The organism is Paenibacillus sp. sgz302164, from assembly GCF_056120505.1.
This window is the reverse complement of sequence record NZ_JBVYOL010000002.1, coordinates 230,685-288,355: the sequence shown is the minus strand read 5'-3', so window position 1 is coordinate 288,355 and position 57,671 is coordinate 230,685. Positions and strand designations below refer to the sequence as shown.

Here is a 57,671-nt window from a genome sequence, read left to right as displayed (position 1 = left end):
AGGGAATTTTATGAATCAGGATGTAACCCCCACCGGAGGTCGGACACGGTCAGCTTTATGATTGTTCACGCGGCCGGTCTCGAATTCCATTTCTCTGTTCAAGTTTCGCCGCAACAGCCCGCTGCAGATGACAGATAAATATAAAGCTCATCCTGGTCCCCTTCACAACGTGCATATGAACAACATATTAACTGTTCTTGCCGAACCGAACCGCTTGCATATCGTGGAACTGCTGCGCGACGGCCCCTTAACGGTAGGCGAAATCGCCGAGCGGCTCCAACTTAAACAACCTCAAGTCTCCAAGCATTTGAAAGTGCTCACCGAAGGCGGAATCGTCGAAGTGAATCCGGTTGCCAATCGGCGAATATACAAGCTCCGGCCCCAGCCTCTGCAAGAGATGAACGCCTGGCTGCAAACTTTTCGCGGCATCTGGGAAGAAAGATTTGATCGTTTGGACGATTATTTGCGCGAACTGCAACGAGACGACAAGAAACAAAACCTGTAAGCCGCCTCGCCCCTGACGAAAAGCCAAGCATAACGAGGCGCTCAATCAAAAACCACCGCGAACTTCGAAATTCGCGATGGTTTTTGTATTGTGGTACCATTTATTCAGCCGATATAAATACAAGCCCAGAGGATTCCCCCTGAGCTAATATCGTTACGATAGCTTCCGATTAACGGAATTGTCCTGCGAGCGATTGCTCGGCGATTTGCACCAAGCGACGAGTGATGTGACCACCGATTGCGCCGGTGTCACGAGTAGCCATATAACCATAGTAACCATCTTGAGGAATTTGGATGCCCAGTTCTTGAGCAACCTCATACTTCAATTGCTCCAAAGCTTGATTGGCTTGCGGAACTACCAGCACATTACTGCTACGAGATTGTCCTGTACCCATTAGGATCAGACTCCTTTCAGTCAGCTATAATCTTTGATGTATTTGCAAGCTTGCAATCATAGTATGCGGAGGAAATTAAATTATATGCACAGCGCCCGAAAAAAGTTTAAAATAAGGGTACGCTATTCGAAGAAAGCAGGTGACATCATGAGCAAACCGCTCGCACTTCTTTTTGCAGTCGTAGGCACGCTGCTGCTGGCCTCCATCAGCCTGTTCATCACACTCAGGCAGCCTTGGCTCGTTCTCCTTTGCACAGTCGTCGCACTCGGCTTTATCGGTTACGGATTCGCGGTCAAAGCCAAGCTCCGCAAAAGAGACGACCAGAACCGTTGACACGGACTTGACTTGAACGCTATACTTTTCTCACAAGAGTCTGCAAAACAACCTAAAGAAAGTAGTTGTCCATACTACTTTTTTTCATCACCTTTATTACCAAAATGAAAATATTTTATTATCGAAATAAAATTAACAATTTGTAAAGAAATGTGGTGAATTCATGTTAAAAATCGGCATTTCTTGTTATCCGACGCTGGGCGGCTCCGGAGTCGTCGCTACCGAGCTCGGCAAAATGCTGGCGGAAAAAGGACACGAAGTTCATTTTATTACCGACCGGATGCCGTTCAGGCTCGGCCAGTTTCATACTAATATTTTTTACCACGAAGTCGAGGTCAGCGACTACTACGTATTTCGCTACCCGCCCTACGACCTGGCGCTGGCCAATAAGCTCGCGCAGGTCGCCAAGCAGGAGAAGCTCGACATTTTGCACGTGCATTATGCCGTCCCTCACGCCATCTGCGCTTATCTCGCCAAGCAAATGGTCGGCGACCATCTGAAAGTTGTGACTACGCTGCACGGCACGGACATTACGATACTCGGCCACGATCCGTCGCTGCGGGACTTGATCCGGCTGGCCATCCATCAGAGCGATGCCGTCACTGCGGTGTCCCAGGACTTGATCAACGAAACGTACGAAGTGCTTTCCATCGAAAAGCCGATCGAGCTCGTCTACAACTTCGTAGACCCGCAGGACTACATTGCTCCGGCAAATCCGCAGCTTCGCGCCCAATTTGCCAAGCCGCACGAAAAAATATTGCTGCATATGTCCAATTTTCGGCCAGTCAAGCGCATTAGCGACGTCATTGATATTTTCGCCGGCATACATAAAAAGGTGCCGTCCCACCTTGTTTTTGTCGGAGAAGGCCCCGAGCTGGCGAAAGCTGTTAGCCGGGTCAAAGAGCTGAAGCTTACGAGCCGGGTTCACTACCTCGGCAAGCAAAACAATGTCGCCGAAGTGATCGGTTTGGCCGATCTGCTGCTGCTGCCGTCGGAAAAGGAGAGCTTCGGCCTGGTCGCCCTGGAAGCGATGGCCGGCGGCGTGCCTACGATCGGCTCGAATACGGGTGGGATTCCGGAAGTCGTCACGCACGGCGTCAACGGTTATCTCGCCCCAGTCGGACACACGGCTGAAATGTCGGAGCACGCCATCAAATTGCTGACCGACTCCGCCTTGTACAGCGATTTTTCTTTGGCAGGCATACAGCGTGCACGCGCTTTCTTTTCCGCCGATGCCATCGTCAAGCAATACGAGCAAATTTATTACAAAGTAACCGCGGCCGGCGATCTCAGCATGTTGGCCTGAGCCGCTGCACACACCGCAGCCTTACGGCGGCATACAAGATACCTCCCGTACATGTCCCGCCGTTTTCCGCCATTGGCCAGGGGCCCGAAAAACCTGCGAAAGTGCAGGTTTTTCCTCCTAAATTGGCTTATTTTGACGAAAAGCCTGCAAAAGTGCAGGAATTTTCGCTGAAAGTGAACCTGAGCCCATGTCCCCGCTGAAAAGCCTGCACAATTGCAGGAATTGTTCGTGGCTAGCGGATCGCGGGCAAAAATTCATGTATTTTTGCAGGTTTTCAACAGTCTGAACAATACAGGCATGACCGGTTCAACGGGGTAGACTTTGTTTCCCCCAGACCCATGTTAAAAAAAAGGAGCTCCGACAGCCGATGCGGCGGTCAAAGCTCCTTTTTTCGATTCTTTTACAACACCAGGAAGCCCATTCGTTTCTTCACTTCCGACAAAGTTGCGTCGGCGACTTCCGCTGCGTGCTGCGCGCCTTTTTTCAGCACGTCGTACACTTCGCCCGAACTGCGGATCTCGCGGTAACGCTGTTGAAGCGGCTCCAGGACGGCGACCAGGTGCTCGGCCAAATCCTTTTTGAACGGGCCGTACCCCTGGCCCTCGTATTTCGCTTCGATTTCCGCAACGGTCATGTCGGCAAAATGCGAGTAAATGCCGAGCAGATTGCTGACCTCCGGCTTGTTTTGCGGATCGTACTTCACCTCGCGGCCGGAATCCGTTACCGCGCGGCTCAGCTTTTTGCGGATAACGTCCGGCTCATCCAGCAGCGCGATATAGCTGCCTGCGTTCGGATTGCTCTTGCTCATTTTTTTCGACGCATCGTCCAGGGACATGACCCTTGCGCCGATCTCCGGCATATAAGGCTCCGGCATTGTGAAAAAATCGCCGAAACGATTGTTGAAGCGGTGCGCCAAATCGCGGGTAAGCTCCAAATGCTGCTTCTGGTCGTCGCCTACCGGGATCAGGTCGGCATTGTACAGCAGGATGTCAGCCGCCATCAGCGAAGGATACGTGAACAAGCCGGCGCCGACGGATTCCTTGCCCGCCGATTTGTCTTTGAACTGCGTCATCCGCTCCAGTTCGCCCATGTATGTCAGCGTCGTCAGCATCCATCCCAGCTCGGCATGTGCGTGAACGTGCGATTGCAGGAAAATCACCGCTTTGGCCGGATCGATCCCCGCCGCCAAATAAAGCGCCGCGACGGATTCCGTCTGCTCCTTCAGCGCCGCCGGCTCCTGGGGAACCGTAATCGCGTGCAAATCAACAATCATAAAAAAGCATTGATGCTGATGCTGTAATTTCGTAAAATTGCGGAGCGCCCCAATGTAATTGCCAATGGTCAGCTGTCCGCTCGGCTGAATGCCGGACAATACTCTTTTCATAAACGTAACGCCTCCTTGTATCGATCAACAACAAAAAGGCCTCCCGCCGCAAGGGACGAGGAGACCGTGGTACCACCCTAATTTGCCTTCGTGCGCGCCAGACGTGCGCCAAAAGACCTTCAGGCTCCGTTAACGGGGAGCGGCCGCTCAGCATACTAGCCGGATGCACATTCAGCATTCCGGCCCGGGTTCCGGAAAAGCGCGCATCTGCGTTCAGCGTCAAGCTCAAGGATCCATTCGGCTTGCCGGTTTCACCGGTTCGCACCAACCACCGGCTCTCTGGGAAACTTGAAGTCAAGCTTACTTGTTCCTGTCATCGCATTGATTTTCTATTATTATACACGCTCCCCGGGTAATGTCAACCGCGCATGTTGTCCTATCCGCTTTTCCTCCCACATACAATAGAAGCATATCCAATCGTCTCATAAAGGGGAAATGCGCCTTGTCTACGGCCTTTTACCGGTGGAGCCTTCCGGCTTCCGCCGCGATCTGCATGCTGCTTGCATTTTTAATCGTGACGACCAAAAAACTCCCAGGCATCATCGCTTTTGACGGAAAATTGCAGCTGGTGGCGCACGCGTTCATGGGCATTTTTCTCGATGCGCTCCCGTTTATGCTGCTCGGCATCGTCATGTCAACGATCGTGGAAACTTACGTTCCCGAATCGTTCATCCGCCGCATGACGCCGCGACACCCGCTCGGCGGCATCCTTTTCGCCTGCTTGCTGGGCGTATTGTTTCCGCTGTGCGAATGCGGCATGATTCCGTTCGTCCGCCGCTTAATGAAAAAAGGCATGCCCGTTTACATAGCGGTCGTATTCATTCTCGTCGGCCCTATTCTCAATCCGGTCGCGTTCGCATCCACGTACATCGCTTTTCGCGGCGAACCGGCGATGGCCTACTCCCGCATGGGGCTGACGTTTGTCGTCGCCCTGGCCGTCGGCCTGCTGCTGACCCGCTTCCTCGTTTATAACCCGCTCCGCCATTCCTTACAGGCAAGCGGCGCGAAAGCGGCAGACCACGACGATTGTCCCGGCGGACCGGCTCACAACCACGACCATCGCGATCACGGCCACTCCCATCAAGGAGGCGGAGCTGCGGTCATGTTCAGCCACGCTTATTCCGAACTGCTCGAAATGAGCAAATACTTAATGCTCGGAGCGTTGATTACCGCCCTCATTCAAGTACTCGTTCCCAAAGAAAGCTTGGCCGCCCTGGGCCAAGATTCCTTGACCTCGCACATGTTCATGATCGGCTTCGCCTACCTGCTCTCGCTCTGCTCGACGACGGACGCCTTCGTGGCTTCCTCCTTCAACGATACGTTTTCATCGGGCGCGCTGCTCGGATTTCTCGTCTTCGGCCCCATGATCGATATAAAAAGCACATTCATGCTGCTCTCCGTCTTTAAAGCGCGGTTCGTGCTGCAGCTCGCCCTTATCGTAACAGTGGTCGTATTGGCCGGTTCGCACCTGTTCGAGCAGTTATTTTGGCCATGACCGGGACCCGGACCGGGACGAACATTCAGTTCACCGATTTCTTTTGAAAATGAAGCAGACCCGACGCGAAAAACAAAACAAAGCTACCCGCCACTCCTTCAGATGAAACGGCTTCGTCAAATAATCGTCGCCAAACTGCAGGCCATCCAGCTTGTCATCGACGGGGGCCCGGGCGGACAGCATCAGATTCGGAGTATCCGGCGATATCTTCTTCAGCCGCTGTCCCACGGTAGACCATCCACCCCCGGCAGCATCATATCCAAAATGACGAGCTCCGCTTCCTTCACCCTGCTGTTTGCGCCATCAGTAGGTTCCGTCAAATACAGCTATGCAAAAAAAGAAAAAGCTCCGCCCGCAAGCAGCGCAAACCGCTGCTCACATGCAAAGCTTTTTATCGGTAGATGATTAAATTTTCAGCACGCCGCCTGCGCTTGCGTTAGTGACAAGCTTGGAGTAACGCGCCAAGTAACCGGACTGGATTTTCGGCTCGAAGCCTTTCCAGTTCGCACGGCGTTTCGCCATTTCCTCGTCGCTGATTTGCAGCTCGATTTTGCGGTTGTTCATGTCCAGCTCGATGATATCGCCGTCTTCTACGAAAGCAAGCGGTCCGCCTTCAGCCGCTTCCGGCGAAATATGGCCGATGCTGATGCCGCGGGAAGCGCCGGAGAAGCGTCCGTCGGTGATCAGACCGACTTTGGCACCGAGGCCCATGCCCACGATCTGGGAAGTCGGAGCGAGCATTTCCGGCATGCCCGGTCCGCCCTTCGGCCCTTCGTAACGGATTACGACGACATGGCCTTCTTTGACTTTGCCGTTTGCGATGCCGTGCAGCGCCTCCTCCTGGGAATCGAAGCAGATCGCCGGTCCGACGTGGCGGCCGCCTACGGATTTGTCCACTGCGCCGACTTTGATGATACTGCCTTCAGGCGCCAGGTTGCCGAACAGCACGGCCAGGCCGCCTTTTTCGCTGTGAGGATTATCCAAAGGACGAATGACGTCTTTGTTCAAAATCTCGCAGCCCGCTACGTTTTCGCGCAGCGTTTTGGCCGTAACGGTGATGCGTTCGCCGTCCAGAGCGCCCGGCTTTTTGAGCAACTCGTTGATGATCGCGCTCACGCCGCCTGCCAAATGCACGTCCTCGATATGATAATCGGAAGCAGGAGCGATTTTCGCCAAATGCGGAACGCGTTCCGCGATTTCGTTAATGCGGGCGATCGGGTATTCGATACCCGCTTCGTGTGCGATAGCGAGCGTGTGCAGAACCGTATTGGTCGAACCGCCCATCGCCATATCCAGAGCAAAAGCGTTGTCGATCGATTCGATCGTTACGATATCGCGCGGCTTGATGTCTTTCTCGATCAATTCCATCAATTGGCGAGCCGATTGCTTCACGAATTCCTTGCGCTCTTCGGCCACGGCAAGAATCGTGCCGTTGCCCGGCATCGCAAGACCGAGCCCTTCGGCCAGGCAGTTCATCGAGTTTGCGGTGAACATGCCGGAGCAGGAACCGCAAGTCGGACAGCCATATTGCTCAAGCTCTTCCAAACCTTTTTCGTCGATTTTGCCCGCTTGGTAAGCGCCTACGCCTTCGAATACGGAAGACAGGGAAATCGATTTGCCGTTCTTGTCTTTACCCGCTTTCATCGGCCCGCCGCTGACCATAATCGTCGGGATGTTGACGCGCAGCGCCCCCATGATCATGCCGGGCGTAATTTTGTCGCAGTTCGGGATGCATACCAGACCGTCGAACCAGTGCGCATTGACGACCGTCTCCAGGGAGTCCGCAATAATTTCGCGGCTCGGCAAGGAATAGCGCATGCCGATATGTCCCATCGCGATGCCGTCGTCAACGCCGATCGTGTTGAACTCGAAAGGCACGCCGCCCGCTTCGCGGATCGCTTCCTTGACCAGCTTGCCGAACTCTTGCAAGTGGACGTGGCCCGGAATAATATCTATATAAGAGTTGCACACCGCAATAAACGGTTTGCCGAAATCTTCCTCTTTAACCCCGGCTGCGCGCAGCAAGCTGCGGTGAGGAGCGCGGTCGAATCCTTTTTTAATCATATCGCTTCGCATTTTTTGATTAGCCATCGTTGACCCTCCTGGATTTCATTTCGCAAATCTCGCAAACATTGAATCTATCATATCACACTTTTCTTCTTTTTTCTCGCTTTAGTCATTTCACGCGTCAAAGTCATTTTTTAAATCCTTACAAATTTCATCGGATTTATGTGTTTTTAGCCGGATTTATGTTATAATAATCCTAATCAAATTCAACATTAAAGAGGTGATCTCTTTGAAAGAAGTTCCTCTTCCATACGTCCGCGCCAATCAAGCCTCCATGGTTCTGCTCATCGTGCTTGCCCTGATTTGGCAGCAGTCTTGGCTCATTGCCGCCCTGCTGATTATCGAAGCCGTCGGCCTGTTCTTCGGGCTGCGCGCCAATTTGTTCGTGCTGTTGACCAAACCCTTGCTTCGGACAGCCGCGGCCAAATCGGAAACCGAAGCCCCAGAGCTGCTCCGGTTCAATAATTCGATCGCCGTCATTTTGCTGGTGCTTTCCCTGCTGTTTTTCGCGGCCGGCCTGAATGTGTGGGGCAGCATTTTTGCCGGGCTTGTCGCACTAGCGGCTACCGCAGCTTTGCTCGGCTACTGCATCGGATGTACGCTTTACTACCAATTCAAAAAACTGCGCGCCCGTCGTGCGTAAATTAAAAAGCGCTGGATTTTCCGACAAATTAGCCTCCGGGCCACCTCAGGCCCATCATTGGCCGGCACCGCGCGCAGCTCTAGCGCGCGGTGTTGCGCTGCATGGCGGCGGTCAGTCGATCGACCACACGTGAATTCCTGCACAATCGCAACAGGCCAGGCCCGTTGATAAGGAGGCCACATGCCGGGGCTGATTACCCTCCTGCCCGGGCCGATACCTCACGCCTGGGCTGATTACCCTCTTGCCCGGGCCGATACCTCACGCTAGGGCCGATTTACCCTCTTGCCCGGGCCGACACCTCTCGCTAGGGACGATTACCCTCTTGTCCGGGCCGACACCTCTCGCTAGGGCTGATTACCCTCTTGCCCGGGCCGATACCTCACGCCTGGGCTGTTTACCCTCTTGCCCGGGCCGATACCTCACGCTAGGGCTGATTACCCTCTTGCCCGGGCCGACACCTCTCGCTAGGGCCGATTAGCCACAATCTGCCTGACCGCACGAAGAATTCCTGCAAAAATACATGAATTTGCTTCCTTGATCGCTGTACACGAACAATTCCTGCAAAAGTGCAGGCTTTTCACCTAACACTTAGACTCATACTCACTTTCAGCGAAAATTCCTGCACTTTTGCAGGTTTTTCACCAAAACAAGCCAATTCGAGAGGAAAAACCTGCACTTTCGCAGGTTTTCTCCCTAACAAGCGGCTTCCTGCCCAGTTGTGCAGTTCCACGGCCTGCACCGGGAGAGGATCGCGCCCAGAAAAACCGGCTGAGCCACACTTGTTCCCCTAGCCCTCACAGAGTATTGCAACTTGCTCGGGCAGCCTGAAAAGTGTAGTTTTTTGCTTGTTAATACCCTGATAACGAAACATTCCTGCAATTGTGCAGGCTTTTCCTTCAAGCCGACCGCTTCCGTCGAAAATGCCTGGCCCCAGCCGAGCCCTATCAGCGCTTTTTCCACAGAGGCCAAAATCAAAGTTACCTGCGAGTAGGCAGCAAGCACAAAGAACCCACACCGGTCTGCGAAGATCCGGCAAGTGGGTTCTTTTGGGGCGTGTTGCTATGCCTTGCGGCGGTTCAAATGCACATAAGTGATCGCCAGTGCAAACACGAGCACCCCGCCCTTGACGATGTCAAAGCCAAAGTAAGGCACATTTAGCATCGTGAGCCCGTTGAGCAGCACGCCGATCAGGACGGCGCCGAAAAACGTGCCGATGACGTTCGGCTTCCCCGCCCCGAGCACCGAATAGCCGACAAATACCGATGCGACCGCCTCCATCAGCACGGGAACGCCGGCATCGATCTGCCCGGAACCTACCCGCGAAGCGTACAAAAGCCCGCCGCATGCGGCGAAAATGCCGGAGAGCACGTAGGCGAACAGCCTGATTTTGTTCACGGAAATGCCCGACAGCCTGGCCGCTTCGCGGTTGCCTCCTGTAATGTACAACTGTCTGCCCCAACGGGTGTATGTCAAAAATATATGCACGGCAAGCACGGCGATAATCATCAAAATGACGGAAACCGGAATGCCGAGCAGCTTGCCTTGTCCGATCCACAAGAAGTCGGGCAAAAATTTCCCTTTTGCCTGGGTGCCGTCCTGAAATCTCATATTGTTGTAAATTGAGAATCCCGAAGTGAACGTTTTTTGCACGCCGCCGATGATGTACATGACCGCAAGGGTCGCCAGCAAATCCGGGATGCGCACCTTGACGATCAAAAATGCGTTGAGCAGGCCGATGACGGCCCCGATCACGATGGGCACGACGATGACGACGAGGAGCGGCTGCTCGTACCAAACCATCAGTGCGGCCGAGACGACCGTCGCAAGCGAAACCGTAGAGCCTACGGATAAGTCAAAGCCGTCGACGATTTGAGATAAAGTGACTCCGATCGCCACGAACGTAACGATGGAAATCGAGCGCAAAATATCCGCGATATTGTCATAGGTCATAAAGTTTTCATTAATGAACGAAAATACGACAAATACAAGTGCAATGACCAGCAACGCCCCGTATTTAAAAGAAAACTCCAAGCTTTTTTCCTTCATCTTACTTTGCCTCCCCAGCGCTCGCATAAGTTAGTATCAAATCTTGCGAAGCCTCCGCCCGGGAAAGCTCCTTCACCACGGACCCATAGCTCATAACCAGTATGCGATCGGCGATTCCAACGATTTCATTTAACTCGCAGGATAAGTAAATAATGCCTTTCCCCTGTTCAGCCAGCGAACCGATCAGGCGGAAAATGTCGCTTTTCGCTCCGACGTCGACCCCTTTGGTCGGCTCGTCGAACATGTACACATCGGAAGGCGTCGGCAGCCACTTGCCGACTGCCACCTTTTGCTGGTTGCCGCCGCTCAAGTGCTTCACAGTCCGGTTCGGATCGCGGGGGTTCACGCCAAGCTGCTCCACCATCGACTGCGCATGCGCATTCTCCTCGCGGCGCTTGACAAAACCGAGCGCGCTCAGCTTGCGCAGAATCGGAAGCGACAGATTGCGCTTCACCGTCTCCTCCACGAGGACGCCCTGCTTGCGGCGCTCCTCTGGCACGAGCACGATGCCGGCACGCACGGCATCCTCCGGCTGGCGCAGCTTGAGCTTGCGCCCGCCAAGCCAGATCTCGCCGCCGTCCGCAGGATCGGCGCCGAAGAGCAGGCGGCTCAGCTCGGTTTTCCCTGCGCCGACAAGGCCGACGACGCCGAGGATTTCCCCCCGGCGGAGCGTAAAGCTGACGCCGCGCACTTTGGCACCGCGGCTGAGGTTCTTCACCTCGAGGAGCGTTTCGCCGATGGGCACATCGGCTTTGGGAAACTCCTCGGTGAAGGTTTTGCCCAGCATCGCCTCGATGACTCCGGCGGTGTCCATTTCAGCGGCCGCCTGCGTCAGCACATGGCGGCCGTCGCGCATGACGGTGATCCGGTCGCAGACATGGAACACCTCATTCAAGCGGTGGGAGATAAAAATAAGACCGACTCCCTCCTCTTTCAAGCCGCGCATAATCGCGAACAGGCGCTCCGATTCCTCCAGACTCAGCGGCGCGGTAGGCTCGTCGAAGATGATGATCTTCGCTTTATGGGCGATCGCTCTGGCGATCAGCACAAGCTGCTTCTGCGAAATGCTCAGCTCCTCGATCTTGCGGCGAACCGGGAACGCAGCGCCGATTTTCGCCAAAATCGCCTCCGCCTCCCGGTTCAGCTTTCCCCAGTCGACCCAGGCTCCGCCTGAAACCAATCTGTCCATCATGACGTTCTCCGTCACGCTGAGCTCCGGCACGAGAGCCGTGTCAACCTCCTGGTAGACACAGTAAATCCCTTGCGACATCGCGTCTTTGGGCGTTCGAATCTGAATAGGATTCCCGTCAACGATGACGCTGCCCTCATCGGCGAAATAAGCGCCTGACAAAATTTTCATCAAAGTGCTTTTCCCCGCTCCGTTGGCACCGAGCAAAGCATGAATTTCCCCGCTGTGCAGCTCGAAATGAACGTCCTGTAAAGCCTTTACGCCCGGGAACGTCTTGGAAATTCCCTGCATGCGCAGCAAAGGCGCAGTTACACCACTCTTTGACATGCTCTCCCTCCCCGTAACCAATCTGAAAGTCCCATCGCAAGTAGCCGATGGGACTTAAGCATAACATCGTTATTTATTTTTTCGCCTGTTTTTCGGCTTCTTTCAACCAATCCGTGTAACCTTGTTGACTGCCGCCCCAGCCTTTGACAAACTCGCCAAGCTGTGCAGTGGATACCTGCTTGTCTTTAGGCAGTTGATCTCTGGATACGTACACCGGATCCAGTACGACTTTGTCCGGCGTTTGGTCGCCATGCAGCTTTTGGTACAGGTAGCGCACTTGAACCCGTCCGATATCTTTCGGATCGACGGCCGCCGATGCGATCCAAGGGCTTTGCGGATCCTGCAGCAACTGCAGGTCTTCGTCGCTCAAGTCGATGCCGTATACTTTAATTTCCGTGCGTCCCGCCTGTTGAATAGCGCGTGCTGCGCCTTTGGCGAACTCGTCCCATGCCGCCCATACGGCCGTAATGTCGCCTTTGTTCGGATACTTTTTCAGGATGGCTTCCATTTGTGCTTGCGTATCCAACGCCGGGTCTTTGGCGGTTCCGAATGAAGCAATTTCTTTAATGTCTTTATACTTGTCCTGGAAAGCTTTGTAAGCAACATCACGGCGCTCCATAGGAGCAAAACCTGCAACCCACACCTTCACGATGTTTCCTTTGCCGCCCGTATCTTTTGCAAGCTGCTCAAGCGTAGCCTCGGCCATTTTTTGGTCGTTTTGCTCCAGCGAAGTCACGCCCGGTACGGACAAAATCGCATCGAACGCGATAACAGGAATTTTTTTCTCCAGCGCTTTCCTCACTCCGGCTTCCAGCGCATCGGCGCTGCCGTGGTCGATCAGAATGCCGTCAAACTTTTGGTTAACAGCCGCATCCAGATTCGAAGCCATTTTGGCGAGATCGTTGTCGGAAGCGAATACCGTCACTTTGCCGCCGAGCTTTTCAACCTGCTCTTTAACGCCTTCTACATATTGTGCGGAAAATGTTCCGGTATTGAACTGCATAATAAGCGCCACTTTTTTACCGGACAGATTAACGGCTTGTCCAGCCGCCGCAGTCGCTTGGGCCGTATCCGCAGTGCTTCCTGCTGCCGGCGACGATGCTGCGCCATTGCTTTGCGGTTTTGCGCAAGCGGCAAGCAAACTTCCTATTAATACGATCATAACGATAAAGCTGAAAAGTCTTGTCTTTCTCATGTTTACCCTCCCCAATCAAATACGCACATCGAATTCCCATTTATTCCCTCGGATTAATATACCAAGTTCTCTACTAGGAATTTAATTCGTATAATAGCATCTAAGCGCTTGCCGCGTCAATCCTTTTTTCGATTCGTTTCTCCAATTTTCAGCAAATCTACTTTCTGCCGAAATCCGCTTTAATCTCTCCCCACTTTCGCGTGTCCCATTTCACGATTTTGTTCGTGTACGTATTCGTTTTCAGCCACTTCAAAGCCCGGTCCACCAGGCTCCAAATTTCTTCCGTCGAGGCGTCTCTGACCAAATTCGTAGACACTTCCTTCTTGCGTATCCAGCTGAGCGCAGTGACGGAGTCCGTGTAGATCGTCTTGTTGCTCCCCTGCTTTTTCAAATAGGCAAGCCCATGCACGATCGCCAAAAACTCCCCCAGATTGTTCGTCCCTTTGGCAATCGGCCCCTGATAAAAAATGATCTCCCCCGTGCGCGTGTCCACGCCCTTGTACTCCACAACCCCGGGATTGCCGGAGCAGCCGACATCGACGGAAATGCTGTCATACTCCACTTCGGGAGGCGTCCCGCCGGCGGACGATGAGCCCGAGCCGCTCGCAGCGCCCGTTTTCCCCGAAAAATCCAGCGACTTTTGCCAGCCCCGCTCATAAGCCTTTTGTGCTTCCGCTTCCGATTCGTAGGACTTGAATTTCGCCTGAGGGTACCCTTTCGTCTGCGCCTGGCAATCCGCCCATGTTCGGTATATGCCCGGCTTGTGGCCGACCCAGACTACATAAAATTTACTTTGCGCCATCTTCCACACTCCGCACTTTCTCTTGTAATTGGCCGACCAATTCGGACACCACTTTAACCGTATCGGCAAAATAGGGTCTGTAATCCAGCCCTTCGATAAACCGCAGGAACGATTCCCCGATCCGCAGCACTTCTTTCCTGTATGCCGCCGTGTCGAGAACGCAGCTTTCCAGCTCGCGGTACGGGCCGTCCTGCCGTTCTTCCACATATGTAAACTCCATATGCTCATGGTCTTGGTGATGCACCTTGAACGAAAATCCCCGGCACTCCGGATCGCCGCAGCCGCATACGAAGAACGGCATCCGCTGCCATTGATCCGCCGGAGCAAACCGGTTCGGCTGCGTGTCGTGCAGCGCGCTATGGAGCATGGCGGGAAGCCCTACATCGACGCACAGAGGCTCTTCGACCAAAATATCATCCTGCACGGTCAGCTTGACGTCGGCATGAATGATTTGCAAATCCTTATCGAACGACCAGCGTTCCGTTACAATTTCAAACATGACTTACCTCCGCACATAAATTAGGAATGCGTTGCCTGAACCTCTATTATAGCAAAGTCGGACGCGCGATGCCGGGACGATTCGATTGGTCGAAATTACCAATTTTCAGCGCGAGTATATTTTTCAAAAGCGAATATAATACCTATTACTGGAGGTGATAACAAATGGGTACAGGACAATCTCGCAGCAGCAACCAGCTAGTTGTTCCTCAAGCCAATCAGGCTCTGGAACAATTGAAGTTTGAGGTAGCCCAGGAACTGGGCATCCAAATTCCTCAAGACGGCTACTACGGCTACATGGCTTCCCGCGATACAGGAGCAATCGGGGGTAACATCACCCGCCGTCTCGTGCAAATCGCCGAGCAGCAGCTTGCAGGCAAATTCGGCGGCAGATAAAGCAACTCCCTATACTTACGTACAAGGGCTTTCCTTTAAGCAGAATTTGCTTAAGGGGACGCCCTTTTTCGAGTTCGGCGGCGCAAATGCAAAAAAGCCCTCCGTTCACGAATGAACCGAGGGGCTGCCTTGCATGTTCTTACGGCTTCACATCGTAAATCTTATACAGATCGTCAAGCATAATATTCGCAGCCTTGACGCCTCCGGCCGTGTTCCATGTCGCATCGTTGACCTTGATCAGCTTGTTTTCCTTGACAGGCTTCAAATTTTGCCAAAGCGGATCGTTCATCCATTCCTGCTCCTGCTTGGTGCCTTTGCCGTCACCGGTATCATAGGTGAAATAGAACACTTTGTCGGCTGTGTCCAGCTCCGTCAGACGTTCTTTCGTAATGTCCTCGAACGATTTTTCGTCGCTTTTCGGATCGTTGCGCTGAATGCCGATTTGCTTGAAAATGACGCCCGTGAACATGTTGCCGTAATAAAACCTCGTTTTGCCCGCCATGAAGCGGACGACTGCGACTTTCTCTTTCAGCTTGTCGCCGGCTTTGCTTTTGAAATCTTCAATTCGTTTATCGAAATCGGCGATCACCTTGTCGCCTTCCGCCTTTTTGTTCAAAGCATCCGCATAAAGCTGAAAATTATTTTTCCACTCGCCGCGGAGCGTTTCGGAAAAGACCGTTGGGGCGATCAGCTTTAATTGATCGTAAACTTTTTCTTGGCGCATTTTGTTGCCGATAATGAGATCCGGCTTCAGCGACGCAATGACTTCCAGATTCGGCTGGGATTCACCGCCGACAGTCGTAACCCCCTGCATATCCGCTTTAATATGATCAAACCACGGATTGCCGTAAAAAGACTCGACGGCTCCTACGGGTTTGACGCCGAGCGCAAGCAGCGCTTCCGTGCCTTCGTTCGTCAAAATGACGACCCGCTGCGGATGCGCGGGCACAGACGATTCGCCCATAGCGTGCTTGATCGTCCGCAAGCCTTCCGCCTTCGCCGATTCCGCCGGCGCCTGTGTCGCCGCCGATGGCGCAGCCGGCTTCTCGCCACAAGCCGTCAGCCATACGGAAAGCATCAATATAACAAAAAGAAGGGCGGCCCCTTTTGTACGAATCCGTATTTCTTTCCTTACCATTAAACGTACCTCCGTATTATGTAATTTCCTTGGATGCCAATCAGTGATAACGATTATCATTATCCATCATATATTACTGGAAGAACCCAAGGTTTGTCAACGGCAGGGCCGTATTGGAAGGGATGCAGTTGATTGGGGAATGAGGCACCGCCTGCAAAAATATTTTTACAGACCCGCTTCTTTTTGTTTACAAAAAATGAGAGGCTATCACTCAGTCATTTTCATGACTTATGGGACAGCCTCCCTTGAAAAAACTCCTTTGATGTTTATTGCCAATTAAAGACGTTCATTAACATAACCACAACTTCTGCTCTTGTTGCGCTGGAATCCGGCTTAAAAGTTCCGTCGGGATAGCCATTAATCACTTTATTTGATGCTAAAGCCGCAATACTTTCCGATGCCCATGCCGGGAGCGTATCATCGAAGGATTTAAAGTTTTTACCATCAACTTTAAACTTATACGCATTTTGAATTAAAACTGCTAGCTCAGCCCTTGTTATATCGGAATCAGCATTTACATGATACGCTCCGTTAACTAACGAACCGTCAATCAGCCCATGCACATATGCCGCGGCAAGATAAGGCTTGCTCCATTCCGGTACGCTATCCCAATCCGCAAAATGCGATGAGGCTTTATCCAATGCGGATTTATCGCCGATATCCAGCTTCTTGGCTCGGACTAACATGGCTATAGCTTCATTCCTGCGTGTATGACCGTTTGGTTCAAAAGTAGTAGCTGTTCTTCCGTTTACAATACCCAGCTTATAAGCTTTTTCAATGGCTGCTTCTGCCCAAGGAGTTTCCGTATGTACATCATGAAAGACTACATTCATAGATCCGCTACTTTGCGTCGTGTCATCAGTTGGAGTCGGATTCTGAGATGTACCGGATGCGCCGCCGCCTGAATGTCCAGACATAGAAGAACCGGAACTGTTATTGCTTGCGGTTCTTGATATGACAACATCATCTTGCGTAAAATTCCCCGCGGAATCCAATGCAGTTATCGTACTGTAAGCCTGACTTCCACTGCTTAATGTTCCCTTAATTGTGAAAATGCCGTTCTTGTCGGACGTTACCCGATTTGCGAAATTATCCATAACTGTAATATTCGGCAGGGTACTTCCCTGAATCAGATAATTGCCGGTTTCGTCGGTATATACCGTCCCTTTTGCATCCGTATTAATGAACAGTACAGGCGGCAAATCATTAACATTCACCACAAGTTCGCAGTTCGACTTATCGCCGTTTTGATTTTCGGCAACAATGTGAATGACGCTTGAAGGGTTTGTATCGCTTACCGAGACAGGTACTGAAATATGATTCTCGAAATCGCTGCTGCTGTAAAGGGTCCTAAAGTTTGGCATACCCGTTGCATCATCATAGGTTCCATCGCTTTGAGATACGGTAAACTTGCCGCTCATGCTTTGAGCTGTCCCGTCTGCTTGATTGACATGAGTGGAAGAAATACCGAGCTTAAAGTTCCCGTTGACAACCAATACCTGATTATTTTGAGCATTTGTTGTCATCTTTCCTATATCAGATGAAACATGGATGATCGGATAATCAGGAACAGGCACAAACGTAATGTTTGAAACCGTCGGATTCCCATAAATGACAGGTGAATACGTGCCGGTTTTTTCAACACTTGCATAAGAAGTTACAGCAAGCTTGTAACTGCTGCCGGCTTGCATGCCTCCAAAATCAAGGGTAAACACACCTTTTACCGCTTGATCTGATGTAATATTATATTCGATAGCTTTGCCTGGATGAGAGATTCGATTGCCCGTTAAGTGTCCTTGATCGTCAATCTCATCCGTATAGGTTAGAGGCGACATGACGGCTTTACCTTGATCATCATACAAGCTAACAACATAACCGTCAGCATTCGGAACCGCATTCCATTTCGCTTCAATGGCTCCGCCGCCGCCCGCCTTCACGGATACGGAACTTACCGAACCCGGCGCAAGAGGATTCGTTACCGTTAACGGCTGCTTCGCGTTCATGCTGGAATATGGAATGGCACTCTCCGTACTGCTCTTAGGTATGGCGATCAAAGTCAGCCTTGGATAATACTCGCCGCTCTGCAAATAAGCCAAATCCTCCGGTTTGAATGTATAGCTGCCGCTTGCTCCACCGCTCACAACAGAAGCCGGGTCAATAGGAACCGTGTTGATTAAAACGCCAGGGCTTGCGTTTAATCTGTCTTCGCCGCTATCCTTTGACAAACGTACTTCAACTTGATAGCTTTCTTTGGCTATATCCAAACCTGTAAGGGCAAAGCTTACCGTATTGGAACCCGCGGCATAGGTCGTACTGTCTATTTCAGGAATCGGATTCACTGCAATAACAGCACTTGCAAAAGGCCGGCTGGACGAAATGCTCCAGTTCCCTGGCTCTCGTCCCAAGTTAATCATGAGGGTACCCGGTTTATCAGCAGCTTGATCCGATACAACCTCAGCATTGGCGTTCGGATCATTATAGAACATGGATCCGTCGGCCAAGGTTCTCGGATAAGTTAATCCGTAAGGATTGCCATTCGGGTCTTGCACAGAGATATCATTCGGGTCTGCTTTTACCAGGATCGCATAATCCTGCGATATACCGTCAGGCATGGTTATGGTATGAACCGTACCGGCATCGTTGGCGCTTATCGTTGGTTGAGCAGAAACCGATAAAGCCGCGACTTCATTCGCTATCGTTCCCGAAGCATTCGGCACACTTGTTGCTACAAGCGAGACATTAGATAAAACCTGATACTTCCCTACATTTTTACCATCTTCATCAACTACTTTTATCGTATTGCGAATTTCATTACGCTTTGCGGATAAAATGGAAACCCCTGCATTACCGCTTTGGTAGTTGTAGTGAGCCCCCAAACCGTGACCTAAAATACGAAATGAACCGTAAGCATCCGTTTTGCTCATTCCTACATCTATATTGGCGAGCGTTTTAGGTCCGATCGTAAGGTCGCCTAACGGGGAACTTACAACGTTAATTTCAGGAATCTGAATGGCAGCATCTAAATGACCGTTGACATTGTAGGAAGAATCCGAATTTAACGTAACATTTGCACGCCCACTTCCCTTTATGACTTGAAAGTTTTTAAGAAATGCGGCATCTGCAGCTACGTCAAAGGAAACGGACGACGGTTTCAGATAAATACCCGCTTGAAATTTTTGAAACACATCTACGCCCAGAAGCACAGGGTTGCCTGACAGCTGAATTTGTGAAGGACCAACCGAAAGCTCCATATCTTCAAAGCTCAGCAGTGTCTTTTTTCCGACATTGCCGACAACCATTTCGCCATTCAGTAGAAGCCTAATAGGAGGTATAGCGTCATAATTTCCTGATATCGTGTCCGCCAAGCCTGAAAAACCACCGCCGATTTTTGTAATATGACCAACTGGCGTAGCAGGCGTAACCGGAATCCCGGGTTCTTTCAATCCCATAATAATCTTGACCGTATCCGGAATGAAAGTGCCGCCACTGTTCTGCTTTAAAAGCATACTTGAGGAAAAGGATCCTATTTTTGCATCCAGATCAAATCCCAATCCGTATTCTTTCTCGTAAGTATTCACGGATGCATCAATTTTTGCGTTGACAGCTTCACTTTGTTTAAATCCCGGAATGATATTGGCGAACCCTTCTGGAGGGCTGATAGTGGCCTCGGCCTCTGCGCCTTTAAACACGATATTGCCTTTTAGGTCCTTACCGAATTCAAGCCTTTTGGCTTCCACAAAAAAACCAATTTGGCCTCCGCCCGGCTTCGTCACCCCCATATTCACTTTGCCTTCAAACATGATGGAATCCTTAAGCAAAAATGCGCCGTCTATTCTAGCGCCTAAACCGGAGCCAAGCGCTATCACACCAACGGTATACTTAATTTTCAATTCAATATTTTGTTGACTAGAATCCAACAAATCACCGGTTTCCGGGTCTTTTGCATAGGTGTCGATGTATTCTATGCCGTTCTCAAGGGAGATCGCTACATCCGCATTCGTCACAAAGGTCGTTCCGCCCGCAAGCATCTTGACATTATGAGCATCGACTGTAACATCGCCAACTCTTGAAACCGTGACAGTCATTGAACTGGTGCTGTCAGTCAAATAGCTGGTTACCATCGAGTTGATCATGGACGTCCCGGTAATCGTATACTTGTTGGTATTAGAATCATAGGCAACATGACCTGTAATGGTAAGGATCTTCGTTTTATTGCCCAGCATCTGATTCAACTCTGTATCATTAGCCGCGAGAATAACGGATTTGTTGTTAGATCCATCCGATACAACAACGAGTTCTCCAAAAGTTTTGTGCGATAATGTCTCTTTGGAATAAATGGTTATGGCTCTCTGCGCGCCGTTTATAGATATATAATAGGTCACGTCGTTGTTGCCCCGCGGCAGCATGTTTTGCGGTACACTGACAACCAAAGAGCTTGACGTTGCATTGGATACCGCAGCGCGCTGTGTCGGATTAGGCGCTGTGCCAATGTACACCTCGCCGGTTTGATCTATATTCCTCCCGCTTACGATGATGGAATTGAATAAGCTCGCCAATTGTGAATTTGGACTAATCGAAGTCATGACTTTGCTTTTTGGATCCTTAATCCCATTGACCACTACAGTAATGCTTTTAGGACGTCCTGAAGCATAAATATCCGAATTAACGCTGTATATGCTAATGTCCGAATTCTTTGGGTCTTGACCCTCGAAGGTACAATTAAAAGTAGTTTTTACGTCCGCCTTGTCGGTAACAATCACTTGTGCCGTATAGGAATCATAGACGTCAGTCGGTGTTTTAACCGAAAAGGTAAAGGGTTGACTCATCTGCACGACAGACGGAGTTGTCGCAAATGTGACACCGGAATTACTGCTCGTATTTACAGGGATTCCAGGGTCATAGCTAAACTCGGCTACAACGGTTATTTCATCGTCAGCATTTAAAATCGTTGATGCAGGAATAACTACTTTGCTTATGTTAATGGTTGAGTTGTAATTATCACTGTCTTTACTAAGCGTTACCGTTTGAGTAAAATTATCCGATTTCCGAATAAACAGTACGTCCTTCAAAGGGTAGCGAGGATATTTATTTGTAATTGTAAAGCTTAGTGTATCTCCCGGGAAATATTTCTGCACATTACTTTCTACTGGGACATAGTAGGGGATCCCTTTGGTCTGGGTGGTTATTGCATACCCCGGTATTGCTTCCACATGAACGGTAACGATGACATCGTTATACGGCATGGTAAAGCTGTATACGAAAGCAGCCTTTTGAGTCACTTGCAGGTTTTCATTTGTAAACGCCGACTTTACGCTGATCCCTGTAATTTTATAAAATTTGGAACCGTTCTGGTCCGCAAATTTACTAAGATCAACGGTTACCTTATCCCCTACATAATCCGTAGCCGGCAAACCTCCAGCCGAGTTTACGAACCTTGTTCCCCCTGACAGAATCGGAGCTACAACATTGTCTATCGTCGTTTTTACATGGATGTTGTGCGCCGAATTTGGATCGGTAGTTGATTTTACAACCAGTTTTACAGGCTCATTAGGCATTGTAAAAGTATACTGAAATTTATGAATCGTCGTGTCCATGGATGTCGTCGTCAAATCAACCGCTTTGGATGTTTGGGTCCCGATGAATTGGACGCCGCCAGGAACAATTCCGTTGGAGGAAAGACTCAAGGTTAATTGATCTCCGGCAGCAAAATACTTCGTGCTGTTGTACTGGTTCGGATATCCATTTCTTGAGCTGTCCACATAATCGATTGTGCTTGTGAAATTGCTTGCTGAGCTTGTGTCGATCCCATGAGCGGTGCTGGTTGACACCGTTATCGTTACCGTTCTGTCTGTTTGGCCATAATCCCCTTTAATGTTAAGATTCAAGCCCCAAGCACTGTTGCTGTTATTTGGCGTTACACTTAACAGCACATTGCGTCCCCGATCGTCAATAGCCTGAATGCTTTTAACCAACGCAGGATTTAATTGTAAGGGGGGGACCGCAGCATCAGCAGAAGTGTTCACCAATTCGATGCTGAAATCATTTTCGCCTGGAATATTTACCCCCTGAGCGGGAATGTCGGTGCCGTTATAATTTGCTTTAATGAAAGTTGAGAAGGCAGCGTTATCCAAATTTACGATTACCAAATTTTGATATGTCTCCGACCACGTGACGATGATGGTAAGCGTATCGTTGGAGGAAGCATTCGTTGATACTGTCGCCGTAAACGTGCCCATGCCTAAATTTGTAATTTGACTTGACAGGTCCTTCGCTTTGCCTTTCTCGTACACGCGCGCTGTCGGGTCAAAGGCATAACCTGCATCCGCTGTAAGCACATACTTGGTCATATATACTGTACCAAGCGCAAATGTGCCGTTTGCCGGTGCATAAGACCCTCCACTCTTGGCCCATGTTACGGCCGCTGTCGCATGATTGTATGTATTGGTTCCGTCAGCGTTAGCTGCTCCTGTGACAGGGGCAACTGTTCGGATCGATAGATCGGTTGGAGCTATTGTTGCCTGTGGCGTTGCATTCGCTTCGTTGGAGTAATCGCTGTTGCCCCCGGCGTTACTTGCTTGTACGACGAAATAATACCTCGTTCCGTTCGTTAGACCCGTTGCCGTGTAGCTGTTGGTTCCCCCGCTTACAGTCGCAACCGGAGTAGAACCATAGTTGCCCGCTACCGCCCCCTGGTAAATACTGTATGTATTTGTACCCGAAACACCGCTCCAGCTTAACGTCACTTGTCCGTTGCCAGCTGTCGCTGTCAGACCCGCCGGTACAACTGGCATTCTCTCTACTGTCACCGTATACGTTTGGGTCGTACCGCCCTGCGCCGTCACCACGACTGCAATCAGGTTGCTCCCAGCGTTCAAGGTGATGGCTCCCGATGCCGAGCCGCTCAATACGGTATTGCCGCCCACCGTCACCGTGGAGGCGCCGTCACTCACGGTCGGCGTTACTCGAATGCTGCTCACGCTGCTTGCCACACTTGCCGTGTAGCTTGTCGTGCCGGGCGCAAAGGCCGGACTCAGGCTGCCGACGGACAACGTCAAACCGCTCAAGCTCGCGTTGCTGCTCGATCCTCGCGTTACTGTCACAGTGTACGTTTTCGTCGTGCCATCCTGCGCCGTTACCACAACCGTAATCGGGTTGCTCCCCACGTTCAGGCTGATTGCACCAGATGCCGAGCCGTTCGTCACGGGAGCGCCATTGACCGTCACGACGGCGTTGCTGTCGCTCACTGTCGGTGTGACCGTGATGTTGTACACACTGTTCGCTACGCTTGCCGTGTAGCTTGTCGTGCCCGACGCAAACGCCGGACTCAGGCTGCCGACGGACAACGTCAAGCCGCTCAAGTCCGCATTCGCTTCGCTGACCGACGCTCGCGTCACCGTCACCGTATACGTTCGGGTCGTCGCACCATCCTGCGCCGTTACCACGACCGTAATCGGGTTGCTCCCCACGTTCAGGCTGATTGCACCAGATGCCGAACCGCTCGGCGCAAGCGTGCCGTTGACTGTCACCGTGGCGTTGCCGTCGCTCACTATGGGTGTGACCGTGATACTGTACACACTGTTCGCCACACTTGCCGTGTAGCTTGTCGCGCCCGGCGCAAACGCCGGACTCAAGCTGCCAACGGACAACGTCAAGCTGCTCAAGTTCGCATCCGTACTGCTGCCCGATGCCCGCGTCACCGCCACCGTGTACGTTTGCGTCGTCGTACCGTCCTGCGCCGTCACCGCGATCGTAATCGGGGCGTTGCTCCCTTCGTTCAGGCTGATTGCACCAGATGCAGAGCCGCTCGTCACGGACGTGCCGTTGACTGTCACCGTGGCGTTACCGTCGCTCGCTGTCGGTGTTACCGTAATGCTGCTCGCGCTGTTCGGCACACTTGCCGTATAGCTTGTCACGCCGGGCGCAAACGCCGGACTTAAGCTGCCGACGGACAACGCCAAGCTGCTCAAGCTCGCGTTGCTGCTCGATGCACGTGTCACCGTCACCGTATACGTTTGGGTCGTTGCACCATCCTCGGACGTCGCCACGACAGTAATCGTGTTGCTCCCCGCGTTCAGGCTGATTGCTCCCGAGGCCGAACCGCTCGGCACGGCCGTACCATTGACTGTCACCGTGGCGTTACCGTCGCTCGCTGTCGGTGTTACCGTGATGCTGCTCGCACTGTTCGGCACACTGGCCGTGTAGCTTGTCGTATCCGGCGCAAAGGCCGGACTTAAGCTGCCGACGGACAACGTCAGGCTACTCAAGCTCACTGCCCGCGTCACCGTCACCGTATATGTACGCGTCGCCGCCCCATCCTGCGACGTTACCACGACAGCGATCGTGCTGCTCCCCGCGCTCAGGCTGATCGCTCCCGAGGCCGACCCGCTCGGCACGGCCGTACCATTGACCTTCACTGTGGCAGTGCTGTCGCTCACTGTCGGTGTTACCGTGATGCTGCTGACGCTGCTCGCCACGCTGGCCGTGTAGCTTGTCGTGCCCGGCGCAAAGGCCGGACTTAGGCTGCCGCTCGACAAGGTCAGGCCGCTCAGGTTCACATCGTTGGATAGGCCGACTTTCCGAATTCTGTGGTTTCCCGTATCTGCGATATACAGATTCCCCTTGCTGTCAAAAGCAACGCCAAGCGGGAGTTGCAATCGAGCTCCTGCAGCAGCCGAGCCGTCTCCAGCATAGCCGGCAACCCCATTGCCCGCCACCGTAGTAATGGCGCCTGTCGCTTTGTCGACTTTCCGAATACTGCTGTTAGCATAATCCACTATATATAGATTGTCACTGCTATCAAAAGCTAATCCGGACGGGGTATCCAATGCGGCATTTATCGCCGGTCCTCCATCGCCATAATAGTCCGCATCCCCAGTACCCGCTACCTTCGTTGCGGTGCCTGACGGTACGACTTTTAGAATCTGACACATGTCTGCATCGGCTATATACAAATTATTGCTGCTGTCTACCGCTATCCCATACGGTCTGCCTATGGAGATCGACGTCCCGGTGCCCGCCACCGTGCTGATGTTCCCTGACGAATCCATTTTCAGAATCCTGGTGTTACCCGTATCCGCGATATACAGATCGCCGCTGCTGTCAAATGCTATTGCATACGGGGTTTTTATCCCGCTATCTGCTACCGTGCTCACGTTCCCCGACGAATCCATTTTCAGAATTCTGTTGTTGCCCGTATCCGCGATATACAGATCGCCGCTGCTGCCAATCGCTAAGCCTTTCGGGCCGTTCAATCCGGTCGCCACCGTGCTGATGGTCCCTGACGAATCCGTTTTCCGAATCTTGTTGTTACTCGTATCTGCTATATACATGTTGCCGCTGCTGTCAAAAGCTACTGCATCAGGGGAATTCAATTGGGCCGATGTCGCCTGTCCTCCGTCTCCCGAATAACCGGCAGATCCAATGCCCGCCACCGTGCTGATGATGGGGCCGCCGGCAGCATAAGCTGTTCCTTCGGACAGTGCTGGCAGTTGTGTCGACACCAACAGAAAAGTCAGCACACAGGCCATAATCTGCTTTACCTTTTTACACATTTTAGCTCCTCCTTATGAAACTATGCCGAGATCAAGTCTCTAGGGCGTGTCTGAATACTCCGAGGGCAGCAGATTTTGCCGAATTTCCGTTCCATGCAAGGAACTTTTGTGAAGGCGTACCGGGGGTACGTCAAGCAAAAGTGACGAAGCAGGGGGCGAAAAGGCGGTGAAAGATGCCCCTGAGCGGGTTTTCAGACACGCCCTAATTCAATTGCCCAAGATCAAGGTTGAGGCATACATTTAACATTCGAAGAATCATCGTTGCCGCCTGCTCGCGAGTAGCATAGGAGTTCGGGTAAAACTTGCCGTCATCCCCGCCTCTAACGATATCTGCGCCAGCCAATTGTTCGATATACGGACGAGCCCAACTGCTCGATATATCTGAGAAATGAATGTTTCCGACCGCCTGACCGAAAATGATCGCACGCGCCAGGACGGCCGAAATCTCAGCGCGGGAAATCAGCCGTTCTGGCTGGAACAGCCCCCCGCCTACACCGTCAATCACACCGGCTGCCTTCAGCGTGTCAATAGCCGGTTCGGCCCAGTGCCCCTCCGTATCGGAGAATGCTGCACGCGAGCCTCTCTTCGTGTCCAGATGCAGAGCTTTCACCATCATCGTAACGAACTCGGCGCGAGTAACCTGATCGCTTCCGTGAAAGCTGCCGTCAGGTCTTCCGTCAACGATGCCCAGTTGCTGAGCGAGTTGAATCGCTTCGAAGCTCCAACTGTTAGCGGGGACATCCGGGAACGGCTTGGGCGCAGTCAAATGCAGCGCAGCTTGAGCCGTTTCTGCAACCTTCCGAACATCCGTGATTTTGCCGTTGAGAACCGGTCTATTCGATACAACCGGTACTCCATGATCGCTTCCATTGCCGTCGCCGCCCGGCAACGTCGAGCCGCCCTGGTCCGCATTGCCACCATTGCTGTCACTACCGCCGCCATCAGTTGGAGCTGCCCTCGAAACCTTCACCGTATACGCTTGTGTCGTCGTACCGTCCTGCGCCGTCACCTCGACCGCAATCGGGTTGCTCCCCACGTTCAGGCTGATCGCTCCCGAGGCCGAACCGCTTGACACGGGCACGCCGCCCACCTTCACCGTCGCGCTGCTGTCGCTTACTGTCGGCGTTACCGTGATGCTGTACACACTGTTCGACACGCTGGCCGTGTAGCTCGTCGTGCCCGGCACAAATGCCGGACTTAAGCTGCCGCTCGACAACGTCAAGCCGCTCAAGTTCGCGTTGCTGCTTGACGCTCGCGTCACCGTCACCGTATATGCTTGTGTCGTCGTACCGTCCTGCGCCGTCACCTCGACCGCAATCGGGTTGCTCCCCACGTTCAGGCTGATCGCTCCCGAGGCCGTGCCGCTCGGCACGGTCACGCCGCCCACCTTCACCGTCGCGGTGCTGTCACTCACGGTCGGCGTTACCGTGATGCTGTACACGCTGTTCGACACGCTGGCCGTGTAGCTCGTCGTGCCGGACGCAAACGCCGGGCTTAAGCTGCCGCTCGACAGCGTCAAGCTGCTCAAGTTCGCGTTACCACTCGACGCTCGCATCACCGTCACCGTATACGCCCGTGTCGTCGTACCGTCCTGCGCCGTCACCTCGACCGCAATCGGGTTGCTCCCCACGTTCAAGCTGATCGCTCCCAAGGCCGTGCCGCTCGGAACAAGCGTGCCGTCCACCTTCACCGTCGCGCTGCTGTCGCTCACTGTCGGCGTTATCGTGATGCTGTACACACTGTTCGCCACGCTGGCCGTGTAGCTTGTCGTGCCCGATGCAAACGCCGGGCTTAAGCTGCCGCTCGACAACGTCAAGCCGCTCAAGTTCGCATCGTGGGAAAAGCTGACTTTCCGAATCCGGTTGTTATAGGCATCCGCTATATAAAGATTCCCGCTGTTGTCAACAGCTACTCCACCTGGATTGTTCAATTGGGCCGACGTCGCCGATCCTCCGTCTCCTGAATAGCCGGCATTCCCAGTCCCCGCCACCGTGGTGATGATGCCCGACGTATCTACTTTCCGAATCCGATCAGATCCGTTTTCCACAATATACAGATCCCCGCTGCTGTTAACCGCTACTCCGATCGGGGCGCTCAATTGGGCTGACGTCGCCGGTCCTCCATCTCCCGAATAGCCGGCAATCCCAGTTCCCGCCACCGTGGTGATGATGCCCGACGCATCCACTTTTCGAATCCGGTTGTTACTCGAATCCGCTATATACAGATTCCCGCTGCTGTCAAAAGCTATTCCATAAGGGTTGTCCAATTGAGCCGACATCGCCGGTCCTCCGTCTCCCGAATAACCATCACTCGCCCCCGTTCCCGCCACCGTGGTGATGATGCCCGATGCATCCACTTTCCGAATTCTGGCGTACTCCGATAAATATACATTCCCGCTGCTATCAACCGCCACTCCATGCAGGTTGAATATTCCGGACGATATCGCGGGTCCTCCGTCTAATGAATAGGAAATAGACCCATCGCCCGCCACTCTAGTGATGATGCCCGACGTATCCACTTTCCGAACCACACCGTTACCTACGTCCGCTATATACATATCCCCGCTGCTGTCGAAAGCTAATGCGGATGATTGGGGCGTCATGACCATGAGGACCAGTTTGGCCGATGTTGCGAGCCCTCCGTCCCCCGAATAGCCGGGCGCCCCTGTGCCCGCCACTGTGCTGATCGTCCCTGTCGCCTTATCCACTTTCCGAATCGTATTGTTATAACTATCCACGATATACAGATTGCCGCTGCTATCAACCGCTACTCCACCTGGATAGTACAATTGGGCCGATGTCGCGGGTCCTCCATCTCCCGAATAGCTGTGCGTCCCCGTGCCCGCCACCGTGGTGATGATGCCACTGCCAGCAGCGTAGGCTTTTCCCCCGGACAGTCCCTGCAGTTGTGCCGCCATCAACAGCAAAGCCAGTACGCAGGCCATAATCTGCTTTACCTTTTTACACATTCTAGCTCCTCCTTATGAAACTATGCCGAGATGAAGTCTCTAGTTCAATCGTTGAAGATCAAGGTTGAGGCATACGTTTAACATTCGAAGGATCATCGTTACCGCCTGCTCTCGAGTAGCATAGGAGTTCGGGTAAAACTTGCCGTCATCCCCGCCTCTAACGATATCTGCGCCAGCCAATTGTTCGATATACGGACGAGCCCAACTGCTCGATATATCTGAGAAATGAATGTTTCCAGTTGCCTGACCGAAAATGATCGCACGCGCCAGGACGGCCGAAATCTCAGCGCGGGAAATCGGCCGGTCCGGCTGGAACAACCCGCCGCCCACACCGTCGATCACGCCAGCGGCCTTCAACGTGGCAATGGCCGGTTCAGCCCAGTGACCCTCCGTATCGGAGAATGCTGCACTCGAACCTCCCTTCGAGTCCAGATGCAGAGCTTTCGCCATCATCGCAACGAATTCGGCGCGGGTAACCTGATCGCTTCCGTGAAAGCTGCCGTCAGGTCTTCCGTCAACGATGCCCAACTGCTGGGCGAATTGAATCGCTTCGGAACTCCAGCTATTAGCGGGGACATCCGGAAACGGCTTGGGCGCAGTCAAATGCAGCGCAGCTTGAGCCGTTTCTGCAACCTTCCGAACATCCGTGATTTTGCCGTTGAGAACCGGTCTATTCGATACAGGCGGGACTCCATGATCGTTTCCATTGTTATCGCCGCTTGGCAACGTCGAGCCGCCCTGGTCCGTGTTGCCACTGCTGCCGCTTCCGCCGCCATCCGTTGGAGCTGCCCTCGAAACCTTCACTGTATACGCTTGTGTCGTCGTGCCGTCCTGCGCCGTCACCTCGACCGCAATCGGGTTGCTCCCCACGTTCAGGCTGATCGCTCCCGAGGCCGATCCGCTCGACACGGGCACGCCGCCCACCTTCACCGTCGCGCTGCTGTCGCTCACTGTCGGCGTTACCGTGATGCTGTACACACTGTTCGCCACACTGGCCTTGTAGCTCGTCGTGCCGGGCGCAAATGCCGGGCTTAAGCTGCCCTTCGATAGCGACAAGCCACTCAGACCTGCGTCGCTGCTCAACGCTCGCGTCACCGTCACCGTATACGCCCGTGTCGTCGTGCCATCCTGCGCCGTCACCTCGACCGCAATCGGGTTGCTCCCCACGTTCAGGCTGATCGCTCCCGAGGCCGAACCGCTCGACACGGGCACGCCGCCCACCTTCACCGTCGCGCTGCTGTCGCTCACTGTCGGCGTTACCGTGATGCTGTACACACTGTTCGCCACGCTGGCCGTGTAGCTCGTCGTGCCGGGCGCAAACGCCGGGCTCAAGCTGCCGCTCGATATCGTCAAGCTGCTCAAGTTCGCATCATTACTGCTTGACGCTCGCGTCACCGTCACCGTATACGTTTGTGTCGTCGTGCCGTCCTCCGCCGTCACCTCGACCGTAATCGGGGCATTGCTCCCTACGCTCAGACTAATTGCACTCGATGCCGAACCGCTCGGCACGGGCGTGCCATTTACTATCACTGTTGCTTGGCTGTCGCTCACTGTCGGCGTTACCGTGATGTTGTACACACTGTTCGCCACGCTCGCCGTGTAGCTCTTCGTGCCCGACGCAAACGTCGGACTTAAGCTGCCGTTCGACAACGTCAAGCTGCTCAAGTTCGCATCGTTGGAAGGGCCAACTCTCCGAATCCTGTAGTTATTCGTATCCGCTATATACAGATACCCGTTGCTGTCAACAGCTACTCTCCATGGCTGAGTCAATTTAGCCCCCGTCGCAGCAAATCCGTCTCCCGAATAGCCATTACCCCCATTGCCTGCCACCGTGGTGATGATGCCCGACGTATCTACTTTCCGTATCGTGTTGTTCCCCGCATCCGCTATATACAGATTCCCGCTGCTGTCAATAGTTACTCCAAAAGGGCTATTCAATTGGGCCGACGTAGCCAATCCTCCGTCTCCCGAATAGCCAGCGCTCCCCGTGCCCGCCACCGTGGTGATGATGCCCGACGTATCTACTTTCCGTATCGTGTTTTGACCACCCGTGGCTATATACAGATTCCCGCTGCTGTCAATGGCTATTCCATATGCGCCCCCCGTGCCTGCTACCGTGGTAATGGTGCCCGATGTATCTACTTTCCGAATTCTGTTGTTACCCAAGTCTGCTATATACAGATTCCCGTCGCTATCAACGGCTGCTTCAGAAGGGGTATTCAATTGGGCCGACGTCGCCGATCCTCCGTCTCCCGAATAGCCAGTAGTCCCATTACCTGCCACCGTGCTGATGATGCCCGACGTATCTACTTTCCGTATCGTGTTGTTGTTCGCATCCGCTATATACAGATTCCCGCTGCTGTCAATAGTTACTCCAAAAGGGACACCCAATTGGGCCGACGTAGCCAATCCTCCGTCTCCCGAATAGCCACCAGACCCATTACCCGCTACCGTGCTGATGATGCCCGTCGATTTATCCACTTTCCGAATCCTGCAGTTAAACGTGTCCGCTATATACAGATTCCCGCTGCTGTCAATAGCTACTCCTCTCGGGTTAGTTATTTTGGCCGACGTCGCCGCGCCCCCGTCTCCCGAATAGCCAGCAGACCCCGTGCCCGCCACTGTGGTAATGATCCCCCTACTAGTAGCAGCATACGCTTTTCCCCCGGACAGTTCAGGCAGTTGTATCGCCATCAACAGAAAAACCAGTACACAGGCCATAATCTGTTTTACCTTGTTACGCATTCTTGTTCCTCCTTTTGAAACTTTGGCAAGAACAAGATTATACGAAAAGCGACAAAAGCACATCTATAGAAAGTTATAGACTCGACAAATAACGCTCATTTTGTCAAAAAAAGTCGATATCTTCCCTGATCAAAATAAAGATAGGCTGTCACCGATTTCCTAATGAAATCAGCAACAGCCCACCGTTTGTGAAATCGATTGAACCTAGTTCAATAGTTGAAGTTCCCTCGCCTTTTTGATTGCCTGCACTCTTTTATTGACTTTCAGCTTTCCATAGATGTTATTTGCGTGGCTTTTTACGGTTCCTTCCGTAATGTCCAAATGCAACGCAATTTGTTTGTTGGACAATCCTTCAGCCATGAGACGAACAATCTCCAGTTCGCGACTCGTTAGCAATTCGACCAGAGTCTCGTCTGCTTGATCTGCGTTCATAATGGAATTCCCATGGTGCTTTAATTGCCATAGCCTTAGATACACCATTCGCGAAAATATCATTTCCAGCACAACTAATCGATCTGCCGTAAAAGCATCGGAAATTAAATTATTTTCCAAATACAAGACCCCGTCCCGGTGGTCCAAGTATCGAACAGGCAAACACAGAATCGATCTGGGCCGCTTCTCTTGGATGTGAGGATCCGTTGCAAACAAACTATCACTTGCTTCACCAAGAATAACAAACTCCCTCGTTTTCATGACGAATTGAACGACCGAAGCCGCATAATCGCTCCTGCTGTCCATGAAGGCCTTCCGCTCGCGGTTGATCTCTTGCTGAGCCTCTATGACCAATTTCCCCTGATTGCTGAGTAGGACCAGTCCTCTCTCGGCACCGGCATTACGGATAGCCAACTGCAGGAAGGTCTCCAGCAACTCCGTTTCTGCCAGATCCCCAGATTGGATTTTACTGGCTTGCCGAAGTATCTCCATATCCAGTTCTCTTCCCAGTTCAGCATGGAAATTGCCGTTCCCCTGCTGCATCTCCATCGCTGTACTTCTATCGGAAACTTCAGTCTCGTCCCACTCATGGAATGAAAGTGCTGCAAGTGCCGGAAAGCGCTTCTGTAAGCTATTCAACTTCCCGGTTGCCCCCCACTTGAAGTAAGCCTTGCAGGCATTCCGCAGATACGCTTCCGCCAATGGATGATTGTTCAATGCCAGGTGAAAGTTAGCTGCCAGTTCCGCGGCAATCGCTTCATCTCGTGGATAGCCGCTTTCATGAGCCCATTGAATGGCTTGATCATACAGCTTCGCTGCCTTCGCATGATCGCGATTGAGACGTGCCCATTCCGCCAGCATCAGCTTATATTTGGACAAGGTGCTTTCCGGAACGACCTTTGTCCATACCTTCATCCGAGCCAGCAATTTATTTAAAACTTTACGATAGCTGCTTTTCACAGGATCCGAAGCGTCGGGATATTCAGCCATGATTGCCAATGCATGATAGAAACAGTGTCTCTGATTGAAAGACAGCACGCTTTGCGTCTCGAATTTTACGGATGCTTCAGCAAGAGCCACAGCTTCTGAATAATTGGCATATAAATAATTAACCTCAAGCTTGCAAGTGTAATACAAATAGAGATTTGATTTGTACGTTTCGTTAACGATTTCTTCACGCAGCAGCTCGTCCTCATCGAAATGCTCACTGTTGAAAGTCATTTTCGAATCGGTGGCGCTTTGTAACATGTATACGTATTGCTTGGTTAGGTAAAGCACCCTTTGGGTCATTACGTCTAGCGATCGAATCGCTTTTTCCTCGTATACATGACATAGATGATTCAAGTGCCGCAGATCTTCGCTGCCCGTAATCAATTGTGAAGATATCGCGTAACCTGCATAAACCATATCTCCGCCTTCCAAGCTTAACTGTCCCGCTTGCTCAAAATAGCTGTCCGACTGTTGAGGCCGTAAAAATTGCAACATCAGTCCCATGATACAATGCATTTTTCCTTTTAATAACACACTATCTATTTTCTCCGCATGATGAAAAGCAACCTCGGCTAAACGCAATGCCGGTTTGTAGAGTTTTAATCCGAAGCACAAAGCGATCGCATAAGAACCGAGCGCAATGGAAAAAGCCTCCGAATTGCCATGCTTTAAAGACATTCGTACATATTTGGCAAACACAATGAAAGACAATTCCTTATTGACAATATACAGAATGGGCGATGAGGCCATGACAATATCCGCAAGTGCTTGCTGCCTGGGATTGCGGCTCATCGGCAAGTCCTTTAAAAGCCCCCGTTTTATCGAAAGCCGTAATTGCGTCTTCGTAATCTCAGCCAGGATGGAGAGACTCGTAGATTTCGAAGGGATATGCAAACCAAATTCCGCCATCGCTTTTAGGGCAATTTGACAGGCTTCACCCTCTCTTTTGCGAAAAGCATACATCGCAATCTGGATGACATAGATTTTGGCCCGATCCGCCGGATTTCTCGCATGCAGCAGCAATTGATCCAGAACAGCCTCCGCTTGCTCAAAATAACCGCAATAATATTGGCATTCCGAGCTTTCAAGCAAGAGATTAAAATACAGTGCATCCTGCCGGGACCCCCCCTCGCCCTCAACCAATCGTGCCCCCTTGTTCAATAGTTCCAATGCTTGGCTATATGCGGCGGAAGCTTTCGCCCTCTTTCCCGCTTGCAGGTTAAGATGAGCCAATTGGTTCACTTCCGCTGGCTCCGTCATGTACTCGCTGCCCGCATTCAAATGATGGACGAGCTCGAACAAACGGTCGCCGGCGTTGTCCGGATGAAGAGACTGCAGCATAGAACGACCGATTTTTAAGTGAACCCGCTTTTTTTCGCCATCCGACAGCAGATCGCAAGCAGCTTCCTGTACTTGATCATGCAGGAACCTATATCCGTGTTCTTCGGCCACTATCAATCCTTCGCTTACCGCCGGCAGTAAGTCTTGTTCCGTGCGCAGGTTGGATTCCCCATACAGAGCTGAAAGCATCCTAAGATCAAAAGAGCTGCCCAAACAGCCCGCCAACCCCAGAATTTGACGAGTTTCCTCCGGAAGCGTTTCAAATCTTTTCATAATCAGATCAGTGACATCATGAAATCCTTCCAGTTGCCTGATCCCCTCAAGATTCCAATCCCAACAAAGCTCATCGGAGTTAAAAAAGAGGAGCCTTTGATTATAGTACGTTTGCAGCATTTGTGTGAAATAAAAGGGATTCCCCGCTGTTTGCCGATAAAGGACCTCCGCCAGCCGTTTTACTTCGCTTGCATCGTTATGCAGCATATCCGCGACATATCGGACAACGTCCGAATGCCCAAGTGCACGGATATTCATAAAATGATCACCGGTATTCAAGGAATCGGAAGATTCGAGAAATAACGTTCTGAAAACGTGACTCTCGTCAAGTTCGTCATCCCGATACGTCCCGATAATCAACACATGCTTCAGCGAGCCATGGTTCCATAAATCCAGAATCAGCTGAAGCGAGGCCGAATCCGCCCACTGCAAATCCTCTAGCCCGATCACGAGTGGATGCAGCTCGTCTGCAAAGGCCTTGATCAGATTGCCAAAAAGCACCCGGAACCGGTTCGTCGCTTCCAATGGAGACAAATTCTCGACCGGCCGCTGCTCTCCGATCATCCAGGTTAACTCGGGAATCACCTGAGTAAGCACGCTCCCGCTTTGCCCAAAAGCTTTTAACAACTTCGTTTTCCAGCGCGCTTGCTGTTCCTCCCCGCCCGCCAAAATCTGCCGAATCAGACCTGATAAAGCCGTAATGAGCGCGGCGTAAGGTTTGGATTCCTGATGCCATTCATATTTGCCGAGGGCCACATAGCCCTTATTTTGCATCACGTGCGTTTGAAGGGCTTTGACGAGCTTGGATTTTCCGCTCCCAGCATGACCGCCTATAAACAATAGCTCTTTGGAGCCTGAGCAGGCGCGTTCATACGCACCTATGAGCTGCTGCAACTCCAAGTCCCGGCAATAAAGCCGATCAGGCAACCGAAATCGGCCGCGTTCATCCACTTCTCCCAATAGAAAGGGATCGATTGTTCCTTTCTCTATCCATTGATCCGCGCATTTGTTCAGATCGTCAAGAAGACCGTTCACGCTTTGATAACGATCTTCGACTGATTTGGAAAGCAGCTTCATGACAAGGTCATTCAACACTTGCGGAATATCAGGGTTAACCGTCCGCGGAGGAACTGGCAGCATGGCCATGTGGGCATGTATCCAATCGCTGGCCGAATTTGCCTTCAGCGGAAGCTCTCCCGTTAGCAGCTCATAAAAAATAATGCCTGCTACATACAAATTACTGCGTAGATCAACTTTCCTCTTTATACGGCCTGTACGCTCCGGAGAAATGTAGGCAAGCTCTTCATTAGAAGCGCTTTGCCGGAGCGACCGCCTAAGCGTCAATTGCCCGTCTTCGAAGCGTACAAATAAATCTTCCGTGGTAATTGGGAGAAAGCCAACGTCGTTTTGATGCCACTCTCGAAGCATCTCCACGACTTGCAACGCTATGGAAAAAAATTGTTCGACAGTAATCGTATTGGTCTTTATAAACGATCTTAGCGTCAGTTCATATGCCGCATTCAAACCTTTAAATCCCCCATGTCCATAGTGCCAAGTGCGTTTTGCTAATAACTCTATTCTATCTCTTTTGGTCATAAAGCGCATCTTTCATCTTTTTGCAAGAACAGAAGAAGAGGCTATCCCATAAGTCACGGAAATGACTGAGGGATAGCCTCTCATTTTTTGTTGGCGTGATTGTCACAAAAATTAAATCGATTTGTAAACGTTTGCCATATTATAATTGCTTTCGAACTGGATACTGGCTGCCAGCAAATTGTTTCGAATCGTAAAATCGAAAAATATTTCTCCGTGCGTCCAGTTTTTCTTGTACTTCAGCGACTCGATCGCCATTTGGCGAAACGCTTGATACTGCGAATCGCTTAACCCCTTGTTGCTTACGATAAGTTCACCACCCTTGCCTTCAAGCGGCAAGTGCTTGATGCCAAACTTTCCGATCACGTTATTCCGAATTTGAATAAACACGGTACCAGAAGAAAGATAGATTAATTCTTCTCTGATTTCCCTAAAAACCAAATCAACCTGTCTGGCTAAGGGCAGCTGTTCTAGGTTCATCATTCCCCTCCTTCACTTTATCATATTTTCAAATATATGTAATTTCTGAGGCTGTAGACCTATTATACCTATTGCTTTCACAAATTTCAACACATTTTTACAATGTTTTAACAATCATTTAACATACCTATGAAAAAAGACCCATTCACTTGCGTATGAAGATGTCGTCGAGCAGTGTGCTTTTCGGTTTTTTTCATACATATTCGCGAGCTTTCCGGTGCAGCTTCGCCTGCTCTGCAGGCGCGTATCGCAACAAGAATTCCGGTCATATAGGCACAATTTCCCCCATGATTACAGTTATTTAGTACTATAAATATCCTCTGTAATTAAGACTTATCTGCTCTGATTTATAGTATATTTATCCTTAACGGGCCAATCGTTTTCTGTAAAATTATGATTTTATTTGTCGTAATGTTATAGAATCTTTCCCGAGACAGTGCTATAATTTCAAACATACATCCTGAAATTTCCTACATACCCATTTACTCATTTCGCAGAGGAGTCGGTAAAATGAACCAATTATCTTCACTGTCCTTCAGGAAAAAACTGCAGATCGGCTGTTACTCGCTAATCGGTTTGAATGTGATTTTCGTCCTGACTCTTTTGCTTTTCCCGGATTGGAACCGCTTACTTGGCACCATTTTCCTAGTCCTTTTGGTCGTAGGCAGTTACCCTTTCATCTCTGTTTTCGAAAAGCAGCTTACCGAGCCTGTCGCCGAGCTGTCACGCATCGCGCTTCAAATCTCGAAAGGCGATTTCTCGCAAAAAGTAACCGTCTCCTCCGACGACACACTGGGCCAGCTCGGGCAATCTTTTAATAAAATGATTGACAAGCTGAGGGATATTTTGCAAGAAACCGGAACCATCACCAAGCAGGTGTTCAACACGAGCAGAGACATTTACGTGAAAAATGAAAACTTCCGCCTGGTGCTCGAACAAGTCAGCGTATCCGCCCACGAGCTCGCCTCGGGAGCGGGACAAATATCGGAGGAAGTATCCGGCGCCTCCATTACATCCAAAGAAATCGAAACGAAGATCGAAGTCTACGCCGCTTCGGCCGATGAGATGAAACAGCGTTCGGATCAGATGATGAGCCTTGTGGAAAAAGGCCGCACTTCCGTCGAGAGCCAGGGCATAGGCATGAAACGGAACGTGGAAGTTACGCAACAAGTTGCCGAAACGATCGACTTGCTGGCAAAGCAGGCCGCCGGGATCGGCAATGTCACCCGGTCGATATCCGATATCGCCGAGCAGACGAACCTGCTCTCCCTCAACGCTTCCATTGAAGCGGCGCGGGCGGGTGAGCACGGAAAAGGCTTCGCGGTAGTCGCCCAGCAGGTGCGGAAGCTGGCTGAAGAGTCCACCTCGCTGACCCGCGAAGTGTTCGGTTTTGTCAAAAGCATCGAGCAGGGCATCCAGGAAGCGATCCGCAGCATCCAGATCAATGAGGATGTCGTCAACAAGCAAACCGTCTTGATCGATCAGACGGAAAAAGTTTTTGCCGAGATTGTGGACAGCGTCGGATTTATTTCCGAAGGAATTACCCGCTTCGCGAATGAAACCGCTATCATGCTCTCCAATTCGGAGCAAATTGCCGCTTCCATGGAGAACATATCGGCGATTACCGAACAATCCGCCGCCGGCACGCAAGAGGTGTCCGCATCGATGAACGAGCAGATCGGCACTGTGCAGGATATCGTCAAGCAAACGGAAGAGATGACGCGCATCGTCACCCAACTCCAGCAAACGATCCAGATTTTTAAGCTGTAGCCATTGCTGCGGAGGTAGCGATACTCGCTTTGCGCGGCTACGCCCCGGACGATGCGGCTGCCTTTTTCTCGGGCAGCATGCCCTTTTACCCGATCCATGGGGCTTTTGAGAAATTTGCCTTCTAGAGCCGGCGATTCACTGGCTTCACGTGCAAAAACCTGCGAAAGTGCAGGCTTTTTCCTTAGAAATGGTTCGTTTTGGCGAAAAGCCTGCGATTGTGCAGGAATTTTCGATAAAAACGAGTCTGAGCCCATGTTCACGGCGAAAAGCCTGCACATTTGCAGGAATTTGTCGTAGCCGGCGTATCCATCGAGCAAAAACTGTATTTTTGCAGGTTTTCTTCGCGCGACCCGGCAGATGGTGCGACCGGCTCTAGCGCGTGGGTTTCTCCACCGCCTGACTTTCGCAGGTTTTACCGCGCTCCGGCCGCCGGGCGATCGTTCACAGGTTTTGCCGCGCTCCGGCCGCCCGCGGCGAGCATTCGCAGGCTTTGCCGCGCTCCGGCCGCCCGCGGCGAGCATTCGCAGGTTTTGCCGTCGTCGTTGGCGGCCAAGCGAAGCCCGTTGCTTTCGTCCGGCTCCCCCAAAACTTAAAACGAACCCGACTCCACCTCTCCGGGTGTGCCAGGTTCGTACGGTCATACTTATACTTTGTCCGCCGTCAGCTCCATAAACTGCCGAACGTCGGCAATCGCCATGTCCACTGCGCTTTGCCAGAAGTCGGGTTCCGTCAGGTCGAGGCCCAGATGCTTTTGCGCCAGCTCTTCGACATTCATGCTGCCCGTATCCCTGAGCAGGGCCACGTATTTGTCTTCAAAAGCAGGCCCCTCTTCCGCGGCTCTTGCATAAATGCCTGCGCTGAACAAGTACCCGAACGTGTACGGAAAGTTGTAGAACGGAACGTCAGTCGCATAAAAATGCAGCTTCGCCGCCCAAAAATGCGGATGGTAGCTGCTCAGCGCATCTTTGTAAGCCGCTTTTTGCGCGCTGACCATCAGTTCGTTCAAGCGGTCGGCGCTGACCAGCCCCTGGCGGCGCTCTTCGTAGAAATTCGTTTCGAAAATGAAGCGCGCATGGATGTTCATGAAAAATGCGATCGAACGCTGAATTTTATCTTCCAGCAGGATGATTCGCTCTTCGTCGGAAGCGGCTCCCTTCACTGCGGCATCTGCGACGATCATCTCGGCGAACGTAGAAGCGGTCTCCGCAACATTCATCGCATACTGCTGAGCCAGAACCGGCATGTCTTTCATCACATGCTGGTGATAGCCGTGGCCGAGCTCGTGAGCCAACGTCGAGACGTTGTTGGCCGTGCCGCCGTAAGTCATGAAAATGCGCGTCTCTCCGGCCACCGGAAAGGATGTGCAGAAGCCTCCGGGGCGCTTGCCCGGGCGGTCCTCCGCCTCGATCCAGCGGTTGTTAAACGCCTGCGCGGAAAAAGCCGCCATCTTCGGGCTGAACCGCTCGAACTGGTCGATGATCAGCCGGGCGCCTTCGTCGTAGCTGATTTTTTTGGCCGCGTCGCCGAGCGGTGCATCGACATCGACCCAGGCGAGCTTGTCGACGCCGAGCAAGCGGGCCTTGCGGTGCAAGTAGTCCACAAACACCTGCTTGTTGCGGTCGATAACGTCCCACATGACTTGGAGCGTTTTATCCTGCATGCGGTTAATATCCAGCGGTTCCTTATGTACGTCTTTCCAGCCTCTGTATTTGTAAACTTGCAGGCGGAATCCTGCCAGATGGTTCAGAGCTTCGGCGCAGTAATCCGCTTTGTCGGCCCACGCGTTCTCCCACTGCTCGAACAACTTCAGCCGCTCTTCGCGGTTTTCCGTGTGCAGCTTGTTAAAAGCTTGCCCCGCCGAAAGTTCGGTCGTCTTGCCGTTTTCTTCCACGGTCATGCGGAACTGGCTTACCGTCGTGTTGTACAGGTCGCCCCAGCCGTGATAGCCGTCCACCGCCAGATCGTTGATGAGTGCCTCCTGCTCCGGCGGCAGCTTCTCCTTGGCGAGCGTGCGGCGCTCGTTCAGCGGGAAAGCGATAGCCTTGAACGGCTCTTTGGCCAGCAGCGCCTGCCAAACGGACTCCGGAATGCCGGTTAGAACTTGGTCGAACAGCGTCAGCGAAGACAAATATTCGGCATAAAGACTTTTGACCTGTCCGCCAAGAATGGCCGCTTTTTTATCGGCCTGGTTGTCGGCGAGCAAACATCCTACGAATGAATCCGCTTCGCTGAGATTGCCAAGCATTTGCTGCAATAGCTGCACAAGCCCTGTCAGCCATGCGGTGTCATCCGCGCTTTGCGGAGCGGCGGCTGCGCGCACAAGATTTTGAAATTCCGATATGGAAGCCTGCAGCTCCTTTAAAAAAGCCGAGAATTCGGCAGACTCGCTGCCTCCGGGAAAAAAGGAAGCCAGATCCCAGGTTTGACTTAAAGGCGTATGAAGCAAAATAATCACCTATCCTTTCATTTCCTATTAAAACATACTCCGGGTGGAACTCCAAATCGCCAAACTGATCATTGCTTCCGGGTACAAAGTATGATATCTATTAAAGTAATGGTTGCAGCATTTTTGAAAACGGAAGGTGGACCAATGATATGAAACCGTTGCAAATATCACCCGAAACAGCACAAAAGCTGGCCGAACAGCTGAAAGTGCCGTTAGAGCATCTCATGCACATGCCTCAGCATATTTTGCTTCAAAAACTTGCCGAGCTGGCCAAAGATCTTCCGTCTCCGAACAGCGGCGACAAGAAACCGGAGTAGTTCTTTGATACCATTCGCTAATACATGGCCGTATGAAATTATTATGAAAGATGTGTATGTGACGGAATGCCCGTTCTGCCATAGCCCCAATGTGCTGCTGCCGCTCAAAATCCATGAACTGGAATCCATTCGCGAAGGAAAGAAAAAGCTGCTTGTGTTCCCCTGCTGTCATAACAAGCTGACGGTCATCGATACGGACCGCGATTATTTATTGGCCGACCGCCGTCTGCGTTAGGCCTTAATCGCAGTTTCCGGGCTTAAGGAGTAAATTGGCCCTTATGAATGAATACCTCGCCCCGCTTACTAACGCTTGCCTACTAGTTACTCTCAACTATATCGCCCTGAAAATACGCGGCAAAATGATTATCGAACCTTACGAAGGGCTGCTCGCTCCCCTGCTGACAGGAATCGCCAGTATGCTTATGATGCTGGAGCCGCTGCCTAAGGCACTCGGGCTGATCGATTTGCGGTCGCTGCCCATTTTTATGGCCGGCCTGCAGTACGGACTTCCCGGCGCTCTGCTCTCCACCCTTGTGCCTGCCGGTTTCGGTCTATTCCGGCAAGATGACAACGGGATTTCGGTTATCGTACAGGAACTCGTCATTCCCGCTTTGTTAAGCGCTTTTTTTCATAATAAAGAATACCGCCGCGGTTTTCTGGACATCCCGGTGCGTCATGGCGTGCAAATCAGCCTCCTCGTCTTTGTCGCGAGGCTGCTGATACATGTTTTCAGCGAACCTGTCTTATCCTGGGATTATGCGGCGAATCAGATTTTTATGCTCCTTATCGCATCGGCGGCTTTCATTGTGCTGATTGTGATGTTCAATGACGAGAACACAAGCTGGCGGCTCCAGCGGCAGCTTGAAATACAGGCGAACCAGGACGGCTTGACCCGGCTTCCGAATTTGCGCAGCTTCACCGCCATAGCCGAAAACGTAATGAAAAAGCGCAAAATATCAATTTTCATGATCGACATCGATAATTTCAAACATTTTAACGACCAGTTCGGCCATCTGGAAGGTGATCAGCTGCTGCGCGATATCGGCGCTTTGCTCAGAAATTCCATCCAGGAGCAGGATTATGCGGCACGCTACGGCGGGGAAGAATTTATATTGCTGAGCACGGAGACCGATCCCGACCGGGTTGTCCGGTACGCTGACCGGCTTTGCCGGACGGTAGCGCACCATTTTCGCGAGAGCCGCCCGGATTCAACCATGCCGATAACGGTATCGATCGGAATCTCGACGGCGCGGTCGGTCCAGGATGAGCTGCAGCGCATCGTTTCCGAGGCGGATCAAGCCTTGTATGCGTCCAAGCATTCCGGCAAAAACCGCGTCACCCTGTTTGACGGCCCGACAGACCTGACAAGCCAGACTGGCCATGAAGCAAAAATGAACGCTTACTGATTCCGGGAGCTTCCAGTCCCTTCAGAATCGATAAGCGTTCATTTTGTTATTGCAGGCAGATCCGCCTCAAGCATGCTTCATTTCTTCCGGCAGTTCCAATCTGGAGGCGAGCATGTCCTCACGGGTGGCGACCCACTGCTCGCGGCTGGCGCGAATCATCGCGGCATCCATAATTTTGCGGTCGTTGATAACCCGTGAAAACCATTTGACCGCTTCATTATAGCTGCTCAACCGCCGGTTCAGTTCGCCCAGCAAAAACATCAATCTGGCGTTGTTCAGATCCATTCCTTCGCTTTCGAACACGTTTACGTAGGCGTCCAGCGCATAGGCCAGGAAGCGTTTCTCCTGCTCTTTATCTTCCTTGGAACGATAAAGCCAGGCGATATGATGCAGAAGTCCTGCCACCACCCGCGGCTTCTCCTCCTTGATCTGCGCGCAGAGCAGCGCCAGCTTGTAGCTTCGCAGCGCCTCTTCCCAAGTGCGCTCCCCGCCGAAATCGCGCATCGACCAATTTTTCACCACTCTGTCATGGAATTGTTCTTTATGCACGGGCTTCCAACTGCCGGAGAAGTTCTCGGTATGCGCGTATCCGCAAAAAGGACAGATCCGGACTACATAATAATCGGGATTCGTACCGTTATAATGCACGCAGAAATCCGTATCGGTTTGCTTCGCTTTTTTGAAGCTGGGACGCACTTTGGAAGTTTTGAACGTATTGTCGCAGTATGTGCATCGCACATTGATTTCGTAAAGTGGTTCGACCATGGGGGCCACGCCTTTCTATTCCGATTCGGGCGTATTGACAAAGTGATAAGCAGATCCTTTCAAACGTTCCAGCAAAAAGCTTCTAAGGTCCTGCGGCAAACCGATTTCCTCCATAGCCTCGGACATGCAGCCCAGCCACGCATCCGCCCGCTCGACCGTAATCGGGAACGGCATGTGCCTGCCCCTCATCATCGGGTGCCCGTATTGATCGGAGTACAAGGAAGGCCCTCCGAAAAACTGGGTGAGGAACAAATACTGCTTCTCCATCACAGGTATAATATCTGCGGGGAACAGAGGCGCAAGCAGCGGGTGCTGCTGTACTTTCGGATAAAAGGCCTCCACGAGCTTGCGGATCGTCTCCGCTCCCCCCATCGCTTCATAAATCGTACCGCGTTCCTTATCTGTCATTTGTTTCAAACCTCTCTAACCGGTAGCAGTCTAGTAATTCTCCCAATCTTCATCCGCTGCGTTCATTAACATTTCTCTGATGACGAACACAAAAGCACATACGAGAAGTCCGGCGATGACACTTGTCATATGAATCACTCCCGCGGCCCAAGATATAAGACTTTATTCAATACGCTACTTAGTTCTATTTTACCATAAAAACCGATAGAAAACAGTCCAAAGTCCAATTTTTCAGAGCGGAATGTATGTCCACCCCCACTCATATATTTGATGTGTAAGCTTATGTTCAGCTTTTAGGAGGCGCTGTCCCATGCAAAATCGGAATGTTACCTCGGCTTTTCTTACCGCCTTTGTCGTCATGGCGATCGGCACATGCCTGTTTTTTTTCCCGAACGAAGGGCTGGAAGCCGCTTTGCGCGGGGTATCCATTTGGTGGGACGTGCTCTTCCCGGCGCTGTTCCCGTTCTTTGTCATATCGGAGATTATGCTCGGCTTCGGCATCGTCCATTTTTTCGGGGCGCTGCTCGATCCGATGATGCGGCCGGTCTTTCGCATTCCCGGCATCGGCGGCTTCGTCATGGCGATGGGCTTTGCCGCCGGCTACCCGGTCGGCGCCCGCTTGACTTCCCAGCTTTGGGAACAAAAGCTGGTGAACCGCGAGGAAGGCGAGCGGCTGGTCGCCTTCACCACGAGCTCGGACCCGATCTTCCTGATCGGAGCCGTGTCCGTCGGTTTTTTCCATGATGCCGGCCTCGCCGTCATTTTGGCCGCCGCGCATTACGGCGGCTCCGTGCTCATCGGCATCATGATGCGGTTCCACGGCCGGAAGAGCGAGCCGTCGCCGCAAGCCCCCAGAACCGCAGGAAACATCTGGGGCCGGGCGTTCCGTGCGATGCACCGGGCCAGGCTCGCTGACGGACGGCCGATCGGCGCATTGATGAGCCAGGCTATTTTGCAATCGCTCAACCTGATTTTCGTTGTCGGAGGTCTCGTCGTCTTTTTTTCCGTCGTGCTGGAAGTGCTGACAACCGCTCATGTCATGAACGCCATGTACGTGCTGATTCGGACTCTGCTTACGGCTTTCGGCCTGCCGAGCGAGCTTTCGCAAGCGGTGATGAACGGGTTGTTCGAAGTCACCCTCGGGACCAAAGCCGCCGGAGCCGCCGCAACCAGCCTCGCCCTGCCCGCCAAGGTCGCGATCGCCGCTTTTATTTTGTCCTGGGCCGGGCTGTCCGTTCATGCCCAAATCGTCAGTCTGCTGAGCCATACGAATATGCGGTATTTGCCCTTTTTCACCGCCAGGCTGGCGCACGGCTTGCTGTCCGCCGCACTTGTACTCGTCATTTGGGAGCCTATGCAGCAATTTCGCGCGCAGACATCCGTATTTTTACCCGATTTCGATACGGCATCCCCCCTTTCCAGTTTTGCCAAACAAGTGCTGCCCGCAAGCGGAACGGTATTCATTGCCGCTCTTGCAGTCATCGTGCTGCTGTTTGCCGCATACTCCTTTCTTAGACTGATGTATGAAAAGGTTGGTGGAACAAGATAATATGGGTATTCATGAAAATTCAAACAAAGGAAGAGGACAGCAAAATATGCAAGCTGCGTTTACTTCAGGTGCAAGAACACTTCCGCCGGCCATCCAGCGCCTTTCGGACATTGCATATAATCTTTGGTTCAGTTGGAACCATGAGGCGCTGCAGCTCTTTGAACGGATAGACGTCGCCAAATGGGAGCAATCCGGGCACAATCCGGTCCGCCTGCTGGAGGAGCTGGACGGTTCGCAGTTGGAAAGCCTCGGCCGGGATGCCGATTTCCTGGAAGCCTACGGCCGCGTAACCGCACAGTTGGATGCATACTTGAATGGCAGCACCTGGTTTCAGGAGAGCTACGGGGATAAAGGCTTCGTGCAAATCGCCTACTTTTCCGCGGAGTTCGGCTTTCACGAGTCGCTGCCGATTTATTCCGGCGGGCTCGGCATTTTGGCCGGGGATCATTGCAAGTCGGCCAGCGATCTCGGCCTTCCTTTGACCGGCGTCGGGCTGTTGTACAAAAAAGGCTATTTTACGCAAAGGCTCGATGCTTCCGGCGGCCAGCAAGCGGAATTATTTTATTATGATTTTGCCAAGCTCCCCGTTCGCCCTGCGCTTATAGACGGGCAGGAGCTGATCGTGTACGTGGATATGCCCGGTCGCTCGGTCGCCTTGAAGGTATGGAACGTGCAGGTCGGAAGAAACCCGGTATATTTGCTGGATGCCGATCACGGCGCCAATAGCGCTGCCGATAAGGAGCTGACCTCCCAGCTGTACGGAGGCAATCAGGACACGCGTATTTCCCAAGAAATATTGCTCGGAATCGGCGGAGTCAAAGCGCTTCGCGCGCTCGGAATCTATCCGAACGTCTATCACATCAACGAAGGCCACGCGGCTTTCCTGGCCCTTGAACGGCTGAGAGAGCTGCTGAAACAGGGCCTGGCTTTTCATGTCGCCGTGGAAACGGTTCGCGCTGCAACCGTCTTTACGACGCATACGCCGGTTCCCGCCGGGCATGACGCTTTTCCTGTCGGGATGGTGGAGCATCATCTGGGGCCACTTTTCTCCGAGCTCGCCGTCCATAAGGGAGAGATCATCGAGCTTGGGCTCGATAAGCGCACAGGGCTGTTCAACATGACCCATCTCGCCTTGAATACGTCCGCGCTGCGCAACGGCGTCAGCAAGCTGCACGGGCAAGTTTCCCGCGAAATGTTCCGCGAATTTCACGGCAACATCGAGCCGGGCGAAGTGCCGATCGATGCGATTACGAACGGCGTTCACCTCGATACGTGGATGGCTCCCGAATGGAAGGAGCTGCTGGACCGTTTTCTTCCCGGCTCGTGGAAAATCCGCCAATCGAGCCCGCAGCAGTGGGAAGGGATCGCCATCATTCCGGACGAATCCATCTGGAAGGTGCACCAGCAGCTCAAAATGAATATGATCCGGTTCGCGCGCCGCAATTTGATGGAACAGCGGAAGCGCAACGGCGAATCGGCCGAGCGGATCGACGAGGTGCGGCAGTACTTGAATCCGAAAGCGCTGACGATCGGCTTCGCCAGACGGTTTGCCACCTACAAGCGGGCGAATCTTGTTTTTAACGATTTGTACCGGCTGAAAAAGCTGCTGAACGACCCCGACCGGCCGGTTCAGTTCATCTTTGCCGGCAAAGCGCATCCGGCCGACCATCCCGGCCAGGAGCTCATCCGCGAAATTTATCGCGTGTCGCAGATGAAAGAGTTTGCCGGAAAAATCGTCATGCTCGAAAATTACGACATCAATATGGCCCGCTACCTCGTCCAAGGAGTCGACGTATGGCTGAACAATCCGCGGCGCCCGCTTGAAGCGAGCGGAACGAGCGGCCAAAAAGCGGCGATGAACGGAGCGATCAATTTCAGCGTCCTCGACGGCTGGTGGGAGGAAGGCTACAACGGTTCGAACGGGTGGGCGATCGGTTCGGCGGGCGAAGCGGATTGGGCCGCTCAGGAAAGAGAAAACACGGCCGCTATTTATCGCATCCTGGAGCAGGAGATCGTCCCGCTTTATTACAATCAGGGGGATGTGCCCCACCAGTGGATCAGCCGCATGAAGCGTTCGATGGAAACGCTCAGCCCGGCCTACAACACGCATCGGATGGTACAGAACTACGCGGAGCTTACTTACCTGCCGACATCCGACCGCGCCAAACGCTTCGCCCGGGACGGATACGACCTTGCGGTCAAAGTCGCCGATTACAAGCGTTTTATCAAAAACAATTGGCATCACGTAAAAATACTCGCGATTGACGACCGCTCCGCCAAAAAATCGACAGAGCTGCCTCTTGGGCAAGAGGGCCAGCCGGCCATGAAAGAGATTTCGGCGGATGTTTTTTACGGTCCCGTATGGCCGCCGGACACGGTCGTGGAAATTGTTTACTACGAAGAAAAAGGCGGCGCGTGGGAGCAGGTCATCGTGGCAATGGAGCCTTCGGAGCCCCTCCTACAGGAGACGCAGCGGTATAAAGCGGTGATACCCGAGCATCTTTTGCACGGGCCCCATTTTTCGGTCCGCGTCCGGCCCATCAGCCCGAACTTCGCCCACTCCTACGAGCTTCCTCTGGTGACGAGCACCTTGCACAGATGATGCCTGTTCTGTACGCTTAGCGAGCGGGAACGGCGGCGTGGAAGGGCTGCTTCGCCACGGGCTTGCTCTCGCTGATGCATGCCTGTTATGCGCGCCTGGCGAGCGGGAACCGGCGGCGCGGCAGGGTTCCTTCGCCACGGGTTCAATCCTGCTGATGATGCACATTCTGAGCATTTGGCAAGCGTGACCGGCGGGCTGAAGTGCTTCTTCGCCACGAGCTCACTTTCGCTGATGAATGCCTAGGGAGTGTAGCCGGCCGAGGTAGCTACCAGCGGTGCGTATCTTCTGCGAGAGTTCCAATCTTCGTAATTTCTTCGCTCGAGCGAGGCCATTCGGATACGTTCCGGATGGCCTCGTTTGCTTGGAACGTGCATCCGCAATCGTTTTTTCGCGGCACCTCATCTTTTATTTGCGGACTGGCGCTCGAACGGTTCTGACAAGCAAAGTTTGTCTTCTTAAGCCATGGTTATTCGATGCCGGTTTTATTTGCTGTTTGCTCGCAGGAATGCCTCGTTCCTGTGCCGTCAAAGATGGCCCGACAGTTGCGAAGTTTTTGGCTCGGCCTACAAATACAGCAGCTTGGCTCAACTTGCGATACAGCTGCTTGCCCCGGACCAAAAACCTGCAAAAGTGCAGGCTTTTTTGGCGGCGGAGGCTTGTTTGGCAGAAATACCTGCAATTGTGCAGGAATATTCGCTCAAAGTGGCTCTGGGCCTGAATTTCGGCGAAAAAAACTGCATTTTTGCAGGAATTATCCCGAGCCACAGTATCTGGGAGCAAAAAGATGTACTTTTGCAGGTTTTCTGCGCATGGCCTGCTCAGTTCTTGGCCCGGCCTGCAAATACAGCTGCTTGGCTCAACCTGCAGGTACAACTGCTTGCCCCGGACCAAAAACCTGCAAAAGTGCAGGCTTTTGGGGCGGCGGATGCTCGTTTGGCAGAGATACCTGCAATTGTGCAGGAATATTCGCCCAAAGTGGCTCTGGGCCTGAATTTCGGCGAAAAAAACTGCATTTTTGCAGGAATTATCCCGAGCCACAGCATCTGAGAGCAAAAAGATGTACTTTTGCAGGTTTTCTGCGAATGGTCTGCACGCTCGCACGGCCTACTGCAACGATGCAAAACAGCTTTGCAAGCGGGGGCGCGGCCCTCACACTCTGCTGCACGGACGGTTTTCATCGTTCCATGCAGAGATGGGTGCTTTGCGGGCACGCGCGCCGCGCGCTCACACCGTGCCACACGGATGATTTTCATCATTCCGTGCCAATCCCCGGCCCGCCGCAGAGCCCTTCTCTGCAGCCGCCGGCGGCTTTCGTATTCAGCCCCTTTCCTTATTTCATTTAATTGATTATTATGAAAGTAGTTGTCACGTTATGTTCGTGCCGATGATGTATGTAAATCTGCCTGCTTGGTGATGCTATGGACTGGAATAAGCTGCTAGAATTGGGGCTCTTGAAACCGAACGCCGAATGCCGGCTCATCATCGTCGGCGAAGCGAAGGATGGACAGCCCTTTTGCTATGAGGAGAGCTTTACCGTAGAGAAAATCAGCGAATCTTCTTTTACCGTTTTATTGGAACTGCCCGGACTTTATCCATTCGAAAAACTTGAACACGTCACATTCATCGAGTTTTCCCTCCGGGACCGGAGCCTCCTGTACGCGGGTTCTGTCGATCTGATCCAACTGGACAACAAAAAAACGTGCTGCATTCTGACGCTCTCGATACCCGATGACATTCATATTCATCAGAGCCGCCGGCACAGCCGCATCAAGTTGTCCGTCAGGACGCCGATTACGCTTCAGGTCGTCGGCATACGCGGAATATCCGCCCGCAAAGGGGTCGCCTTTACCGGCCAATTGCTTGATATCAGCGCAGGCGGCCTGTCGTTCATTACGACGAACCGGCTGTTTTATCCGTTGTTTTTGGAGGTAAGCTTCTTTTTGCCCCAGCATCCGCAGCCGATCTCGGCATTTTGCGAAATTGTCCGCGTAACGAATTTTAGCCATGATTCTTACCGGGTCGCGGCCGAATTTAGAAATACATCCGAATCCATACTTGGGCAAATCGAAAGCTACTGTTTGGAATGTTAAGGAGGAAAAATTTTGAAGTACAATGTGATTGACCGGGGCGATGAAATTTCTCAGGAGTTGGCGGAACGTTTTCATTTTATTGCATCTCACCATGGAATGCCAAGAGATGAGGAAAATCCCGACATCGTCCTTTCGATCGGCGGAGACGGCACGATGCTTCAGGCGTTCCATCAATATGTCGGGAAGCTGGACAGCATTGCTTTCGTCGGCATCCATACGGGGCACCTGGGCTTTTTTGCCGATTGGAAGCCGTATGAGATGGATCATTTGGCGGCGCTTATGCTCAACACTGCAGGCCCTGACGGGCTGAGCATCGTTCAATATCCGGTGGTCGAAATCGAAATTACGACAGCGGCAGGCGTCGAAACTCACCTGGCGCTGAACGAGTTTACGCTGAGAGGCATCGAAGTTTCCCTGGTGGCCCGGCTGGACATTAACGACGAGATGTTCGAAATGTTCCGCGGAGACGGCATTTGCATCTCTTCGCCGGCCGGCAGCACGGCCTATAACAAAAGCTTGGGCGGCGCGATGGTTCACCCTTCGCTCGAAGCGATGCAAATCGCGGAGATCGCCTCCATCAACAACCGCGTGTACCGCACGCTCGGATCGCCGATTATTTTGCCCAAGCATCACCACTGCGATATTTATCCGAAGGCGAACCAGAACATGCTCTTATCCCTCGATCATCTCTATATGCAGCGCAACGACGTCATATCGATCCGCTGCCGCGTAGCCGCCGACGTCAAGGTCAAGTTCGCCCGCTTCCGCCCGTTTCCTTTTTGGAACAGGGTCCGCGAGGCGTTTATCGGCTTCGATGTCAAATAGCCGCGCTCAAAGCCCGGCAGTGCGCAAGCTGCGCCTGCCGGGCACACGGCTCAGGCGGTTCAGACGTCTCAGGCATACACTGGAAGGCTGATCCGAAATGACGTCCCTTCCTCCTGCTTGCTCTGAATCTGAATCGAGCCTCCATGCTGTTCGATGATTTTGAAGCTGACCATTAAACCGAGACCGTTGCCTTTTTCCTTCGTCGTATAAAAAGGTTCCCCCAAACGGCGGATGCTCGCCTCCGCCATGCCGCTGCCCTGATCTGTAATCTGCACGACAACGGAGCGTTCGCTCTGCAGCAGCTCAACCCGGATTTCCCCTCCGTTCGGCATCGCTTCAATCGCATTTTTGATCATATTGATGAATACTTGTTTCAACTGGTTTTCATCGCCCCTGATCCCCGAAGCCGGCAGCGGGCAAAAGTACGCAAGCTGCACCCCGTTCAAAATCGCCTGCGCCTCCAGCAGCGTTATGACCTGCTTTAGCATCGGGCCCAGATCGATCTCCCGCACGTTCATCTTTTGATCCGGCTTGGCCAGCACAAGCAGCTCGCTGACGATCAGCTCAATTCGGTTGATTTCGTCGAGCATAATGTCGAAATGTTCTTTTTTGCCCCCGGCGCCGGACTGGATAAACTGCAAAAATCCTTTCAGCGACGTAAGCGGATTGCGAATCTCATGGGCGATTCCGGCTGCCAGTTGGCCGGCGATATTCAGTTTCTCGGAAGCTTTCAACAGCTCCTGCGTATGATTCCGTTCAGTAATATCCCGCAAAATCGTATGTACAGCCGGTTCGTTCCGGTAAGTCGTCGGCAGCGATTTCACTTCCGCATGGATAACGGACCCGTCAAAACGAATGAACTTATGTTCCAACAGTTCCGGGACTCCGCCCTGCTCGACCTGCCGCAGCCTCTCAGCGATAACGTCCAGATCGTCGGGATGAATGCAGCCGGACGCCCGCTCCAGCACCTCTTCCTTGGACTTCGCCCCGAGCAGCTTGACGGTCGTAGTGTTCACATACAGCCACTTTCCCCCCGAGCTGATAATTACCGCGTCGGGCGAATGCTCAACCAGTTCCCGGTAGCGCTGCTCCTGCTCTCTCAGCTCGTCCTCCGCCAGCCTGCGGTTCGTAATATCGCGGGAAATGCCGAATACTTTTTCGATCCCGCCCTGCTCATTCCGTATCCCCTTGATCAGAGACTCGAGCCAGACGTAGCTGCCGTTCTTGTGGCGCATTCTGAACGTATACAGCATTGTATCGGAAAAACGGAAAAACTCCATTTCCTTAATACGGCGCAGGTCGTCGTCATGAACGAAATCCAGCACCGGCAGTCCGATAATCTCATCAGGCTCGTAGCCCAGCAGCGCAGGCAAAGCGGGACTTGCATAGCGGAAAGTGCCGTCAGCCGATACGTAGGCAATCAAATCCTGCGCATGCCCGGTAATGATGTCGAACAGCTCCTGGGAAAGCTTCAGCTGCTCTTCCTGGCGCTTTTGCTCCGTGATATCGCGGAATACGCAAATCGTCTCTATGGGCTCGCCATATTCGTTTTTGACGACGTTGCAGGTCACTTCGATCCAAATGAAGCTGCCGTTTTTGCGGATTAACCGAAACCGCTCCTGTGTCTGTTCGGGAAATTCCCGCATGTTCTGAAAAAATGAAACAATCTCTCCCGCATCGTCGCGGTGAATGATCGACCACGCCTCTTTGCCTTCCAGCTCTTCCGGTTCGTAGCCCAGCATCGGCTTCAGAACCGGGGATGCATACAGGAGCCGGCCATCCACGGAAATGCGGCAAATCAGATCCAGCGAGTGCTTGATTAAAAGCTCGTAAGTATCGTGGAGCCGCCCGCTTTGCTGCAAATAGACGAAAAACACAGGCCGGTCGTCTCCGGTTTGCAGAGACAAGTCGATCGTCGTACCGATCGAATGCCCTTTTTTATGTATGAACCGTTTGTGAAACCGGCAGGAGCTGCGGGCGCCCGTTTGCAGGGCATCCATGCAGGCGGTTTCAAAATCATGGTCCTCTGTCGGCGAAATGCTTTGAAACGTTAAAACGAGCAGTTCATTTTCCGTATATCCGGTAAAGCGGCAAAACGCTTCATTGACATATATCCAGCGGCCGTCAAGATCGGCGATGCCAATCCCGTCAGGGGCCTTTTGAATCACGCTTTCGATAGGCAATTGCTGCGGCATCCTCATGACTCGTACTCCTCATCATTGTGCACGATTAGGCTTCCTAATATTAACCAAAGCATAAGACGAAAGCCGCCAATAATCAATAACAAGTTAAAAAAAAGTAAACCTTGGAAGAGGTTGCCTTCACAAGGTTTACTTGAATTCGGAGCACAGCGCTCAAACTGTCGTTGCCGCCGTTCCCTGAGCCGCCTGATTTTTGACGTTGACTTTCTCGATAATAAAATAAGCGCAGCCGAAATTGCAATATTCGTTTAAATAATCCTGCAAAGAAGCGATCGAGCTTTCCTTGGTCGCTTTCGGGTGATTTTCCTTAAAAAAGCCCCGCAGCCGCAATTGATTGTAGCCCCAATCGCCGACAATATAGTCGTAGCGCTCCAGCACTTCGCTGAACCGGTCCCGGAATACCTCGAAGTTCCAGCCGTTTTTGTGGTCGGTAACAAGCTCGTATGTTTTATTCGCTATGTGGATCATGCCAGGAACGTATTCCCCTTTCTAAGATCCGGAAGCAGATTGAACCTGCTCATGGGCATGGTAGGAGCTTCTCACCAGCGGGCCTGACTCTACATGTTTGAAGCCTCGTTGCATGCCTTCTTCCTTCAGCGTGGCAAACTGCTCCGGCGTATAATATAGCTTGACTTCCAAATGCGTCGGCGAAGGCTGCAAATACTGCCCGATCGTCATAATGTCGCAACCGACGGCGCGCAGATCGTCCATCGTCTGCAGCACTTCCGCCCATTCTTCCCCGACGCCGAGCATAATGCTCGATTTGGTGGGAATGCCCGGAGCGATGCGTTTGGAGCGTTCGAGAAGCTCCAGAGAACGGCGGTATTTCGCCTTGGAACGGACCCGGTCGGACATGCGCTCTACGGTTTCAATGTTATGGTTCAAAATGTCCGGCTTCGCTTCCAGCACGGCAGCCAGCGAAGCTTCCCGGCCCAGAAAATCGGGAATGAGCACTTCGACGGAGCACAGCGGCATTTTGCGGCGTACCGCCTTGATCGTCTCGGCGAAAATCATCGCCCCGCCGTCTTCCAAATCGTCGCGGGCGACCGAGGTGACGACGCAGTGCCTTAGCCCCATTTGCAGCGCGGCATCGGCCACGCGTTCCGGTTCCTGCAGATCCAGTTCCGTCGGCAGCCCCGTCTTCACGGCGCAAAAGCGGCAAGCCCTCGTGCAAATATCCCCGAGGATCATGAACGTAGCCGTCCGGTTCGCCCAGCACTCGTGAATATTCGGGCATTTCGCCTCCTCGCAAACCGTATGCAGCGTCTTGGAACGCATCATCGATTTGATTTCCTTGAAGTTGTCTCCGGTTGTAAGTTTGATTTTGAGCCAGTCTGGTTTTCTCTCTAAAGGTTTTGTAGGCATCCGTATCCCGCCTTTGTTATATGGTTTCTCATCCTGTCCGGACGTCTGCTTGGCATACTCCCGCGTTCAGGCGCGGCTTGATCTCATTATAGCATGAAAGCTTGACAAAACAATCCACTTTGACTTCCAGTTATGATACACTATGATGGATGACCAAAACAGCCGGCCGAGCAATTTGAAACAGAGCTGTGTGGGAGGGAAGAAAGATGAGCATAACAGAAGCAACGCGCGCGAAGGACCGTCGCCTGGGGGAAATTTTGCAAGGCATGGGCCGCGTGCTGGTCGCTTTTTCGGGCGGCGTGGACAGCACGTTCGTGCTGCAGCGCGCCAAACAGGAGCTGGGCGATCAGGTACTCGCCGTCACCGCAGCGTCCGAGACGTTCCCGACACGGGAATTTGACGCAGCCGTTGAGCTTGCGGAGCAATTAGGCGTCCCACTGTACAAAACAGAGGTCAAGGAGCTGGAAAATGCGAGTTTCGTCGCCAACAATCCGGACCGCTGCTACCATTGCAAAACGGGACTGTATTCACATTTGCAGCAATTAGCCAAACAATTAGGCTATCCTTATATTTTGGACGGCTCGAACGTAGACGATCTCGGCGACTATCGTCCCGGACTTCAGGCCAAGAATGAGCAAGGAGTAAGAAGCACGCTCCAGGAAGCCGGGCTGACCAAAGACGAAATCAGGCAGCTTTCCAAAGAGCTTGGGCTTCCGACCTGGAACAAGCCTTCGTTCGCCTGCCTCTCCTCGCGGATTCCTTACGGAACGCGCATCGAGAAGTGGAAGATCGATCAGCTCGACGAAGGCGAGCATTTCCTGATACAGCTTGGCCTTTATCAGGTGCGCGTCAGACACCATGACAAGATCGCCCGCATCGAAGTCATGCCCGACGAAATTCATAAAGTGCTCGAGCACCGCGACGCCATTTACGAGAAATTCAGCAAGCTGGGCTTCGCCTATGTGACGCTGGATCTCCAGGGCTACCGCACGGGAAGCATGAACGAAGTGCTTTCCAAGGAAACGAAAGAAAAGGTGAAAGAAGCGTCCCTATGATGGATTTGGAAAAAATATTAAAGCTGGTCCAGACGGGCGATCTGGACGTAGAAGAAGCCAAGCGGCAAATCATCAAGGACGGAACCGGTTCCGCTGGCGGAACCGGCACCCTGGACCTTGGATTTGCCCAGCTTGACATCGAGCGCGAGAAGCGGACAGGCTTCCCCGAAGTGATCTTCGGGGAAGGCAAGACCGCCGAGCAGCTCGAGGCGATTTTCCGGCGGCTCACGGAGCACACCGACCGCGTGCTCGCCACGCGGGTCGATGCGGCCAAAGCCGCCCATGTCGTCGCTGCCGTGGAAGGCGTCAGCTACCACGAAACCGCACGGGCGCTGACTTGGTTCAAGCGCCCGATGCTCAAGGTCCACGACGGCTACATCGCCGTCGTGTGCGCAGGCACCTCCGACCTCCCCGTAGCGGAGGAGGCCGCTCTTACGGCGGAATGCCTGGGCAGCCACGTCGAACGGGTGTTCGACGTCGGCGTCGCCGGCATTCACCGGCTGTTCCGCCGGCTGGATCTCATTCGCGGTGCCAACGCGATTGTCGTCGTCGCCGGCATGGAGGGCGCGCTCGCCAGCGTCGTCGGCGGGCTCGTCGCGAAGCCGATCGTCGCGGTGCCGACGAGCATCGGCTACGGCGCGCATCTCGGCGGCGTCGCGCCGCTGTTGTCGATGCTGAACGCCTGCTCGCCGGGCATCTCCGTCGTCAACATCGACAACGGCTTCGGAGCCGGGTACTACGCCGGCCTCATCAACAAAAACATGTCAAAAAAATCATAAGGCAGGAGAGCCTATTATGCGAATATTGTATTTGGACTGCTTCTCCGGCATCAGCGGCGATATGACGCTGGGCGCTTTGGTCGATGCGGGAGCGGATCGCGCTTACATCGAGGAAGAGCTGACCAAGATCAAGCTCGAGCCTTACACGCTGGAATGGAAGCGCGTCGTCAAGCGCGGCATTTCGGCGATGAAGCTCGACGTCATCCTCGACCCGCAGCATCCGCCGAAGCATCACCGCCATTATTCGGAAATCGCGCACGTCATTCGGCATGCCGGCTTCAATGAGCGGGTGACCGCTCTCGCCTTGGCGATCTTCGAAAAAATCGGCATTGCCGAAGCGAAAATACACGGAATTCCGGTCGAAAAAGTACATTTTCACGAAGTCGGAGCCATTGACTCCATCGTCGACATCGTCGGCGTCGCGCTGGCCATCGACTCGCTGCAGATCGAGCGCATTTATGCGTCCCCGGTGCCGCTCGGCTCGGGCACGATTCATATCGACCACGGCATCTACCCCGTGCCGGCCCCGGCTACGCTGGAGATGATGCGCGGCCTGCCCATCGCCTCGACGACGTACAGCCTGGAGCTGACGACGCCTACAGGCGCGGGCATCATTTCGGGCATCGTGGACGAGTTCTCCAAGAGCTTCCCGCCGATGATCGTAGATTCCATCGGGTACGGGGCGGGCACCCGCGATTTGCCGAAACAGCCGAACGTGCTGCGGGTCGTCGTCGGCAAAGCCGATCCTTTTATCGGCAAGTGGCAGATCACGCACGAGCATCTCGCTCATGAGCACGGCCATGCGCATACGCATGAGGATCATCATCACCATCATCATGAGCATGGACATTCTCACCATGAGCACCATGAGCACGGTCACAGTCACGATCACGGACATGGGCATCATGAGCACGATCATGGGCATGACCATCATGACCACCATGACCACCATGACCATCATACTCACGGGCACGACCACAGCCATCCGCACGTTCCGGCTCCCGGTGAGCTGCACAAGCACAGGCATACCGGAACTTGCAGCGAAAGACATTAACGATGGGCCGCCTGCTCCGCTGCGCGTGACCCTAATAGCAAACGCCTCTTCCCGCACGTCAGGAGGAGGCGTTTATATGTTCGGCCATAAACTGTTTTCTCGCTTCGTCGTACACGCGTTTCAAGGGCACGTTATGCCGCTTGGCGATCTGCTCGCATTCCTTGAACTCCGGCGCATACTGCACCAGCTTGCCTTGATGGTAGCCGACCTTGACGGTCAACGGCCCCCATGCGGTCTGTACATGTCGGAATTCTCTGGCCAGACGATGGCAGGAAGCGTGCATGTAGCGAATGCCCAGCGTCGTCGTTTCACTGAAAATAACCTCCTCGACAGCCTCCAGCACGCCCGCATCGACAAGCACGTTCAGCATGACGCCGGGCCTGCCTTTTTTCATAATAATCGGAATGACATACACGTCATTGGCCCCGGTATCGAACAGCTTGTCCATAATATAAGAAACCCACTCGGGATTCATATCGTCCAGATTGGCTTGAATCAGCAGCATGCCGTCGTCCACATGCTCTTCCCTGTGATTGAACATACCCTCTCTCACCTCTTACCCGCATCATAGCAAAAAACGGCACCTTTGGAAACTCGGTACGAAACTGTTCACCGTTCGTGATAAAAATTCCATGATTGGCGCATGCTAGGAACTGACATTCCAGGAAGGATGGTAGAGATGAAAAGCAGACATGTTTGGCCGCGGGCTCTCGTTCTCAGCTGCCTCCTCATCGTAACCGAACCGGGCATGCAGGCGGATAAATTGCAGGCGCAAAGCGTTCAAACCGCACAGTCGGCGGCCCCCGTTTCTTCAAAAGACATGAAAAAAATCGCGGCGGACCGCAAAGAATTATTCGAAAAAACAAGTCTTGTCACGGGCATCCCATGGACTTACTTGGCCGCCGTCGACCAATATGAGCGGAGTTTGAATATCGCCCGCAAAAGGCC

The 57,671-nt window shown here is 52.7% G+C and carries 42 protein-coding genes, 1 pseudogene and 1 other annotated feature (1 of these 44 only partly in view); of the genes and pseudogenes, 20 read left to right on the top strand and 23 right to left on the bottom strand.

The features are described from left to right. Nucleotides 1-127: 127 nt before the first annotated feature. Nucleotides 128-505, top strand: coding sequence for an ArsR/SmtB family transcription factor (locus AC0LWT_RS04715; RefSeq protein WP_474680056.1), 378 nt, complete (start codon nt 128-130; stop codon nt 503-505). 169 nt (nt 506-674) lie between these two features. Here AC0LWT_RS04715 and AC0LWT_RS04710 read toward each other — a convergent pair whose 3' ends face one another. Beyond that, nucleotides 675-899, bottom strand: coding sequence for an alpha/beta-type small acid-soluble spore protein (locus AC0LWT_RS04710; RefSeq protein WP_474680055.1), 225 nt, complete (start codon nt 897-899; stop codon nt 675-677). Nucleotides 900-1,046: 147 nt separating this feature from the next. Here AC0LWT_RS04710 and AC0LWT_RS04705 point away from each other — a divergent pair, with 147 nt between their 5' ends. Beyond that, a complete protein-coding gene (locus tag AC0LWT_RS04705) occupies nt 1,047-1,232 on the top strand; it encodes a DUF5325 family protein (RefSeq protein WP_474680054.1) in 186 nt (61 codons plus the stop codon). A gap of 163 nt (nt 1,233-1,395) precedes the next feature. Next, nucleotides 1,396-2,538: an N-acetyl-alpha-D-glucosaminyl L-malate synthase BshA gene (bshA, locus tag AC0LWT_RS04700; RefSeq protein WP_474680053.1), complete on the top strand. Its 1,143-nt coding sequence runs from the start codon at nt 1,396-1,398 to the stop codon at nt 2,536-2,538. 400 nt (nt 2,539-2,938) lie between these two features. Here bshA and trpS read toward each other — a convergent pair whose 3' ends face one another. Beyond that, nucleotides 2,939-3,922 (bottom strand): tryptophan--tRNA ligase, encoded by a 984-nt coding sequence (gene trpS / locus AC0LWT_RS04695; RefSeq protein WP_474680052.1) that lies wholly within the window; start codon nt 3,920-3,922, stop codon nt 2,939-2,941. Between the two features lie 48 nt (nt 3,923-3,970). Then, nucleotides 3,971-4,248: a binding site (T-box leader), on the bottom strand. A gap of 116 nt (nt 4,249-4,364) precedes the next feature. On the opposite strand from trpS, the gene AC0LWT_RS04690 reads away from it, so the two are divergent. After that, nucleotides 4,365-5,417 (top strand): permease, encoded by a 1,053-nt coding sequence (locus AC0LWT_RS04690; protein WP_474680051.1) that lies wholly within the window; start codon nt 4,365-4,367, stop codon nt 5,415-5,417. Nucleotides 5,418-5,447: 30 nt separating this feature from the next. On the opposite strand, the gene AC0LWT_RS04685 is transcribed toward AC0LWT_RS04690, so the two are convergent. Then, complete coding sequence (locus AC0LWT_RS04685) at nt 5,448-5,645, bottom strand: response regulator (RefSeq protein ID WP_474680050.1); 198 nt, start codon at nt 5,643-5,645, stop codon at nt 5,448-5,450. 177 nt (nt 5,646-5,822) lie between these two features. Continuing rightward, the gene (ilvD, locus tag AC0LWT_RS04680; RefSeq protein ID WP_474680049.1) at nt 5,823-7,508 is read right to left on the bottom strand and encodes a dihydroxy-acid dehydratase; all 1,686 of its coding nucleotides are present in this window, start codon (nt 7,506-7,508) and stop codon (nt 5,823-5,825) included. Nucleotides 7,509-7,704: 196 nt separating this feature from the next. Here ilvD and AC0LWT_RS04675 point away from each other — a divergent pair, with 196 nt between their 5' ends. Beyond that, the gene (locus AC0LWT_RS04675) at nt 7,705-8,127 is read left to right on the top strand and encodes a DUF4395 domain-containing protein (protein ID WP_474680048.1); all 423 of its coding nucleotides are present in this window, start codon (nt 7,705-7,707) and stop codon (nt 8,125-8,127) included. A gap of 1,059 nt (nt 8,128-9,186) precedes the next feature. Here the strand turns inward: AC0LWT_RS04675 and AC0LWT_RS04670 are convergent. The 5 genes from AC0LWT_RS04670 to AC0LWT_RS04650 all read right to left on the bottom strand — a co-directional run bounded on the left by AC0LWT_RS04670 (nt 9,187) and on the right by AC0LWT_RS04650 (nt 14,185). Then, the gene (locus AC0LWT_RS04670) at nt 9,187-10,173 is read right to left on the bottom strand and encodes an ABC transporter permease (RefSeq protein WP_474680047.1); all 987 of its coding nucleotides are present in this window, start codon (nt 10,171-10,173) and stop codon (nt 9,187-9,189) included. A gap of 1 nt (nt 10,174) precedes the next feature. Further along, a complete protein-coding gene (locus tag AC0LWT_RS04665; RefSeq protein ID WP_474680046.1) occupies nt 10,175-11,689 on the bottom strand; it encodes a sugar ABC transporter ATP-binding protein in 1,515 nt (504 codons plus the stop codon). Between the two features lie 73 nt (nt 11,690-11,762). Next, on the bottom strand, nt 11,763-12,884 hold the full coding sequence (locus AC0LWT_RS04660; protein WP_474680045.1) for a sugar ABC transporter substrate-binding protein: 1,122 nt from the start codon (nt 12,882-12,884) through the stop codon (nt 11,763-11,765). Nucleotides 12,885-13,041: 157 nt separating this feature from the next. Continuing rightward, nucleotides 13,042-13,686, bottom strand: coding sequence for a ribonuclease H (rnhA, locus tag AC0LWT_RS04655; RefSeq protein ID WP_474680044.1), 645 nt, complete (start codon nt 13,684-13,686; stop codon nt 13,042-13,044). Further along, the gene (locus AC0LWT_RS04650; RefSeq protein WP_474680043.1) at nt 13,673-14,185 is read right to left on the bottom strand and encodes a hypothetical protein; all 513 of its coding nucleotides are present in this window, start codon (nt 14,183-14,185) and stop codon (nt 13,673-13,675) included. Before AC0LWT_RS04650 ends, rnhA begins: the two co-directional genes overlap by 14 nt. A gap of 164 nt (nt 14,186-14,349) precedes the next feature. On the opposite strand from AC0LWT_RS04650, the gene AC0LWT_RS04645 reads away from it, so the two are divergent. Continuing rightward, on the top strand, nt 14,350-14,580 hold the full coding sequence (locus AC0LWT_RS04645) for an alpha/beta-type small acid-soluble spore protein (RefSeq protein WP_474680042.1): 231 nt from the start codon (nt 14,350-14,352) through the stop codon (nt 14,578-14,580). A 139-nt stretch (nt 14,581-14,719) separates the two neighbouring features. Here the strand turns inward: AC0LWT_RS04645 and AC0LWT_RS04640 are convergent, their stop codons facing one another. Continuing rightward, entirely contained in the window at nt 14,720-15,718 is a 999-nt protein-coding gene (locus tag AC0LWT_RS04640) for an ABC transporter substrate-binding protein (protein ID WP_474680041.1), read from the bottom strand. 43 nt (nt 15,719-15,761) lie between these two features. On the opposite strand from AC0LWT_RS04640, the gene AC0LWT_RS04635 reads away from it, so the two are divergent. After that, nucleotides 15,762-15,998 carry a hypothetical protein gene (locus AC0LWT_RS04635; protein WP_474680040.1) on the top strand — a complete coding sequence of 79 codons (237 nt, stop codon included), beginning with the start codon at nt 15,762-15,764 and terminating at the stop codon, nt 15,996-15,998. Here AC0LWT_RS04635 and AC0LWT_RS04630 read toward each other — a convergent pair. The 6 genes and pseudogenes from AC0LWT_RS04630 to AC0LWT_RS04605 form a co-directional block, all read right to left on the bottom strand. Then, nucleotides 15,985-25,269, bottom strand: coding sequence for a cadherin-like beta sandwich domain-containing protein (locus tag AC0LWT_RS04630; protein ID WP_474680039.1), 9,285 nt, complete (start codon nt 25,267-25,269; stop codon nt 15,985-15,987). The two genes, AC0LWT_RS04635 and AC0LWT_RS04630, sit on opposite strands and share 14 nt — an antisense overlap. A 202-nt stretch (nt 25,270-25,471) precedes the next feature. Continuing rightward, on the bottom strand, nt 25,472-28,237 hold the full coding sequence (locus tag AC0LWT_RS04625) for a cadherin-like beta sandwich domain-containing protein (protein ID WP_474680038.1): 2,766 nt from the start codon (nt 28,235-28,237) through the stop codon (nt 25,472-25,474). Between the two features lie 39 nt (nt 28,238-28,276). Then, on the bottom strand, nt 28,277-30,982 hold the full coding sequence (locus AC0LWT_RS04620; RefSeq protein WP_474680037.1) for a cadherin-like beta sandwich domain-containing protein: 2,706 nt from the start codon (nt 30,980-30,982) through the stop codon (nt 28,277-28,279). Nucleotides 30,983-31,186: 204 nt separating this feature from the next. Beyond that, the gene (locus AC0LWT_RS04615; RefSeq protein WP_474680258.1) at nt 31,187-34,297 is read right to left on the bottom strand and encodes a LuxR C-terminal-related transcriptional regulator; all 3,111 of its coding nucleotides are present in this window, start codon (nt 34,295-34,297) and stop codon (nt 31,187-31,189) included. Nucleotides 34,298-34,381: 84 nt separating this feature from the next. Next, nucleotides 34,382-35,095: pseudogene (locus tag AC0LWT_RS04610) on the bottom strand (ATP-binding protein); the annotation flags it as partial. Nucleotides 35,096-35,725: 630 nt separating this feature from the next. Then, nucleotides 35,726-36,091 carry an O-methyltransferase gene (locus AC0LWT_RS04605; RefSeq protein WP_474680257.1) on the bottom strand — a complete coding sequence of 122 codons (366 nt, stop codon included), beginning with the start codon at nt 36,089-36,091 and terminating at the stop codon, nt 35,726-35,728. A gap of 510 nt (nt 36,092-36,601) precedes the next feature. On the opposite strand from AC0LWT_RS04605, the gene AC0LWT_RS04600 reads away from it, so the two are divergent. Continuing rightward, entirely contained in the window at nt 36,602-37,861 is a 1,260-nt protein-coding gene (locus AC0LWT_RS04600) for a methyl-accepting chemotaxis protein (protein ID WP_474680036.1), read from the top strand. Between the two features lie 643 nt (nt 37,862-38,504). Here the strand turns inward: AC0LWT_RS04600 and AC0LWT_RS04595 are convergent. Continuing rightward, nucleotides 38,505-40,316 (bottom strand): M3 family oligoendopeptidase, encoded by a 1,812-nt coding sequence (locus tag AC0LWT_RS04595; RefSeq protein ID WP_474680035.1) that lies wholly within the window; start codon nt 40,314-40,316, stop codon nt 38,505-38,507. A gap of 140 nt (nt 40,317-40,456) precedes the next feature. On the opposite strand from AC0LWT_RS04595, the gene AC0LWT_RS04590 reads away from it, so the two are divergent. The 3 genes from AC0LWT_RS04590 to AC0LWT_RS04580 are packed head-to-tail and all read left to right on the top strand — an operon-like array spanning nt 40,457 to nt 42,030. Next, nucleotides 40,457-40,624 (top strand): YycC family protein, encoded by a 168-nt coding sequence (locus AC0LWT_RS04590; protein WP_474680034.1) that lies wholly within the window; start codon nt 40,457-40,459, stop codon nt 40,622-40,624. 4 nt (nt 40,625-40,628) lie between these two features. After that, complete coding sequence (locus AC0LWT_RS04585; protein WP_474680033.1) at nt 40,629-40,859, top strand: hypothetical protein; 231 nt, start codon at nt 40,629-40,631, stop codon at nt 40,857-40,859. A 43-nt stretch (nt 40,860-40,902) separates the two neighbouring features. Continuing rightward, on the top strand, nt 40,903-42,030 hold the full coding sequence (locus AC0LWT_RS04580) for a GGDEF domain-containing protein (protein ID WP_474680032.1): 1,128 nt from the start codon (nt 40,903-40,905) through the stop codon (nt 42,028-42,030). A gap of 66 nt (nt 42,031-42,096) precedes the next feature. Here the strand turns inward: AC0LWT_RS04580 and AC0LWT_RS04575 are convergent, their stop codons facing one another. Continuing rightward, nucleotides 42,097-42,795, bottom strand: coding sequence for a DUF2225 domain-containing protein (locus AC0LWT_RS04575; protein WP_474680031.1), 699 nt, complete (start codon nt 42,793-42,795; stop codon nt 42,097-42,099). Between the two features lie 15 nt (nt 42,796-42,810). After that, the gene (locus tag AC0LWT_RS04570) at nt 42,811-43,203 is read right to left on the bottom strand and encodes a globin domain-containing protein (RefSeq protein ID WP_474680030.1); all 393 of its coding nucleotides are present in this window, start codon (nt 43,201-43,203) and stop codon (nt 42,811-42,813) included. A 310-nt stretch (nt 43,204-43,513) separates the two neighbouring features. Here AC0LWT_RS04570 and ylbJ point away from each other — a divergent pair, with 310 nt between their 5' ends. From ylbJ to AC0LWT_RS04545, 5 genes are all read left to right on the top strand, one after another. Then, complete coding sequence (ylbJ, locus tag AC0LWT_RS04565; RefSeq protein WP_474680029.1) at nt 43,514-44,752, top strand: sporulation integral membrane protein YlbJ; 1,239 nt, start codon at nt 43,514-43,516, stop codon at nt 44,750-44,752. A 46-nt stretch (nt 44,753-44,798) separates the two neighbouring features. After that, the gene (gene glgP / locus AC0LWT_RS04560; protein ID WP_474680028.1) at nt 44,799-47,354 is read left to right on the top strand and encodes an alpha-glucan family phosphorylase; all 2,556 of its coding nucleotides are present in this window, start codon (nt 44,799-44,801) and stop codon (nt 47,352-47,354) included. A gap of 660 nt (nt 47,355-48,014) precedes the next feature. Continuing rightward, nucleotides 48,015-48,401, top strand: coding sequence for a hypothetical protein (locus tag AC0LWT_RS04555; RefSeq protein ID WP_474680027.1), 387 nt, complete (start codon nt 48,015-48,017; stop codon nt 48,399-48,401). A gap of 371 nt (nt 48,402-48,772) precedes the next feature. After that, on the top strand, nt 48,773-49,444 hold the full coding sequence (locus tag AC0LWT_RS04550) for a PilZ domain-containing protein (protein WP_474680026.1): 672 nt from the start codon (nt 48,773-48,775) through the stop codon (nt 49,442-49,444). Between the two features lie 12 nt (nt 49,445-49,456). Further along, nucleotides 49,457-50,269 carry an NAD kinase gene (locus AC0LWT_RS04545; protein ID WP_474680025.1) on the top strand — a complete coding sequence of 271 codons (813 nt, stop codon included), beginning with the start codon at nt 49,457-49,459 and terminating at the stop codon, nt 50,267-50,269. 68 nt (nt 50,270-50,337) lie between these two features. Here AC0LWT_RS04545 and AC0LWT_RS04540 read toward each other — a convergent pair whose 3' ends face one another. The 3 genes from AC0LWT_RS04540 to lipA all read right to left on the bottom strand — a co-directional run bounded on the left by AC0LWT_RS04540 (nt 50,338) and on the right by lipA (nt 53,841). Further along, complete coding sequence (locus AC0LWT_RS04540; RefSeq protein WP_474680024.1) at nt 50,338-52,470, bottom strand: PAS domain S-box protein; 2,133 nt, start codon at nt 52,468-52,470, stop codon at nt 50,338-50,340. 153 nt (nt 52,471-52,623) lie between these two features. Then, nucleotides 52,624-52,938 carry a YutD family protein gene (locus AC0LWT_RS04535; RefSeq protein ID WP_474680023.1) on the bottom strand — a complete coding sequence of 105 codons (315 nt, stop codon included), beginning with the start codon at nt 52,936-52,938 and terminating at the stop codon, nt 52,624-52,626. A 21-nt stretch (nt 52,939-52,959) separates the two neighbouring features. Further along, nucleotides 52,960-53,841, bottom strand: coding sequence for a lipoyl synthase (gene lipA / locus AC0LWT_RS04530; RefSeq protein WP_474680256.1), 882 nt, complete (start codon nt 53,839-53,841; stop codon nt 52,960-52,962). Nucleotides 53,842-54,041: 200 nt separating this feature from the next. Here lipA and larE point away from each other — a divergent pair, with 200 nt between their 5' ends. The 3 genes from larE to larC are packed head-to-tail and all read left to right on the top strand — an operon-like array spanning nt 54,042 to nt 56,723. Continuing rightward, on the top strand, nt 54,042-54,890 hold the full coding sequence (gene larE, locus AC0LWT_RS04525) for an ATP-dependent sacrificial sulfur transferase LarE (protein WP_474680022.1): 849 nt from the start codon (nt 54,042-54,044) through the stop codon (nt 54,888-54,890). Further along, nucleotides 54,887-55,669, top strand: a complete 783-nt coding sequence (gene larB, locus AC0LWT_RS04520) for a nickel pincer cofactor biosynthesis protein LarB (protein WP_474680021.1) — start codon at nt 54,887-54,889, stop codon at nt 55,667-55,669. The genes larE and larB overlap by 4 nt, the downstream gene beginning before the upstream one ends. Nucleotides 55,670-55,685: 16 nt before the next feature. Further along, the gene (gene larC / locus AC0LWT_RS04515; protein WP_474680020.1) at nt 55,686-56,723 is read left to right on the top strand and encodes a nickel pincer cofactor biosynthesis protein LarC; all 1,038 of its coding nucleotides are present in this window, start codon (nt 55,686-55,688) and stop codon (nt 56,721-56,723) included. Nucleotides 56,724-56,781: 58 nt separating this feature from the next. Here larC and larC2 read toward each other — a convergent pair whose 3' ends face one another. Then, nucleotides 56,782-57,264 carry a nickel pincer cofactor biosynthesis protein LarC2 gene (larC2, locus tag AC0LWT_RS04510; protein WP_474680019.1) on the bottom strand — a complete coding sequence of 161 codons (483 nt, stop codon included), beginning with the start codon at nt 57,262-57,264 and terminating at the stop codon, nt 56,782-56,784. Nucleotides 57,265-57,402: 138 nt separating this feature from the next. Here larC2 and AC0LWT_RS04505 point away from each other — a divergent pair, with 138 nt between their 5' ends. Next, nucleotides 57,403-57,671: the 5' end (the start) of a M23 family metallopeptidase gene (locus AC0LWT_RS04505; RefSeq protein ID WP_474680018.1), read on the top strand. 784 nt of this gene lie beyond the right edge of the window; the window shows 269 of its 1,053 coding nt (coding positions 1-269); it begins with the start codon at nt 57,403-57,405; the stop codon falls past the right edge of the window.

What these genes read in the sequence shown, in the direction of transcription:
- AC0LWT_RS04715 (WP_474680056.1), top strand. Translation starts at nt 128, where the DNA reads ATGACAGATAAATATAAAGCTCATCCTGGTCCCCTTCACAACGTGCAT.
- AC0LWT_RS04710 (WP_474680055.1), bottom strand. Translation starts at nt 899, where the DNA reads ATGGGTACAGGACAATCTCGTAGCAGTAATGTGCTGGTAGTTCCGCAA.
- AC0LWT_RS04705 (WP_474680054.1), top strand. Translation starts at nt 1,047, where the DNA reads ATGAGCAAACCGCTCGCACTTCTTTTTGCAGTCGTAGGCACGCTGCTG.
- bshA (WP_474680053.1), top strand. Translation starts at nt 1,396, where the DNA reads ATGTTAAAAATCGGCATTTCTTGTTATCCGACGCTGGGCGGCTCCGGA.
- trpS (WP_474680052.1), bottom strand. Translation starts at nt 3,922, where the DNA reads ATGAAAAGAGTATTGTCCGGCATTCAGCCGAGCGGACAGCTGACCATT.
- ilvD (WP_474680049.1), bottom strand. Translation starts at nt 7,508, where the DNA reads ATGGCTAATCAAAAAATGCGAAGCGATATGATTAAAAAAGGATTCGAC.
- AC0LWT_RS04670 (WP_474680047.1), bottom strand. Translation starts at nt 10,173, where the DNA reads ATGAAGGAAAAAAGCTTGGAGTTTTCTTTTAAATACGGGGCGTTGCTG.
- AC0LWT_RS04665 (WP_474680046.1), bottom strand. Translation starts at nt 11,689, where the DNA reads ATGTCAAAGAGTGGTGTAACTGCGCCTTTGCTGCGCATGCAGGGAATT.
- AC0LWT_RS04660 (WP_474680045.1), bottom strand. Translation starts at nt 12,884, where the DNA reads ATGAGAAAGACAAGACTTTTCAGCTTTATCGTTATGATCGTATTAATA.
- rnhA (WP_474680044.1), bottom strand. Translation starts at nt 13,686, where the DNA reads ATGGCGCAAAGTAAATTTTATGTAGTCTGGGTCGGCCACAAGCCGGGC.
- AC0LWT_RS04650 (WP_474680043.1), bottom strand. Translation starts at nt 14,185, where the DNA reads ATGTTTGAAATTGTAACGGAACGCTGGTCGTTCGATAAGGATTTGCAA.
- AC0LWT_RS04645 (WP_474680042.1), top strand. Translation starts at nt 14,350, where the DNA reads ATGGGTACAGGACAATCTCGCAGCAGCAACCAGCTAGTTGTTCCTCAA.
- AC0LWT_RS04640 (WP_474680041.1), bottom strand. Translation starts at nt 15,718, where the DNA reads ATGGTAAGGAAAGAAATACGGATTCGTACAAAAGGGGCCGCCCTTCTT.
- AC0LWT_RS04630 (WP_474680039.1), bottom strand. Translation starts at nt 25,269, where the DNA reads ATGTGTAAAAAGGTAAAGCAGATTATGGCCTGTGTGCTGACTTTTCTG.
- AC0LWT_RS04625 (WP_474680038.1), bottom strand. Translation starts at nt 28,237, where the DNA reads ATGTGTAAAAAGGTAAAGCAGATTATGGCCTGCGTACTGGCTTTGCTG.
- AC0LWT_RS04620 (WP_474680037.1), bottom strand. Translation starts at nt 30,982, where the DNA reads ATGCGTAACAAGGTAAAACAGATTATGGCCTGTGTACTGGTTTTTCTG.
- AC0LWT_RS04605 (WP_474680257.1), bottom strand. Translation starts at nt 36,091, where the DNA reads ATGAACCTAGAACAGCTGCCCTTAGCCAGACAGGTTGATTTGGTTTTT.
- AC0LWT_RS04600 (WP_474680036.1), top strand. Translation starts at nt 36,602, where the DNA reads ATGAACCAATTATCTTCACTGTCCTTCAGGAAAAAACTGCAGATCGGC.
- AC0LWT_RS04590 (WP_474680034.1), top strand. Translation starts at nt 40,457, where the DNA reads ATGAAACCGTTGCAAATATCACCCGAAACAGCACAAAAGCTGGCCGAA.
- AC0LWT_RS04580 (WP_474680032.1), top strand. Translation starts at nt 40,903, where the DNA reads ATGAATGAATACCTCGCCCCGCTTACTAACGCTTGCCTACTAGTTACT.
- AC0LWT_RS04575 (WP_474680031.1), bottom strand. Translation starts at nt 42,795, where the DNA reads ATGGTCGAACCACTTTACGAAATCAATGTGCGATGCACATACTGCGAC.
- AC0LWT_RS04570 (WP_474680030.1), bottom strand. Translation starts at nt 43,203, where the DNA reads ATGACAGATAAGGAACGCGGTACGATTTATGAAGCGATGGGGGGAGCG.
- ylbJ (WP_474680029.1), top strand. Translation starts at nt 43,514, where the DNA reads ATGCAAAATCGGAATGTTACCTCGGCTTTTCTTACCGCCTTTGTCGTC.
- glgP (WP_474680028.1), top strand. Translation starts at nt 44,799, where the DNA reads ATGCAAGCTGCGTTTACTTCAGGTGCAAGAACACTTCCGCCGGCCATC.
- AC0LWT_RS04550 (WP_474680026.1), top strand. Translation starts at nt 48,773, where the DNA reads ATGGACTGGAATAAGCTGCTAGAATTGGGGCTCTTGAAACCGAACGCC.
- AC0LWT_RS04540 (WP_474680024.1), bottom strand. Translation starts at nt 52,470, where the DNA reads ATGAGGATGCCGCAGCAATTGCCTATCGAAAGCGTGATTCAAAAGGCC.
- AC0LWT_RS04535 (WP_474680023.1), bottom strand. Translation starts at nt 52,938, where the DNA reads ATGATCCACATAGCGAATAAAACATACGAGCTTGTTACCGACCACAAA.
- larE (WP_474680022.1), top strand. Translation starts at nt 54,042, where the DNA reads ATGAGCATAACAGAAGCAACGCGCGCGAAGGACCGTCGCCTGGGGGAA.
- larB (WP_474680021.1), top strand. Translation starts at nt 54,887, where the DNA reads ATGATGGATTTGGAAAAAATATTAAAGCTGGTCCAGACGGGCGATCTG.
- larC (WP_474680020.1), top strand. Translation starts at nt 55,686, where the DNA reads ATGCGAATATTGTATTTGGACTGCTTCTCCGGCATCAGCGGCGATATG.
- larC2 (WP_474680019.1), bottom strand. Translation starts at nt 57,264, where the DNA reads ATGTTCAATCACAGGGAAGAGCATGTGGACGACGGCATGCTGCTGATT.